This is a genomic window from Enterobacter cloacae complex sp. S3 (genome assembly GCF_014930495.1).
Lineage (GTDB): Bacteria > Pseudomonadota > Gammaproteobacteria > Enterobacterales > Enterobacteriaceae > Enterobacter > Enterobacter asburiae_B.
Map to the genome: position 1 here is coordinate 57,672 of NZ_JADBRD010000010.1, position 57,030 is coordinate 114,701.

Genomic DNA, 57,030 nt, shown 5'->3' on the forward strand with positions numbered 1-57,030 from the left:
GCCACATTCGGCCATCGTAAATCCGCCCGATAACCGGCGCGGGAAGGCCACGCCAGCGCGACGACAGGGCTTCAAGGTGGCTGCCGCGCCCGTCACGCGGGGTGAACGTGAGCGCTTCACTCGGCAGCCTGTCCACCGGCAGCGAACCGCTGCCAATCTGCGACTGGCAGGGTTCAATGCGAACGTCAAAATCGGGATAGTGCGGGGCAATGCGCGGCAGCAGTAATTCGGCCTGGGCGCGAATCGAAGCGGCATCGCGGGTTAACAGACGCAGCGTGGGGAGGCGGTCGGCCAGTTTCTCCGGATGGAGATAAAGCCGCAGCGTCGCCTCCAGCGCGGCAAGCGTCATTTTATCGGCTCGCAGGGCGCGCTTAAGCGGATGCTGCTGCAGCTTCGCAATCAGCTCGCGCTTGCCGACGATAATCCCGGCCTGCGGCCCGCCAAGCAGCTTGTCGCCGGAAAAGCTGACCAGGCTAACGCCTGCGGCAATCATCTCTTGCGGCATCGGCTCTCTCGGCAGCCCGTAAAGGCTCAGATCCACCAGCGAGCCGCTGCCGAGATCGGCAATCACCGGAATATTCAGTTCGCGGCCAATCGCCGCCAGCTCTGCCTCTTCAACCGTTTTGGTGAAGCCTTCAATATGGTAATTGCTGGTGTGGACCTTCATCAGCAGGGCGGTATTTTCATTCACCGCCGCGCGATAATCTTTCGCATGGGTACGGTTAGTAGTGCCCACTTCATGCAGCGTGCAGCCCGCCTGGCGCATCACGTCCGGAATACGAAACGCCCCGCCAATCTCCACCAGCTCGCCGCGGGAAACCACCACCTCTTTGCCGCTGGCAGTCGCCGCCAGCATCAGCAGCACCGCTGCGGCGTTGTTATTCACAATGCAGGCATCTTCCGCGCCGGTCAGCTGGCACAGCAGGTCCGCCAGCGCCCGGTCACGATGCCCGCGTCCGGCGCCGTCCAGATCGTACTCCAGCGTCACGGGCGCCCGCATGGCCTGTACAACCGCCGCAACCGCCTCTTCCGCCTGCTGCGCGCGGCCCAGGTTGGTATGGAGCACGGTACCGGTCAGGTTAATCACCGGGCGTAATGCGCTTTGCGCTTTCTCATCCAGCCGGTGCTCAACTTCCTGCTCCCACGCCGCGCACCAGTCGGGCAAGGCGTTTTCTGCCTGAATAGCGCATCGGGCTTCGTCCTGAAGCAGGCGTAACATCTCCACCGTCGCGGTATGGCCGAAGCGCTCAACGGCAGCATGAATGCGGGGCTCGCGAAGGAGACGGTCGGTAGCGGGGATCTGGCTGTACAGCGAATGATGAGTAGTCATGAAAGCGCCTGGCGAGTAAATATCTTCCCCCCTCCCGACGGGAGAGGGAGTTAACATGTGGAGGGATTGTACCGCCTCCGACGCCGAAGTGTTATAACCCGCGTCAAGCCTTTGGCGGTTCTGTCCGGGCAAAGCTCTCGCGGCTAAAAAGCGTGTCTGCCAGTTTCACCAGCAGCGGACGGTCGACGCACCAGCCAGGGGAAACCCGGCGGAAGTTGAGATAGCCGATGGCGCAGGCGATAGCGATAGTTGCCAGGTTCAGGCTGTCGGTTTGAATCTTTCCCTCCCGGATAAGCTGTTCGCACCTGTCCAGGCTGCGGCTGATTTTTTCCCGCTGGCGTAACAGTTCCGTTTCCGACTGCTGGGCGGCGGGCCTGGCCTGCTCACGCACGGAGGTTAACGCCGCATCCATAATGCCATCGGCCAGGGCTTCAATTTGCTTCACCGCCAGCGCCGCTTTTGGGTCAGCCGGCAGCATTGCCGGGGCAACGCCCAGCAGCTCGATATACTCCGCAATAATCGGGGAATCGAACCAGTATTCGCCCTCGTCCGTCACCAGCGCCGGGACTTTCCCCAGCGGGTTGTACTGCGCGACGCCGTTTTCAGCGTTGTAGGGCTGTTCATTGATGAATTCAAATTCAATCCCTTTCTCCAGCAGGAGAATCGAGATTTTTCGCACGAAGGGACTGGTGTAGCTACCGATGAGTTTCATTGCCTGATCCTTGATGCCGGAAAAAAGTCAGTATGGATCAAGCGATGAAAAAAGGGCAGGTACGCGTGTCGCATTCCTGCCCTGGAAGGATTAGTGATCGAGGTAGAGGTAGTGCATCCAGCTGGTCATACGCAGCAATACTTTACGCATCACCGAGACGTGGGCGAAATGGTCCGAGTAGACCGCCACCTGGGCATAGATACCGTCTGGCAGCGCATCGACTTCCGCATTCGGATCCAGCTCAATCGTACCCAACACGCCGTCCGTTCCCGGCACCACCGTCAGCGACTGCAGCGCGCCCTGCGCCTGATAGGAGCCTCCCGGCACCACCGGCAGAATACTGGTGAGTTTACCGGTAAACACCTGGCCCGGCAGCGCGTTAAACACCACTTCCGCTTCATCGCCCGGCTTCAGACGCAGCAGCGAGTTCTGACGGAACTGGGCCACGATCTGACGCTTCTGTTCAGGAATAAAGACCATCACCGGACGCAGCGGCAGCGCGGCGGCGTACGTCCCCGGACGGATCAGCACCTGGGTGATGTAGCCATCGCTTGGCGCACGGACCACGGTCTGATCCAGGTTGTATTTGGCTTCAGCAAGCTGCGCGCGTAAGGAGGCAATCTGCGACTGCTCGCCGTTCACCATGCTGTCCAGCTGGCTTTGAATCTGCGTCTGTTCGGCAACGGAGCCTTTCACCATCGCATCCTGTGCGAGATAATTTTGCCGCGCGTTGTCGATATCGCTTTCAGAAAACGGATTCACTTTTGCCTGGCTGCCTTTCAGGTAGCGCTGATAATCTTTAAACAGACGATCGCGTTCAGCCGACACGCGGGTGGTATTGGCGACCGCTTCCGAAAGCTGCGCTTTCAGATTGTCGATATTGTGCGTTGCGGTCACCAGGTCGGCCTGGAGTCTGTCGACGCGCGCCTGGTAGCGGCCCGGATCCAGTTTAAATAACACTTCGCCTTTTTTAATTAGCTGGTTATTTTTATCGGTCACTTCACTGACCACCCCGGTAACCTGCGGCGTAATTGGAATAGAAATAACCGCCTTTTGCGCCGTAAAGGTGTACGGATGGTTATAGTTCATTAACAGAATAAGCCCGGCAACAATAAACACCCCGCCTAATGTCGCGGTGGCAAGCGTCCACTGATTTACCGGAATACGGAATATTTTAAAAATCACCCAGGCAAATGCCACATAGGTCAAAATAATTAACAGATCCATGATTAGCGCTCCAGCGTGTTTTTATCAGCGGCGGGCTGTACCGCGGCCAGCTTTTGTTCTAATTCGGCCACGCGTTTGGCCAGCGCATCCATGCCCGGAACCTCATCAGGCTTGGTGATGTGGTTTTGCATCCCCCAGCCGCGATCTTCACGGTACAGCGTGGCCCATATCCACAGGAACGGCCAGATGGCATGGAGCGTAAACAGGCTAATCCAGCCTGCCGTGTGAATCGCATCGGCATGCGGATGGTTTCGCTTTTTGGCCATATTATAAGGAATGTCATGGATGGCGATGATTCCATAAAAAAGAACCAGAAATACAAAAATCAATACGCCCAGCGCAAAATAGTTGAGAAACATATTCTCCTCACTTAAACAACGTCAACTCATTTAATTAATAAAACAGTACGCAACCTAATTAATTTATTTTGAAATACAGAAGGTATACTGGTTATTTCAGAGCCGGGGAGTATCGTTTTTTATAATATCTCCATGCAAGTTTATAAGCGTGTCAAAATATATCCTGAATAATAATATACTTAACCTTACAATATGAGCGTAATCCACGTTTTAACTTTTCGCCATACCACACTTCAAAAGTGGTTTTTTAGCTTAACGTGTCGCGCTATGCCATCCTGACGCCGAATCGCTAAGCAGAGTTTGCCGCCGATCACAGCCGGAGAAATCTGCATAAAAATATTTTGTGAAATCAGTCACAATCCAGAAACAAACCCACAAAACCAAATCGTGACAACCATCACATAAAAGGGTGGTTTTTGCCGCATTTCTCGCCGTCGTATTTTTTTTGCCCACCTTTTTTGTGACTAAGATCACCTCATTGACATCCACACCCCCTACCTTTACGTGATATGCGTCACACAAATTTTCACTGTCTGGACAGTTGAACGATTCAGTGCCAGATTTCACAGCATCAGAACAGGGCCCGGCTACCTCTGCCGCCTCATTAACAATAAACCTCGGGCCGCAAGCCTAAGCGTAAACAGAAGAAGGGGTGTTTTATGTCATCCGATTTCAAGATCAAAGTTCAAAGCTTTGGTCGTTTCCTCAGCAACATGGTGATGCCAAATATCGGCGCGTTTATCGCGTGGGGTATCATCACTGCATTGTTCATTCCGACAGGGTGGTTGCCTAACGAAACGCTGGCGAAACTTGTTGGCCCAATGATTACCTATCTCCTGCCGCTGCTCATCGGTTTCACCGGTGGTCGTCTGGTGGGCGGTGACCGTGGTGGCGTAGTGGGTGCCATCACGACCATGGGTGTTATCGTCGGTGCGGATATGCCGATGTTCCTCGGTGCAATGATTGCCGGTCCTCTGGGCGGCTGGGCGATTAAGAAATTCGACGTCTGGGTTGATGGTAAGATCAAATCCGGCTTCGAAATGCTGGTGAACAACTTCTCTGCGGGCATCATCGGGATGATCCTCGCGATTCTGGCGTTCCTCGGCATTGGCCCTGCGGTTGAAGTGCTGTCCAAAATTCTGGCGGCAGGCGTTAACTTTATGGTGGCGCACGACATGCTGCCGCTGGCGTCTATCTTCGTTGAACCGGCGAAAATCCTGTTCCTGAACAACGCCATCAACCACGGTATCTTCTCGCCGCTGGGTATTCAGCAGTCTCACGATCTCGGCAAGTCTATCTTCTTCCTGATTGAAGCCAACCCGGGTCCGGGTATGGGCGTACTGCTGGCGTACATGTTCTTTGGTCGCGGCAGCGCTAAGCAGTCTGCTGGCGGTGCGGCAATCATTCACTTCCTGGGCGGTATCCACGAAATTTACTTCCCGTACGTGCTGATGAACCCACGCCTGATCCTGGCCGTTATCCTTGGCGGTATGACCGGCGTGTTCACCCTGAGCGTGCTGGGCGGCGGTCTGGTGTCTCCAGCTTCTCCGGGGTCTATCCTGGCGGTGCTGGCGATGACGCCAAAAGGAGCGTATTTCGCTAACATCGCGGCCATCTGTGCGGCCATGGCCGTCTCCTTCGTGGTCTCTTCTATCCTGCTGAAAACCAGCAAAGTGAAAGAAGACGACGATATTGAAGCGGCGACCCGTCGTATGCACGACATGAAAGCCGAATCCAAAGGCGCAACCCCGCTGGCGGCTGGCGATGTGTCTAACGACCTGAGCCACGTGCGTAAAATCATCGTTGCCTGTGATGCCGGTATGGGTTCCAGCGCAATGGGTGCAGGCGTGCTGCGTAAGAAAGTGCAGGATGCGGGTCTGACCAACATCTCCGTCACCAACAGCGCCATTAACAGCCTGCCGCCGGACGTTGACCTGGTCATCACGCACCGCGACCTGACCGAACGCGCCATGCGCCAGGTGCCGCAGGCACAGCACATCTCGCTGACCAACTTCCTCGACAGCGGCCTGTACACCAGCCTGACCGAACGTCTGGTTGCGGCGCAGCGTCACGAAGACAACGAAGTGAAAGTGCGCTCAAGCCTGCAGGACAGCTTTGACGAAAGCAACGCCCACCTGTTCAAACTGGGTGCGGAAAACATCTTCCTCGGTCGCACAGCGGCAACCAAAGAAGAAGCGATTCGCTTTGCCGGCGAGCAGCTGGTGAAAGGCGGCTACGTTCAGCCTGAATATGTCGACGCAATGCTGGAACGCGAAAAACTGACGCCAACCTACCTGGGCGAATCCATCGCGGTTCCGCACGGTACGGTTGAAGCGAAAGATCGCGTCCTGAAAACCGGCGTCGTATTCTGTCAGTATCCGCAGGGCGTGCGCTTCGGTGAAGAAGAAGACGACATCGCCCGTCTGGTGATTGGTATCGCCGCTCGCAACAACGAGCACATTCAGGTGATTACCAGCCTGACCAACGCGCTGGACGATGAGTCTGTCATTGCGCGTCTGGCCAGCACCACCAGCGTGGAAGAAGTCCTGGCACTTCTTAACAAATAAGTCCTCTTCCCTCTCCCCTCTGGGGAGAGGGCTAGGGTGAGGGGAAAAGTTCCTCACCCCAGCCCTCTCGGGTAAAAACATTGATGAAGGTTAACACTATGAAAGCATTACATTTTGGCGCAGGTAATATCGGTCGTGGTTTTATCGGTAAACTGCTGGCAGACGCGGGCATTACGCTGACATTCGCCGATGTGAATCAGGTGGTCCTGGATGCCCTGAATGCGCGTCATAGCTATCAGGTCCATGTAGTCGGTGAAAACGAGCAGGTTCAGACGGTGTCCGGCGTCAACGCGGTCAGCAGCATCGGGGAAGACGTTATCGACCTGATCGCCAGCGTCGATCTGGTCACCACGGCCGTGGGTCCGGTCGTCCTTGAGCGCATCGCCCCTGCGGTTGCGAAAGGCCTGGCAAAACGTAAAGCGCAGGGCATCGACACCCCGCTGAACATCATCGCCTGTGAAAACATGGTGCGCGGCACCACGCAGCTGAAAGGCCACGTGCTCAACGCTGTAGCAGATGAAGACAAAGCCTGGGTTGAAGCGCACGTCGGGTTTGTGGATTCCGCCGTGGATCGCATCGTTCCGCCGTCTGAATCCGCCACCAACGACCCGCTGGAAGTGACCGTGGAAACCTTCAGCGAGTGGATCGTTGATAAAACCCAGTTTAAAGGCGCCCTGCCGACCATTCCGGGAATGGAATTAACCGATAACCTGATGGCATTTGTCGAACGCAAACTCTTCACGCTGAACACCGGGCATGCTATAACCGCGTACCTCGGAAAATTGGCCGGTCATCAGACCATTCGTGATGCGATCCTCGATGAGAAGATCCGCGCGGTGGTAAAAGGGGCAATGGAAGAGAGCGGCGCGGTGCTGATCAAACGCTACGGTTTTGATGCTGATAAACACGCAGCATACATCCAGAAAATCCTCGGTCGCTTTGAAAATCCGTATCTGAAAGATGACGTTGAGCGCGTGGGCCGTCAGCCTCTGCGCAAACTGAGCGCGGGCGACCGTCTGATTAAGCCGCTGCTGGGCACGCTGGAATACGGCCTGCCGCACGCCAACCTAGTGAAAGGCATTGCCGCCGCGATGCACTACCGCAGCGAGCAGGACCCACAGGCGCAGGAACTGGCTCAGCTTATTGATGACAAAGGCGCGCAGGCTGCGCTGGCGCAGATTTCCGGTCTGGACGCCAACAGCGACGTGGTTGTGGAGGCGGTTAACGCATACAACGCAACCAAATGATGCACAGTGCGGCGCAGGTTAACCTGCGCCCAGATAATAGATTGTCAGATATGCAGGCAATAATGGAACAAACCCAGGCCTTTGAAAATCGTGTGCTTGAGCGTCTGAATGCTGGCAAAACCGTACGAAGCTTCCTGATCGCCGCCGTCGAACTGTTAACCGAGGCGGTGAATATCCTGGTGCTTCAGGTGTTTCGCAAAGACGACTACGCGGTAAAGTATGCTGTAGAACCGTTACTGGACGGAGACGGACCGCTGGGCGATTTATCCGTGCGTCTGAAGCTGATTTATGGTCTTGGCGTGCTCAACCGACAAGAGTATGAAGATGCGGAGCTGTTAATGGCGCTGCGCGAAGAACTCAATCATGACGGTAATGAGTACACCTTTACCGATGATGAGATCCTGGGGCCCTTCGGCGAGCTGCACTGCGTCAGCGCGCTCCCCCCTGCTCCCCATTTTGATAACAGCGACCCTGAGCTCTACGCGATGCAAAAGCTGCGTTATCAACAGGTTGTCCGTTCCACGATGGTTCTCTCCCTGACTGAGCTGATTTCCCGAATCAGCTTAAAAAAAGCGTTTCAGAAGTAAGCCCGCTCACATTGGTGTATCCTTCCCTGTAAATTCCCCGTTTTCAGAGTTATTTGTCATGAAAGAAGTCGAAAAGAACGAAATTAAACGCCTGAGCGACCGCCTGGATCTGATCCGCCACCAGATGGCTGGCCTGTCACTGGTCGATTCCGCCGAGAAGTACGCCGAGCTGGAAAAAGAAGCCGCCACGCTGGAAACAGAAATCGAGCGTCTGCGCGAAGTGAAAGGCCAGAAGCTGAGCAAAGAAGCGCAGAAGCTGATGAACATGCCGCACCGCCGCGCGATCACCAAAAAAGAACAGGCCGACATGGGCAAGCTGAAAAAAAGCGTCCGTGGTCTGGTGGTGGTACACCCGATGACCGAGCTTGGTCGCGAAATGGGCCTGAAAGAAATGACGGGCTTTTGTAAGACCGCGTTCTGATACTTCCCCCTCTTCCTGTGGGAGAGGGCCGGGGTGAGGGCATCAGGCCCCACCCCGCTTCAAATTGGCCCAACCAATCCCCCTTTTCTTTCTTCCCCGGTTCACAATTCCATTATTTCCGCTCACAAACTCATTGCCTGACCATAACATTTGGTTAACCATTCATTGTCATTAACCCTACAACACAACATTGGCAGGACCACTTTTACACAACCTGTGACGCAGAGTTGAGCGGAGACTCACCCGCAGCGCAGGCTGTCTGGTCCCCAGGAGACCTGCATGAGCCTCTGGCAACAAAACTACGACCCGGCCGGAAATATCTGGCTGTCGAGCCTGATCGCATCGCTTCCGATCCTGTTCTTCTTCTTTGCGCTGATTAAGCTCAAGCTGAAGGGCTACCTCGCCGCGACGTATACCGTTGCTATCGCCCTGATGGTGGCGCTGTTCTTCTATAAAATGCCGGTCGATCGCGCGCTGGCCTCCGTCGTCTATGGTTTCTTCTACGGCCTGTGGCCAATTGCGTGGATCATCATCGCGGCGGTGTTTGTCTATAAAATCTCGGTGAAAACCGGGCAGTTCGACATAATCCGCTCGTCGATTCTTTCCATCACGCCGGACCAGCGCCTGCAGATGCTGATTGTCGGCTTCTCCTTCGGGGCATTTCTTGAAGGCGCGGCAGGCTTTGGCGCACCGGTGGCGATCACCGCCGCGCTGCTGGTCGGGCTGGGCTTTAACCCGCTCTATGCCGCGGGCCTGTGCCTGATTGTGAACACCGCGCCGGTTGCGTTTGGCGCGATGGGTATTCCGATTCTGGTGGCCGGACAGGTCACCGGGCTGGACAGCTTCGAGATCGGCCAGATGGTCGGCCGCCAGCTGCCCTTCCTGACCATTATCGTCCTGTTCTGGATCATGGCGATTATGGACGGCTGGCGCGGCGTGAAGGAGACCTGGCCTGCGGTGATGGTGGCGGGCGGTTCGTTCGCTATCGCTCAATACCTCAGCTCGAACTTCCTCGGCCCGGAGCTGCCGGACATCATCTCTTCGCTGGTGTCGCTGGTCTGTCTGACGCTGTTCCTGAAGCGCTGGCAGCCGGTGCGTATTTTCCGCTTCGCCGACATGGGCGCCTCGCAGGTTGATCAAACCCTGGCCCGTACGGGCTATACGGCAGGACAGGTGATCCGCGCCTGGTCGCCGTTCCTGTTCCTGACCGCAACGGTCACCCTGTGGAGCATTCCGCCGTTTAAAGCCCTGTTCGCCCCGGGCGGCGCGCTGTACGACATGGTGATTAACATCTCCGTACCGTTCCTCGACAAGATGGTCGCCCGTATGCCGCCGGTGGTGCACGCCGCTACGCCGTATGCCGCGGTCTATAAATTCGACTGGTTCTCCGCCACCGGTACCGCCATCCTGTTTGCCGCTATTCTTTCCGTGGTGTGGCTGCGTATGAAGCCTGCGGCCGCGGTGCAGACCTTTGCCGCGACCGTTAAAGAGCTGATGCTGCCGATTTACTCCATCGGCATGGTGCTGGCGTTCGCGTTTATCTCGAACTACTCCGGCCTGTCATCGACGCTGGCGCTGGCGCTGGCCCATACCAGCCACGCTTTCACCTTCTTCTCGCCGTTCCTCGGCTGGCTGGGGGTGTTCCTGACCGGTTCCGATACCTCGTCTAACGCCCTGTTTGCCGCCCTGCAGGCAACGGCAGCCCAGCAGATTGGTGTGTCGGACGTCCTGCTAGTGGCCGCGAATACCACCGGCGGCGTGACCGGGAAAATGATCTCTCCACAATCCATCGCCATTGCCTGTGCGGCGGTGGGACTGGTCGGTAAAGAGTCGGATCTGTTCCGCTTTACCGTGAAACACAGCCTGATATTCACCTGCATGGTCGGGGTGATCACCACCCTGCAGGCCTATGTCTTAACCTGGATGATCCCATGATAGTGATACCCAGACGCCTGTCCGACGAGATTGCCTCTCGCGTGCGGGCGCTGATTGAAGAACAACAGCTTGAAGCGGGCATGAAGTTGCCCGCCGAACGCCAGCTCGCCGCCCAGCTTGGCGTGTCGCGCAATTCACTGCGCGAGGCGCTGGCGACGCTGGTCAGCGAAGGCGTGCTGGTGAGCCGTCGCGGCGGCGGCACCTTTGTGCGCTGGCAGCATGACGACTGGTCCGAGCAAAACATCGTGCAGCCCCTGAAGACGCTGATGGAGAACGACCCGGACTACAGCTTCGACATCCTTGAAGCGCGTCACGCCATCGAAACCAGTACCGCCTGGCACGCGGCCATGCGGGCAACCGACGCCGACAAAGAGAAACTCATCGCCTGCTTTGAGGCCACGCAAAGCAGCGACCCGGACATCGCCTCCCAGGCGGACGTCCGTTTTCACCTGGCGATTGCCGAGGCGTCGCACAACGTGGTGCTGCTTCAGACCATGCGCGGGTTCTTCGACCTGCTGCAATCCTCCGTGAAGCAGAGCCGCCAGCGCATGTATCTGGTTCCGCCGGTTTTTGCCCAGCTCACAGAACAGCACGAGGCGGTGCTCAACGCCATTCTGGCCGGTGATGCCGAGGCCGCACGCAAAGCGATGATGGCGCATCTCGGTTTCGTGCACACCACCATTAAACGATTCGATGAAGACCAGGCCCGACAGGCGCGTATTACCCGTCTGCCTGGCGACAGTGATATTTCCAGGGAGAACAAAGCATGATTATTTCAGCAGCCAGTGACTATCGCGCCGCGGCGCAGCGCATTTTGCCCCCGTTCCTGTTCCACTACATTGACGGCGGGGCGTATGCCGAATACACCCTGCGCCGCAACGTGGAAGATCTGTCGGAAGTGGCCCTGCGCCAGCGCGTGCTGAAGAATATGTCTGACCTGAGCCTTGAGACAAAGCTGTTCAACGAAACGCTCTCCATGCCCGTGGCGCTCGCGCCTGTAGGCTTATGCGGCATGTATGCCCGCCGCGGTGAAGTGCAAGCTGCCGCTGCGGCGGATGCCAAAGGCATTCCGTTTACGCTTTCCACCGTGTCCGTCTGCCCGATTGAAGAGGTAGCACCGACCATCAAGCGCCCAATGTGGTTCCAGCTGTACGTCCTGCGCGATCGCGGGTTTATGCGCAACGCGCTCGAGCGAGCCAAAGCGGCGGGCTGCTCCACGCTGGTCTTTACCGTCGATATGCCAACGCCCGGCGCGCGCTATCGTGATGCCCACTCCGGCATGAGCGGCCCGAATGCTGCGCTCCGTCGTTACTGGCAGGCCGTGACCCACCCACAGTGGGCGTGGGATGTCGGCCTGAACGGTCGGCCTCACGATCTCGGGAATATCTCGGCATACCTCGGTAAACCGACCGGGCTGGAAGATTACATCGGCTGGCTGGCGAACAACTTCGATCCGTCGATCTCGTGGAAAGACCTGGAGTGGATCCGCGAGTTCTGGGACGGCCCGATGGTCATCAAAGGGATCCTCGATCCGGAAGATGCCCGCGACGCGGTACGCTTTGGCGCAGACGGGATTGTGGTATCTAACCACGGCGGACGCCAGCTTGACGGTGTGCTCTCTTCCGCACGCGCCCTGCCGGCCATCGCCGATGCGGTGAAAGGCGATATTGCGATCCTGGCCGACAGCGGCATCCGCAACGGGCTGGACGTGGTGCGAATGATTGCGCTGGGCGCCGACAGCGTGCTGCTGGGGCGCGCGTATCTGTATGCGCTGGCGACGGCGGGCCAGGCAGGGGTGGCGAATCTGCTCAACCTGATCGAAAAAGAGATGAAGGTAGCGATGACGCTGACAGGTGCAAGAACGATTAGCGAAATCAGTAAGGATTCTCTGGTGCAGGAGTTAAGCAAATTACCGGCGGCGCTGGCTCCCCTGGCTCAGGGAAACGCGGCCTGACCTTCTCCGATTAATCCCCCTTTCTCACGCGCCCGATTTTCCCCTCGGGCGCTTTTTTACGCCAAAAATAACATCTAGATAACATATTGGATAAGAAAATTTGACATCCCCCTGCCGCCCGCAATTGTATAGACAAGCAAATACAAGAACACAAAAACAACATCAGATTGGAGTGGAGCGTATGGCGTATTCAGGTAAGGTGGATATTCAGCAGGTGATCGATGAGAGTCCCTTTTCAGGGTTTCACTGGCTGCTCATTGTGTTGGGCTTTCTGGTTCTGGCGATCGATGGTTTTGATACGGCAGCGATGGGTTACATCGCGCCTACGCTGTCGGCAGAATGGGGGATACACAAACAGGATCTGGGGCCGGTGCTGAGCGCGGCGCTGCTGGGGCTATCGCTGGGCGCGCTGATTGCCGGTCCGGTATCGGACCGGATGGGGCGCAAGCGCGTGCTGGTCTTTTCGTGCCTGTTCTTCGGCCTTGCGAGCCTGGGGACGGCCTGGGCGCAAAGTCTGAATACGCTCACGCTGTGGCGCTTTCTGACGGGCCTGGGCCTCGGTGCCGCAATGCCTAACGCCATCACGCTGATCTCGGAGTTTGCCCCCCAGCGCTGTCGCGCCATGGCGATTAATACCATGTACTGCGGCTTCCCTCTGGGTGCGGCGGGCGGCGGCGCGATCTCTTCCTGGCTTATCCCCCATCACGGCTGGCGAAGCGTGCTGCTGACCGGGGCGATTGCGCCGCTGATTTTAACGCTGCTGCTGGGGCTGTTTTTACCGGAGTCCGTGAAGTTTCTGGTGCAGCGCGGGAAAGACGTCATGCAGGTCCGCCGTATCGCCAGCCGGTTCGCCCGCAGCACGCTGGATGGCGTCACGGGCTTTTTCCTGGCGGAGGAGAAAGTCGCCTCTAAAAAAGGGAGCGTGTCGCAGCTGTTTTCTATGCCCTGGCTGCCCGGCACCCTGATGCTGTGGGTGACCTATTTTATGGGGCTGGTGATTTACTACGTCCTGCTTAGCTGGATGCCAACGCTGATGCAGGGGATGGGCTATGCTCTGGCGGAATCCGCCTGGCTCACCTCGCTGTTCACCTTCGGCGGCACCGCAGGCATTCTGCTCGCGGGCTGGATGATGGACCGCTGGGAAGCGCATAAAGTTGTCGCGTGTGGTTTCGTGCTGACAATGGGCCTAATTCTTTTACTGGGTATTGAGCATAACCATATCGCTCTGTTTGGTGGGCTGATTTTCCTGATGGGGATCGCGATGAACGGTGCGCAATCGGGCATGCAAACCCTGGCCGCCACCTTTTACCCTACCGAGTGCCGCGCGACGGGCATCGCCTGGATGCAGGGGATCGGCCGCTTTGGCGGCGTGGCGGGAACCATGACCAGCGCCCAGCTTCTCGCTATGCAGTGGCAGGCAGACAGTATTTTAATGATCCTCAGCGTGCCCGCTCTGGTGGCCGCTGCGGCAACCGTCTACAAAATGCTGTACAGCCGCTCGCAGGAACCCGGCGTCGCGTAGTTCCTCTCTTTTCTGCTATTCTGCCCCCGCAATTAAGGGGGCAGCATGCTTAACATCGTTTTATTCGAACCAGAAATTCCGCCAAATACCGGCAATATCATCCGCCTGTGTGCCAACACCGGTTTTCGTCTGCATATCATTGAGCCGATGGGCTTTACGTGGGACGACAAACGTCTGCGTCGCGCAGGGCTGGATTATCATGAATTTACCGCCGTCGTTCGCCATCACGATTACGCCGCGTTTCTGGAAGCCGAAAAGCCGCAGCGCATGTTCGCCCTGACCACCAAAGGTACGCCAGCGCATAGCGCCGTGAGCTATCAGGCAGGTGACTATCTGATGTTTGGCCCGGAAACCCGCGGCCTGCCGGCCACGATCCTGGATGCCCTGCCCGCCGAGCAGAAAATCCGTATTCCGATGATGCCGGACAGCCGCAGCATGAACCTGTCGAACGCGGTGTCGGTGGTGGTGTATGAAGCATGGCGCCAGCTGGGGTATCCGGGCGCCATTCTCAGAAGTTAAATGCCGTCACCATACTCGAACGTATGGTGAATGCCGTTGAAGTGCTGATCCATGTCCATGGAAGGCTTATCGCTGTCTGGTTTACCGACGATGCGCGCCGGTACGCCAGCGGCGGTGGTATGCGGCGGCACGGGCTGGAGCACCACGGAGCCTGCGCCGATCTTCGCGCCGCGCCCGACTTCGATATTGCCGAGGATTTTGGCACCCGCGCCAATCATCACCCCTTCACGAATTTTCGGATGGCGATCGCCGCTGGTTTTACCGGTACCGCCCAGGGTAACCGACTGCAGGATCGAGACGTCATCTTCAATGACCGCTGTTTCCCCGACGACAATCCCGGTGGCGTGGTCGAGCATGATCCCGCGGCCAATCTTTGCCGCCGGGTGAATATCGACCTGGAACGTCACGGAAACCTGGTTTTGCAGGAAGATCGCCAGCGCGCGACGGCCTTCATTCCACAGCCAGTGGCCGATGCGGTAAGCCTGCAGGGCGTGGAAGCCTTTCAGGTACAGCAGCGGCGTAGAATATTTATCGACCGCCGGGTCACGCGTGCGCACGGCCTGGATATCGCAGGCGGCAGAGGCGATCATTTCCGGGTCTGCGGCGTAAGCCTCTTCCACCACTTCACGAATGGCGATAGCAGGCATGATCGAGGAAGCCAGCTTGTTGGCGAGCATATAGCTCAGCGCGCTGCCGAGATTTTCGTGCTTGAGTAGCGTCGCGTGGTAGAAACTGGCCAGCATAGGCTCGCAGTCGGCCAGCGCCCGGGCTTCGGCTTTAATATTGTTCCAGACGATATCCAGTTCTTCACACGGCATTGCTTACTCCAGACGATAGTTAATGACCAGCCAGTTCTGCGCTGGCTGGGTCATTCAGGTGACAACGGTTCCGACTAGTTACTGCTGCGCTCGTCCTTGCGCGCACGACCTAATAAGGTCAATGCTGCCTCGCGCGCATTTTTTCCGCAATACAATACCTGATAAATTTCCTCGGTTATTGGCATTTCGACACCGAAACGGTGCGCCAACTCGCGGACTTCCCTGGTATTGCGGTAGCCTTCAACCACCTGACCAATCTTCTCCTGCGCGCCTTTAACATCGCTGCCCTGTCCGAGCATCATGCCAAAACGGCGGTTACGAGACTGGTTATCGGTACAGGTCAGCACCAGGTCGCCCAGGCCAGCCATCCCCATAAAGGTGGCCGGATCGGCACCCAGCGCTTCGCCCAGGCGGGACATTTCAGTCAGCCCTCGGGTGATCAGCGCCGTACGCGCATTGGCACCAAAACCAATGCCGTCTGACATTCCGGCACCAATCGCAATCACGTTCTTCACCGCACCGCCCAGCTGCACGCCGATAAAATCGGGGTTGCTGTAGACGCGGAAGCTCTTGCCGCAGTGCAGCAGCTGTTGAAGATCGTCGGAGAAGGCCTGATCGGTGGAGGCCAGCGAAATCGCCGTCGGCAGGCCAGCGGCCAGCTCTTTGGCAAAGGTCGGGCCGGAGATGACCGCCAGCGGGATCTCATCACCCAGCGCTTCGCGGGCAACGTCCTGCAGCAGGCGTCCGGTTTCGGCTTCCAGTCCTTTTGTCGCCCAGACAATGCGCGCATCCGGGCGCATCAGCGGCTTAATCTGACGGAGCACGTCGCCAAATACATGGCTCGGAACCACAATCAGAATGTTACGGCTGGCCGCCAGCGCGGTCGCAAGGTCGCTTTCAAGGTGCAGGGAGTCGGGGAACGGAACGTCCGGAAGAAACGCCACGTTACAACGGTCGCGTTGCAGCGTTGCGATATGTTTTGGATCGTGGCCCCAGAGAACCACTTCGTGACCATTTCTTGCCAGCGTGATGGCAAGAGCGGTGCCGTATGAGCCGGCACCGATCACAGTCATTGACGCATTAACAGTGCTCATCAGGCATCCTGATGTTGTTCAGCACCTTCGCCAGCTTGCTGCTGCAGATAGTTCATGAACAGCGCATCAAAGTTAACTGGCGCAAGGTTCAGTTGCGGGAATGTACCGCGAGAAACCAGGCTGGTGATGCATTCACGCGCATACGGGAACAGAATGTTCGGGCAGTACGCACCCAGGCAATGCGCCATCTGGTTGCCTTCGATACCGCCGATAGAGAAGATGCCGCCCTGCTGTACTTCACACAGGAATGCAGTTTCTTCACCCAGAGATGCGGTAACGGTCACACGCAGCACGACTTCATACACGTCATCTGCCAGTTGGGTAGATGCGGTATCCAGATCAAGTTTAACCTCTGGCTGCCAATCTTTCTGGAAAACATGTGGCGCATTTGGCGCTTCGAAAGAGACGTCCTTGGTGTAGATACGCTGGATCTGGAAAGTCATCTCGGTGTTGTTTTGTTCTGACATGGAAATACCCTTTTTAATTGTCCTAAAGTCTCTTAGCTCAGCAGCGGATCGAGTCCACCACGGGCATCGAGCGCATACAAGTCATCACAGCCGCCAATGTGCTGCGCATCAATAAAAATCTGCGGAACCGTCGTGCGACCACTACGTTTGATCATCTCTTCGCGTTTAATCGCGTCACCGTCGATCGGCAGTTCCTGGAACGTGACGCCTTTGCTGTTCAGCAGCGCTTTCGCACGATGACAGAACGGGCACGTCGCTTTGGTATAGATCTCAATATTGGCCATGACTGAACTCCTTATTTACCGCGTACCAAAGGAAGATTTTCCCCGCTCCAGCCGGAAATACCTTCTTTCAGCACCGTTACGTTTTCGAAGCCTGCTTTATGAAGCGCGCTGGCAGATTCCTGTGCCTGCATGCCGGTCGCATCGACAACGATAATCGGCTGGGCTTTGTGTTTCTCAAGCTCACCGACGTTGTTCGCTTTGATTTCAGCTGGCAGCAGGTTGATTGCGCCCGCAATGTGACCTTTACGGAAATCGTCACGCTGACGCAGATCGACCACGACGGCATCTTCTTTGTTGATCAGACGCGTCGCTTCACCACGGGTGATAACCTTAATTTTAGACGTCAGGCTCTTAAATGTGGTGAACAGCACAGCAGCCAGCAGGCCAATCCACGCGATGCTCAGAACCGGATGGCGGCTAACGAATTGCATAATTTCTTGCATGGAGGGTAACTACTCCCGACTAAGTGATAAAAAAAACCAGGACAGGAGTATACCTGTGCGTTCTGGCAAATACAGCCAGCGACCATAACCTAATCCATTTTCTGCGGCATGCCACCTAAAAAAATGCCTCAAAATGGTCTGGTGTACATCTTGCCCCTGCGCTTTCTTTGATCTTCTGCGGCTATTTGATCGATTCAGCTGTAGTAAAATTACGCAAATTTTGACTCTTGAGCATGAGGTTGTCGCAATGTCGGTTTCTAAAAAACCTATGGTACTGGTGATTCTGGATGGCTATGGCTACCGTGAAGATAGCCAGGATAACGCTATTTTCAACGCCAAAACTCCGGTCATGGATGCCCTGTGGGCGAAACGTCCGCATACGCTGATTGACGCGTCTGGCCTGGAAGTGGGTCTGCCGGACCGCCAGATGGGCAACTCCGAAGTCGGTCACGTAAACCTGGGCGCCGGACGTATTGTGTATCAGGATCTGACGCGTCTGGACGTTGAAATTAAAGAACGCACCTTCTTCTCCAACCCAACGCTGTCTGGCGCGGTCGATAAAGCCGTTGCCGCTGGCAAGGCCGTACACATCATGGGCCTGCTCTCTGCTGGCGGCGTTCACAGCCACGAAGATCACATCATGGCGATGGTTGAACTGGCCGCCGAGCGCGGTGCGGAAAAAATCTATCTGCACGCCTTCCTGGACGGTCGCGATACGCCACCACGTAGCGCAAAAGGCTCTCTGCAAGCCTTCGAAGAGAAATTCGCCGCGCTGGGCAAAGGCCGCGTAGCGTCCATCATTGGCCGTTACTACGCTATGGACCGCGACAACCGCTGGGATCGCGTTGAACAGGCCTATGACCTGATGACCCTGGCAAAAGGTGAATTCCAGTTCGCGACCGCCGTTGAGGCGCTGGAAGCGGCCTATGCACGTGATGAAAACGACGAATTCGTGAAAGCGTCCGTGATTCGTGCTGAAGGCCAGGCCGACGCCGCCATGGAAGATGGCGACGCGCTGATCTTCATGAACTTCCGCGCTGACCGCGCGCGTGAAATCACCCGTGCGTTCGTCAACAGCGACTTCGACGGTTTTGCCCGTAAGAAAGTGGTAAACCTCGATTTCATCCAGCTGACCGAATACGCGGCAGACATCAAAGCGCCTTGCGCGTATCCGCCAGCATCTCTGGCAAATACCTTTGGCGAGTGGATGGCTAAGAACGACAAAACGCAGCTGCGTATTTCCGAAACTGAAAAATACGCGCACGTGACCTTCTTCTTTAACGGCGGCGTTGAAGAGCCGTTCAAAGGCGAAGACCGCATTCTGATCAACTCTCCGAAAGTCGCTACCTACGATCTGCAGCCAGAAATGAGCTCTGCAGAATTGACTGAAAAACTGGTTGCGGCCATAAAGAGCGGTAAGTACGACACCATCATCTGTAACTACCCGAACGGCGACATGGTGGGTCATACCGGGGTGATGGAAGCGGCAGTGAAAGCGGTTGAAGCGCTGGACCACTGCGTTGAGCAGGTAGCGAAAGCGGTTGAAGCCGTTGGCGGCCAGCTGTTGATCACCGCTGACCACGGTAACGCTGAACAGATGCGCGACCCGGCGACCGGCCAGGCACACACGGCCCATACCAACCTGCCTGTTCCGCTGATTTATGTGGGTGATAAATCACTGAAAGCGGTGGAAGGCGGCAAGCTTTCTGACATCGCGCCAACCATGCTGTCGCTGATGGGTATGCCGATCCCTGAAGAGATGACTGGTAAGCCGCTGTTCATCGTGGAATAATCGCTCCCCATGAGGGGAAAGGCGATTTTTTCAATCACATGGGTCGTGAAGCCGCTTAGGTTATCAGTCAGACCTCTGTTTTACGCCAGCGCACTCAGCGCTGGCGTATTGCTGTGCGCCGCATCCGCCCACGCGGATGACCGCGACCAGCTGAAATCCATTCAGGCCGATATCGCCGCCAAAGAGCGTGCGGTACGCCAGCAGCAGCAGCAACGCTCCGCCCTGCTCGCCCAGCTCAAGCAGCAGGAAGAGGCGATCTCCGCCGCCACGCGTAAACTCCGTGAAACGCAAAACACCCTCGCCCAGTTGAATAAACAGATCGACGAGATGAACGCGTCGATTGCCAAACTCGAGCGCCAGCGTGACGCGCAGGAGCGTAATCTTGCCGCACAGCTTGATGCCGCATTCCGCCAGGGTGAACATACCGGACTCCAGCTGATCCTCAGCGGCGAAGAGAGCCAGCGCGGCCAGCGCCTGCAGGCCTACTTTGGCTATCTCAACCAGGCGCGTCAGGAGACGATCGCGCAGCTGAAGCAGACGCGCGAAGAGGTCTCCACGCAAAAAGCCGAGCTGGAAGAGAAGCAGAGCCAGCAGCAGACGCTGCTTTACGATCAGCAGGCCCAGCAGGCGAAGCTTGAGCAGGCGCGCAACGAGCGTAAGAAAACCCTTTCCGGCCTTGAATCCTCCATTCAGGAAGGTCAGAGCCAGCTGAGCGAAATGCGCGCCAACGAATCAAAACTGCGTAACAGCATCGCCCGTGCGGAAGCGGCGGCGAAAGCGCGCGCCGAAAAAGAGGCTCGCGAGGCGCAGGCCGTTCGCGATAAGCAGCAGGAAGCGTCCCGCAAAGGCACTACCTACAAACCAAGCGAGAGCGAACGTTCCCTGATGTCGCGTACCGGCGGTTTGGGCTCTCCTCGCGGTCAGGCTTTCTGGCCCGTTCGCGGTTCAATTCTGCATCGCTATGGCGAACAGCTGCAGGGTGAGCTACGTTGGAAAGGGATAGTTATCGGTGCGTCTGAAGGTAGCGAAGTAAAAGCCATTGCCGATGGCCGCGTGATTCTGGCCGACTGGCTGCAGGGTTACGGTCTGGTGGTGGTGGTCGAACACGGTAAAGGTGACATGAGCCTTTACGGCTACAACCAGAGCGCGCTGGTCAGCGTCGGCACGCAGGTGCGCGCAGGCCAACCCATCGCCCTTGTGGGCAGCAGTGGCGGTCAGGGCCGCCCGTCACTCTATTTCGAAATTCGTCGCCAGGGTCAGGCGGTCAATCCACAGCCGTGGTTGGGAAGATAAGTTTTGCTTCAATTTCGTCGAATGGTTTTCTCCGTCGTCAGCGTGCTGGCGCTGGCTGCACCAGTATACGCAGGTAAACTCGCTATCGTGATTGATGACTTCGGTTATCGTCCACACTATGAAAATCAGGTGCTGGCGATGCCGTCGGCCATCTCTGTCGCCGTCCTTCCAAATGCGCCCCACGCGCGTGAGATGGCGACCAAAGCCCATAACAGCGGTCATCAGGTGCTGATCCACCTGCCGATGGCCCCGCTCAGCAAGCAGCCGCTGGAAAAAGACACCCTGCGCCCGAACATGAGCAGCGAGGAGATCGAGCGCATCATCCGCGACGCCTACAACAAAGTGCCGTATGCCGTAGGGCTGAACAACCATATGGGCAGCGCGATGACATCAAGCCTGTACGGGATGCTCAAAGTGATGCAGGCGCTGGAGCGTTACAATCTCTACTTCCTCGACAGCATGACCATCGGCAACAGCCAGGCGATGCGTGCCGCTCAGGGAACGGGCGTAAAGGTGATTAAGCGCAAGGTGTTCCTGGATGATACCCAGAACGAAGCCGATATCCGCATGCAGTTTAATCGCGCGGTACAGCTGGCCCGCCGCAATGGCTCAGCCATCGCCATCGGTCACCCGCACCCGTCTACCGTTCGCGTCCTGCAGCAGATGCTGCCGACCTTGCCTGCCGATATCACGCTGGTGCGTCCGAGCGATCTGCTGAACGAGCCGCAGGTAGATACCTCTACACCAAATTCAGCGCAGCCCGTCCCTACAGCGCCGCGTAATCCGTTCCGCGGCGTGAAGCGCTGTGTACCGAAGCAACCGCTTGAACCGGTCTATGCAACCCGCTTCTTCTCCGTCATCGGAGACAGCATCAGTAACAGTACCCTGGTGAAATACGTCCAACAGCAGTGGCAGGGATGGGGTAAGAAAGCCTGACGCTTATTTCGCAATCTGAGAGTCCGTCTGCTCGTTAGCAACGGACTCTTTTTTTTCCTGATGCTGATACCAGGATTTGAAATACTTCAAAAAGCTATAGGCTGTGGCATACAGTCCCGTCACCACCCCCACTTTGCCCTTACGCCAGGCGCCGCTAAACAGATACCATTTGAAAAAGCCCCGATGGCGCTGATTACGCCGCGTCCAATTGAGGGCCGTATTTTTTGATGTTGAACCAGGCGGGTTGTATAACAATTTAATTTGTTAAAAAGCTCATGCAGCGTAGGAAACGTATCATGTTTTACATAGCCCGGAATACGTTCACAACGGAGAAAACCTTCGACCTGATCGTCTACCGGTCGGTTATTAAACCGGGACTGTTTACGATTAAAAAGACGCACAGGATAATCAGGGGATGAAACTGGATAAATCGTCCGGACTTCTTCACCCAGAACAAACCAGTGGCGACATATTCGCCATGCCATTCCGGGGTCTGGCTCATCGCCTGCTTTTAACGTTAAAATGGCATTAACCGTTTCCTGGTCAAGAATTTCGTCGCTGTCGATGCACAGGACCCAGTCATTGCTGGCTAAGGATATAGCATGGTTCATCTGCTCGCCATGCCAGCTAAATTTTTTATAGACAGGTAGCAGTCCAAAACTTTCACAAATATATCGTGTTTTGTCCGTACTGCCAGAATCGACCACGACAATTTCATCCGCTATTTTCAAAAGAGGCGGGATAACATCGTGCAATAATCTTTCAGAATTAAACGTTAATAAGCAGACCGTTATTTTAAACATTTTCCCACTCTCAATAGCAGCCTAAATTAATATTATTAATACTATATAAATGAGTAGAGACGATTAAAGTCCTGAATCACACTTTTCAAATAAGCACGCTTGAAATTTTGTCTAATTCTCAAGAGCAATAAAATAGAAAAATCTATTTTATTTCAACAGATTCTTTATAATGCAGTCAGATGAAGGGTAGCACACGGATTCAGACATGCCGCACAAAAGTAAAATTCTCCTCCTGGATACGGGTAAAGAATGGGGGGGAGGCACCAACAGTATGCTTGAGCTCCTGAAGCGAATCAATCGCGATAAATTCGATATTACCTGTTGTTTTTACAGTGATTATAGTCGTGCTGAAGGTGAGACGATTGGCCAGGTGCTCAACGGCATCGGCATCCCGCTCATCGTGATCCCTCAACGTCCGCAGCCGGTCTGGGCCAAATTGTTGAAGGAAGCGGGACGTAGCCTGCTGTTTTTCTCACGCAGCGCCCGCAAGGCATTGACGCGTCACGTGGATATCATGTGGCGCATCAGGCCTAACGTCAGCAAAATCGAGACCCTTTTCACGCAGGGCGGTTTCGATACGCTCTATATGAATAACCAGCCGGGCTCAAACGAGGAAGGCTATCTGGCGGCGGCGAACCTGCAGGCGCGGTTGATCCAGCACTGCCGCATTGAGCCCGTTTTGACCCCGCCGCTGGTAAAGCTGGTTAATGCCCATGCCACAAAAATCATCGCCGTCTCGCACGGCGTTGAACGCGTGTTGCTTGAGCATGGCGTCCGGCCCGAACTGTGTACGACGGTCAATAATGCCATCGACATCCACCAGCCTTTACCTGACCGACGCGCGATGCGCCAGTGCCTGAACATTGATGACGACACGTTTGTGTTCGGCAGTATCGGGTCGTTAATCCCTCGCAAAGCCAACCACCACACGCTGGAGGCGCTGGCACAATTCAGCCAGAAGCATCCCGAGGCGAAATGGAAAATGGTGCTGGTCGGCGAAGGTGCCGAACGCCGCGCTTTAGCGGAACAGGCCCGAATGCTGGGAATTGAAAACCACGTCATCTTCACCGGTTTTCAGAATACCCCATTTGATTACCTCGCTACGTTTGACGCCTTTATTCTGGCCTCAAAAAGCGAAGGGCTACCGCGCGTGGTGCTGGAAGCGATGCTTCTCAATATCCCCGTGATTGGCTCTCAGGTGACCGGCACGGCGGAACTGATTGACCATGATTCGACAGGGCTGCTCTTCCCCTGGAGCGATGTTTCACAGCTTGCACAGCATCTGGACAATATCTGGGCAGACGCGGATCTGCGGGCTCGACTGGCTGCGGCTGCATACCAGAACGTCTGTCATACCTATGCCATCGAAAACTATGTCAGCGGTGTCGAAGCCGTGCTTGGCGCGCACTAACCAAACGAGATAACTATGTTTAAATTTCTTAATGCTCGCTATCGTCATATCACCGGGCGACACAACATTCCTTACAGCTCTCTGCCCGTGACGGGCGCGCTTGCTGCGGTGGATTCTATTGTGATTCCGTGTACCGGCGCAGATTTCGTCGAAGAAGCATTACTCTCTGCCACCTTCGCGGAACGTTATGCCACCGGGGTAAGCGAAATCGTCATCGTCAGCGATCAGCCTGAATCCGCCTTTGGGGTACTGCCGCCTAAAACCCGCGTCGTGACGCTTAACCTTCCCGTACGTGAGGAAAGTTACCGCTATAAGCAGATCTACCTCAGCCGGCTGGTGAAGCTTAACGCCCCGCTGCAGGCTCGCGGTGAAGGGGTATTGATGATCGATTCCGATCTCAACTTGCTGAAAATGCCAGAGATCAACATGGCCGATATGCACATTTACTCCAGCTTCCGTCAGGGCAAAATGATTGCCAAGCTGGACGGTGCGCCAGTGGAGAAAGTGCCGGCGTATTACAAAGAGACGGTGCGCCCGTATCTGGTCGATCACGTTAACGGCGCGTTTCTTGCGGCAACCAAAAAAACCTGGCGCCGTATCTGCCCGCTGTGGCTGACGCTGTTCCAGGATACCTGGGAGCTGATGGATGATACGCAGCCGCCGACCGATCAGCTGCCGCTCGCCGCGCTGCTGGACATGCTGGATCTAAAAACGGTTAACCTGGGTGACTGGATGAACTGGCCGGTCTCGAAAAAAATTGGCGGTCAGGAAGCCGTTGTACCGAAAGAGGTGATTGGCGCGCACGGCGGTTTCCCTCTCTCCGAATGGCAGAAGTACCTTGAATCGCCGGATAACAAACTGCTGTTCAAAGGTCAGGACTACACCCGCAAGGTGCGCTACCTGACGGATGAAGAGAAAAAGAAGCAATAAAATAAGGGGCCTGAGGCCCCTTTTTGATTACTTATCCCAGCTCAGGATCACTTTTCCTGACTGGCCGGAACGCATCGCGTCGAAGCCCTGCTGGAACTCATCGATGGAGAAACGGTGAGTAATAATCGGGGACAGATCCAGACCGGACTGGATCAGCGCCGCCATCTTGTACCAGGTCTCGAACATCTCGCGGCCATAGATGCCCTTGATGAACAGTCCCTTGAAGATGACTTTGTTCCAGTCGATAGACATATCTGACGGCGGAATACCCAGCATCGCGATACGGCCACCGTGGTTCATGGTGTCGAGCATGGTGCGGAACGCCGGTGGCGCACCGGACATCTCCAGACCCACGTCAAAGCCTTCGGTCATGCCCAGCTCTTCCATCACGTCGGTCAGGCTCTCTTTCGAAACATCCACCGCGCGGGTGACGCCCATTTTGCGCGCCAGCGACAGACGGTATTCGTTCACGTCGGTGATCACAACGTTGCGCGCGCCCACGTGCTTCGCTACGGCTGCCGCCATAATGCCGATTGGGCCCGCACCGGAGACCAGCACGTCTTCACCGACCAGGTCGAAGGAGAGCGCCGTATGCACCGCGTTGCCGAACGGGTCGAAGATGGAGGCCAGGTCGTCAGAGATATTGTCCGGGATTTTGAACGCGTTAAACGCCGGGATCACCAGGTATTCCGCGAAGCAGCCCGGGCGGTTTACGCCCACGCCAATGGTATTACGGCACAGGTGCGTACGTCCGCCGCGGCAGTTACGGCAGTGGCCGCAGGTAATATGGCCTTCACCGGAGACGCGATCGCCAATTTGGAAGCCTTTCACTTCCTGGCCGATACCCACCACTTCACCGACATATTCGTGACCGACAACCATCGGTACCGGAATGGTTTTCTGCGACCACTGGTCCCAGTTGTAGATGTGAACGTCAGTACCGCAGATGGCGGTTTTACGAATTTTGATCAGCAGATCGTTATGACCGACTTCCGGCTCCGGCACGTCGGTCATCCAAATCCCTTCTTCCGCTTTCAGTTTGGATAACGCTTTCATCACACGTCCTCAGGCAATTACGCCCAGCTGTTTGCCGATGCGGGTAAAGGCTTCCACCGCACGTTCAATTTGTTCAGGCGTATGCGCCGCAGACATCTGGGTGCGGATACGCGCCTGACCTTTTGGCACCACCGGGAAGAAGAACCCGGTGACGTAAATCCCTTCTTTCTGCAGTTCGCGGGCAAATTGCTGCGCGACGACCGCATCGCCCAGCATCACCGGAATGATCGCGTGGTCAGCACCGGCCAGGGTAAACCCTGCGGCGCTCATTTTTTCACGGAACAGACGGGCGTTGGACCACAGGCGGTCGCGCAGCTCAGCGCCGGACTCCACCATCTCCAGCACCTTGATGGAGGCGGCAACAATGGCCGGCGCCAGGGAGTTGGAGAACAGGTACGGGCGAGAGCGCTGGCGCAGCCACTCGACCACCTCTTTACGCGCGGCGGTATAGCCGCCGGACGCGCCGCCGAGCGCTTTGCCCAGCGTACCGGTGATGATATCCACGCGGCCCATCACGTCACAGTATTCGTGGGAACCGCGGCCGTTTTCGCCGACAAAACCGACCGCGTGAGAGTCATCAACCATCACCAGCGCGTCGTATTTATCCGCCAGGTCGCACACGCCCTTCAGGTTGGCGATCACGCCGTCCATGGAGAACACGCCGTCGGTGGCGATCAGCACGTGGCGAGCCCCCGCTTCACGAGCCTCTTTCAGGCGCGCTTCCAGCTCGACCATGTCGTTGTTGGCGTAGCGGAAACGCTTCGCTTTGCACAGGCGTACGCCGTCAATGATGGAGGCGTGGTTCAGGGCGTCGGAGATAATCGCATCTTCTGCGCCAAGCAGGGTCTCAAACAGACCGCCGTTGGCGTCGAAGCAGGAGGAGTACAGAATCGCGTCTTCCATTCCGAGGAAGCTCGCCAGCTTTTGCTCAAGCTGCTTGTGGCTGTCCTGCGTACCGCAGATAAAGCGTACGGAGGCCATGCCGAAACCGTGGGTGTCCATGCCGTTTTTTGCAGCGGCAATCAGCTCAGGGTGATTCGCAAGACCTAAGTAGTTGTTCGCACAAAAGTTGATCACATGGCTGCCGTCGGCAACGGTGATGTCCGCCTGCTGGGCAGACGTGATAATACGCTCTTCCTTGAACAACCCTTCCGCACGTGCGGTGTCGAGGTCGCTGTTTAACTGTTTGTAAAAATCACCACGCATTGCAATTCTCCAGACTCGGCAAATTTCGGGACATATTACCCAAACCTATAGTTCATGACGAGATGACACGTCATCTCTTGTCGTTTTTGCAGCATAAATCACGCGTACCCCTGCGCTGTGAAGGTGAATGGCTGAAGGGCAGCCATACTAATGATATGATAGAGACATTAGCGTCCGGGATTGTCCCCGGGCTCCACACTTCAAAGGTTACAGTTATGATCATCGTTACCGGCGGCGCGGGCTTTATCGGCAGCAATATTGTTAAGGCTCTCAATGACAAAGGCATCACCGACATCCTGGTGGTTGACAACCTGAAAGACGGCACCAAGTTCGTCAACCTGGTGGATCTGAACATCGCTGACTACATGGATAAAGAAGACTTCCTTATCCAGATTATGGCAGGCGAAGAGTTCGGCGAGATCGAAGCCATCTTCCACGAAGGTGCGTGTTCTTCCACCACCGAGTGGGACGGCAAGTACATGATGGACAATAACTATCAGTACTCCAAAGAGATCCTGCACTACTGCCTGGAGCGTGAAATTCCGTTCCTGTATGCCTCCTCCGCGGCAACCTACGGCGGCCGCACCTCTGACTTTATCGAATCCCGCGAGTATGAACAGCCGCTGAACGTCTACGGTTACTCCAAATTCCTGTTCGACGAGTACGTGCGTCAGGTGCTGCCTGAAGCGAACTCGCAGATCGTCGGCTTCCGTTACTTCAACGTCTACGGACCGCGCGAAGGCCACAAAGGCAGCATGGCGAGCGTGGCGTTCCACCTGAACACCCAGCTGAATAACGGCGAAAGCCCGAAACTGTTCGAGGGCAGTGACGGCTTTAAGCGCGACTTCGTTTACGTAGGCGACGTAGCCGCAGTGAACCTGTGGTTCTGGGAAAACGGCGTATCCGGCATCTTCAACCTGGGTACAGGCCGCGCGGAGTCCTTCCAGGCGGTGGCTGACGCAACGCTGGCGTATCACAAAAAAGGCAGCATCGAGTACATTCCGTTCCCTGACAAGCTGAAAGGCCGTTATCAGGCGTTCACCCAGGCTGACCTGACCAACCTGCGCGCCGCAGGCTACGACAAGCCGTTCAAGACCGTTGCCGAAGGCGTAACGGAATATATGGCCTGGCTGAACCGCGACGCATAAGTATGAAGATTCTGGTGATCGGCCCGTCATGGGTGGGCGACATGATGATGTCGCAAAGTCTCTATCGCACGCTCAAGGCGCGTTATCCCCAGGCGATAATCGACGTGATGGCACCCGCGTGGTGCCGTCCGCTGTTGTCGCGTATGCCGGAAGTGAACGAGGCGATCCCGATGCCGCTTGGCCACGGGGCGCTGGAAATTGGCGAACGCCGCAAGCTCGGCCATAGCCTGCGCGATAAGCGCTACGATCGGGCGTATGTCCTGCCAAACTCCTTTAAATCCGCCCTTGTGCCTTTCTTTGCAGGTATCCCACATCGCACCGGCTGGCGCGGTGAAATGCGCTACGGCCTGCTGAACGATGCGCGGGTGCTGGATAAAGAGGCCTGGCCGCTGATGGTGGAGCGCTATGTGGCGCTGGCCTACGACAAAGGCGTGATGCGCAGTGCGAAAGATCTGCCGCAGCCGCTGCTGTGGCCACAGCTTCAGGTTAACGACGGTGAAAAATCCCAGACCTGCAGCGCGTTTGGCCTTTCGTCTGAACGCCCGATGATTGGCTTCTGCCCCGGCGCCGAGTTCGGCCCGGCAAAACGCTGGCCGCACTATCACTATGCGGAGCTGGCGAAACAGCTGATTGACGAAGGCTACCAGATTGTTCTGTTCGGTTCGGCAAAGGACCACGAGGCAGGCAACGAAATTCTCGCGACGCTCAGTAATGAACAGCAGGCCTGGTGCCGCAACCTGGCGGGAGAAACGCAGCTTGAACAGGCTGTTATTCTGATTGCCGCCTGTGAGGCCGTGGTCAGCAACGATTCGGGCCTGATGCACGTCGCCGCCGCGCTAAACCGCCCGCTGGTGGCGCTGTATGGCCCAAGTAGCCCGGACTTCACGCCCCCGCTTTCTCATAAAGCGCGCGTCATCCGCCTGATCACCGGCTATCACAAAGTACGCAAGGGCGATGCCGCAGAAGGCTACCATCAGAGCCTGATCGACATTACGCCAGAGCGCGTTCTCGAAGAGCTTAACGAACTGCTGTTGAGCGAAGAAGGATAACGAATGCGGGTACTGATCGTTAAAACTTCTTCGATGGGCGATGTTCTGCATACGCTCCCGTCACTGACGGACGCCATGCGGGCCATTCCCGACATTCGTTTTGACTGGGTGGTGGAAGAAGGCTTCGCGCAGATCCCCACCTGGCATGAAGCGGTTGACCGCGTGATCCCGGTGGCGATCCGCCGCTGGCGCAAAGCGTGGTTCTCCGCGCCGATTAAAGCCGAACGCAAAGCCTTCCGTGAGGCGGTGCGGGCACAGCATTACGACGCCATCATCGACGCCCAGGGGCTGGTGAAAAGCGCCGCGCTGGTGACGCGTCTGGCACACGGCGTAAAGCACGGCATGGACTGGCATACCGCCCGCGAACCGCTGGCGAGCCTGTTCTATAACCGTCGGCACCACATCGTAAAGCAACAGCATGCCGTAGAACGTACCCGCGAGCTGTTTGCAAAAAGTCTGGGCTATGCGAAACCGGAAACCCAGGGCGACTACGCCATTGCGCAGCACTTTTTGCGCAATACAGATCCCTGTGCGCAGCCTTATCTTGTCTTCCTGCATGCCACAACGCGCGACGATAAACACTGGCCGGAAACGCACTGGCGAAGCCTGATTGAACTAATGCAACCTACCGGCATCCATATTAAACTGCCCTGGGGCGCTGAACATGAGCGGCAGCGTGCAGAGCGTCTGGCAGCAGGTTTTTCACACGTCGAGGTATTGCCGAAACTCACGCTGGCGCAGGTTGCCGCGCAGCTGGCGGGAGCGAATGCTGTTGTTTCCGTTGATACAGGTTTAAGCCATTTAACCGCGGCGCTGGATCGTCCGAATATTACGATTTTTGGTCCGACCGATCCCGGATTGATCGGGGGTTACGGTAAAAACCAGCATCAGATGGTCAGCCCGACCCAGCAAACGAAGGATATCAGCGCAGATGCTATTTTTTCATTTTTACAGGGCAGCCGTTGGCTTTCCAACAGGGATATCTAACGCATGAGTTACGTATTTCTGCTGATTTTACTCTTTCCGGTGAAGCTTATCCGGAAGCTGTTCCGCAAAGAGACAGGTAAAAACCTGGTCATTCAGACAGCAAAAATCGGCGATTTTGTTAATGCAACGCCCCTTCTGGCATACCTGCAAAAAAGCGACGTGCTCATCAGTCGTAGCGTGGGTGCGCTGGCGAAGCATGATGAGACGATCGATGAGATTTTTTTTATCGAGCAGCATAAGCGTAACCTGTGGCGAAAGCTGGTCTTTGCCTGCCGGATCATGAACCGCTATGACAATGTCTATCTCCTGCAACCCAATAGCGTGAACCTCTTTTTCGCCTCCGTGTGTAACGCTAAAAACAAACAGTTTTTAAGCACTTACACGCGCAGATGGTATCACGGTATTTTCTATGCAACGGCAGACGGTACTGTTGAACACGGTAAGAAGACTCTTTCAGTCACGAACTATCTCAAACTGGCCGATCGCACCTTAACCTGGCAAGACTCGCCAAAGCACGCCACAAAGCCACTTTTCAAACCTGCGACCTATCCGGCAATCCTCGATAAACCCGGCGTGATCCGCATTGGCATCAGCGTAGCCGCGGGAAATAAAGCGAAAACCGTTCCGCCGGTCATCTGGAAGCAAATTTCCGATCGTCTCGCCGACCTGCCCTGCGAATTTTATGTGTTTGGCGCCCCGAATGAACAATCGTGGATGGACGACATCACCCGCGCTTACGGTGAACTGCCCAACTTTATTAATCTGATTGGCAAAATCTCGCTTGAAGAGCTGCCGTGGGCCATTTCTAAAATGGATTGCTATATCGCGTCTGACTCGGGGAATGTCTACATTGCCGATGCAGTCGGCGTGCCGGTAATCTTACTGTTCGGGCCTTGTTGCCACTATGAACAGCGTCCGCTGGGCAACGTATTGCTGATTGGTAATGATGACAACATTTGCTCATATGTTTTTGAAACACGATATTACTTCTCACAGAGCCGGGAAGAACTCTTCGCTGTAACAGACGAAGCGCTACGTGAACTCAAACACTTCATTTGCGAGTTACCCACAATTAATACAGACGCATACTCCTTTGATGCTCAGGGAAACTAATTATTATGGCTTTTCTAAGCATCATTATTGCCGCGCATAACGCCAAAGATACGCTTCACACCACGCTAGAAAGCCTGCAAAACGCGATTGAGGGTGCGTGGGATGATGTAGAGATCATTATCTTTAACGACAGTTCAAACGACTCAACGCAGGATATTATTGAAGCGTGGCTGCCAATGCTTCCGAATGCGCAATCCCGATACGTCGAGTACCGTAACGTAGGCCATGTTCGAAACAGTGCCCTCTCGCTGGCCACAGGTGAATACATTACCATGCTGGATAGCGATGACCGGATGAAACCGGGCAGCATCAGGGACGCGGTGGCGTTTCTCAAATCAGAGCGCCCTGATATGCTCCTGACGCGCCTGCTGGAAATTCGCGACACCAAAAAAATGACAGCCGACTGGCAGGGGTTCTCTCCTGTTGCTTTGTCACAACATGAGGCAATAAAGCGGTTCCTGCAGCACAAAGATTTTCAGGCACATCTCATCGGGCAATTCATTCATCGGGAATTGTATGTGAATAACCCGATTCCTTCGATGGTCTGCTATGAAGATTTTGCCGTGTTTCCCGGCATGCTGATGCAATCGAGTAAAATAGTCTATCAGCGTCAGGGACATTATTATTACATCAAACGTAACGACAGTTTGTCGAGCCGTCTCGACGCCAGTAAAATCGCTACGCTGGTTGATTGCACATTACAAATGGAAGAAACATTCCCTCGTTCTTTTAAGCATCTTGTTAATTGTCACTGGTTTGATATCTACAGAAACCACCGGCAGCATCTGACTGACCTGCAACTCAAACTGGTTAAACAGCGGGTCAATGCACTTTATTCTCTCTCTTTCTTCTTTACCAGAGATGTACGTTTCAGCTACAAAAAAAGGGTCATTGAGGCATTATGGAAAAAGTAAAACTGCGGCTTTATCAGCTGACGCTGATTTTGAGCCTTATTTCGCTTGCGCTGGCGCTGCTGAGTTCAGGTAAGCAGCGAGAGTTTTTCTATATTGCGATTTATGCCAGCATTATCGGCTTAGCGTGCGAATATAAAAAAATCACAATGCGTCCTTTTTCTATCGCATTGCCGATTTTATTGATTGGCCTGCTTAATCTTGGCTGGTATCTGGTGTATGAATATCATAGCGAAGGTCTGAACGTTTATAGCGATTATCTCGGTGCAAGTAAAAAATTAATTCTGGCAAGTATTCTCATTTTTTACCTTGACCGGTTTAAGTCTTATATTGATAGAGCATCCTTCCAGAAATATTTTTTATACGCCTCTGGTGCAGGGTTTATACTCGCCACTGGCTATGGCTTATGGCAGGCTTCACAGGGTATGGGGCGTATCGAGATGGCCATAAACCGTGCGACCGTGTCGGCCTATGTTTATTCTGTATTGTCACTGGCGTTTGTATACAGCCTTTATCTACAGAAAAATATCAAACTGTATGTAGCCGCAGGACTCATCATCTTAATATCTTATTTCGTCATTCTTCTAACGGGCACCCGTGCCGCAATGGGGTTATATCTACTCCTGGCGATTGTACTCACGCTTTATCACTTCAGAAGAATACACCTTAAATCTACGCTGATTTTCTTATGTATTGTGGCGGGTATTGTTATCGTTAGCTACAAACCATTAATCCTACCCAAGCTACAACAAACACAAGCTGAAGTTGAAAGTTATCAAAAAGGTAATGATGCAACCTCGCTCGGCGCACGTTTTTCTATGTGGAGTGTTGGCATTCAAAACGGGCTGGCCCATCCTTTAGGGCAGTCAGTTGAAGACCGCGAAATATGGACACAGCAATATGTGAAAAATGGGCACCCACACCTCGCGGCTGCACTCGAGTTTATCAGGGTGCATCTGCACAATGAGTTTATTGAGAAATATTCTCTGCAGGGGATCCCAGGGCTGGCGATATTAGTGTTTTTCTATATATCGATGATCGTTTACGCCCTTAAAAACAGAAATGGCCTGCTGCTGACGACCATGCTTCTTTTATTACTCTATGGCCTGACTGACGTCATACTGTTGAGTTCTGAGGCTTTAATCTTCTTTGTCACCGTGTTTGCGCTGAGTACCCCTTTTTCGCAAACCAGGCAACGCTAATGATAATGCCCGCCTGGCGGGCATTATTTTTTCTTGTATTGATAAAACTCCGCCAGCGTCATCCCTACCGTCTTATCGGATAACCAGCTAAAAAGCGTTTCTAAATCCTGATACAACCCTTCAATCGCCGCCTCATCTTTAAACGTTGGGCTTCCGCCAGGCATAAATTCCGACGAATGAAGCATAAACTCCACGTACTCACTTCCCTGCGACAGGCATTGCTGTGCGACCTGAATCATTTGCGCCGCATTCCCACCGGACGGTCTTAGCCAGTTCACAGAGGGAGAGCGGTATTTACCGCGAAGCCTGTCGTAACCCTGTTTGATCGTGTTCAACCACGCCGGGTGTTTATACTGAATGCTCATCGGCACTTCGAGTAATGGGCTATGGCCTGCCCGGGAAATATTGTCTAAATCCATGAAATAGGCGTGGTCGGGGAAATGCTGATAATCCGTTCCGCCATTACCCTGTGGGGCGCCTTTCGCATTGCGCCAGTTCACGCGTGGCGTCACGGAGCAATCCACCTGGTAGCCCAGTTCAACGAGCAATTTTGCGTAGCGACTGTCAAATGCCCAACGTCCGGCACGGTGGCTTAACATTTTGGTCTGGAAGGTCTCTTCCAGCAGGCGTGTCATGAACAGCACTTTTTCGCGCATCACCTCATCCGAAAATTCAACCAGATAAGGCTGCCATCGCCAGTCATCGCCCGTGAGATCGTGCTCCGGCGGGCTATTCCATGCGTGAAGGTGCATTCCCACCTCCCCCTGACCGCGGGCGATTGCGTCCCTGGCGAATTCGATGAAAACGGGTTCGATCGCCATCTCGTAATTGGTCAGCCACACGGGCTTAAAGCCGAAACGCTCACAAAGCGCCTGGAAACGCGCCAGATAACGCGCATTTTCCGTTTTAATGACGCGGTGATTTTGCCAGAGATTATCGCCCTCAGTATCAATTGTGATGATAAACGCTGGTTTGTTCATAATGAGTCCGCAAGACAGGAAAGTTAGCGCTATGTTACGCACTCTCCAAAGCATGAGTAAACCCTTCCAGGGAAATTACTGAGATTATGGAGAAAGAGTGCAAGTCGCTATCAGGTCTATTAGAATTGCCATCAGTACAACGCCGATAAGATGATGATGAATAACTTACCTGACACACCTGATTTGCGCATTTTACTTATCAAACTCCGCCATCATGGCGACATGTTGCTGACCACTCCCGTCATTGATTCGCTACGTCAAAAATGGCCGCAGGCGCAGATTGATGTCCTGCTGTATGAAGAAACGCGCGATATGCTCGCCGCGCATCCGGCGATCGGTACAATTTATGGAATCGATCGTAAATGGAAACAGCTTGGCACGCTCAAGCATCTTCAAAAAGAGTGGCAGTTGCTGCGTGCGTTAAGAAATCAGCATTATCATCTGGTGATTAACTTGGCCGATCAATGGCGTAGCGCGATCGTCACCCGTTTCACCGGTGCACCCGTTCGCCTCGGATTCGCGTTTAACAAACGCAACAGTGCATTCTGGCGTTTTTGTCACACCGATCTGGTCTCTGTCGACGGCCACAAATCCCTGCATACGGTCGAACAGAATCTTTCCATTCTGGCGCCATTACCGGTCGCGCCGCAGCCTGCCGTCACCATGGCTTACACCGCAGAAGACTGGCATCATGCCCGCCAAAAGCTGACGCAGACGGCCGTGGGCGACAGCTATATCGTGATCCAGCCGACGTCCCGCTGGTTCTTTAAATGCTGGAGCGAAGACAAAATGGCGCAAACCATTACTGCACTGCAGCAGGATGGTCATACGGTTGTGCTCACCGCGGGGCCGGATAAAAAAGAGCTGGCGATGATCGATCGCATTCTCGCCGCCTCGCCGAAGACGGGAGTCGTCTCGCTGGCGGGCCAGCTAACGTTGCGCCAGCTGGCCTCACTCATCGATCATGCGCGTCTTTTTATCGGCGTTGACTCCGTTCCAATGCATATGGCCGCCGCGCTGCAAACACCCTGCGTGGCGCTGTTTGGTCCTTCTAAACTCACGTTTTGGTCTCCATGGCAAGTCAACGGTGAAGTCATCTGGGCCGGCGATTACGGCCCTTTACCCGATCCGGATGCCATTGATACCAAAACGAAAGAACGCTATCTCGACGCCATTCCCGTTGATGCTGTCGTCTCCGCCGCAAGGAGATATCTGTCATGAAACACCATCGTCTGGCCATTGTTCGACAAAAGTATCGCCCTGATGGCGGAGCGGAACGCTTCGTTTCGCGCGCTCTCACCGCGCTGAGCAATCAGAACCTTGAGCTCAACGTCATCACGCGTGAGTGGCAGGGAGAGAAGCAAGACGACTGGCATATCCATATTTGCAACCCTCAAAAATGGGGCCGCATCAGTCGAGAGCGCGGATTTGCACAGGCCGCGCGCGCGCTGTGGCAGCAACAGCAGTTTGATATTGTTCAAAGCCATGAGCGCATCCCGGGTTGTGATATCTATCGCGCGGGTGATGGGGTGCATCGTCGCTGGCTGCTTCAGCGCGCGCGCATTTTACCTGCCTGGCGTGCGCAAATGCTGATGTATGACCGCTATCACCGCTACGTGATGCGTGCGGAACGGGAAATGTATCAGGCGCCTGAGTTGAAAGCCGTAATCTGTAATGCGGAGATGATCAAACGCGAAATCGTTGAAGACTTTGATATTGACGCAAATAAAATTCATGTGATTTATAATTCTATTGATTCCAGCCGCTTCGTTCCGGCCCAGGAGGCACAGCGTGCGATGCTGCGCCAGCAATTTGGTTTGCCAGCCGATGCCGTTGTGTTCTGTTTTGTTGGCTCAGGGTTTGAACGAAAAGGATTAGCCAGCGCCATACGCGCTATCGCTGGAACATCAGCCTGGCTGATTGTGGTTGGGCAAGATAAAGCAGAGCGTCGTTATCGCGACCTCGCCCGTTCGTTAGGCTGCGAGGGGCAAATCCGTTTCCTGGGGGTGCAAAAAGAAACTCTGCCTTTTTATCAGCTATCCGATGGTTTACTGTTGCCAACGCTGTATGATCCCTTTCCTAACGTCATTCTTGAAGCGATGGCCTGCGGCTTGCCCGTCATTACTTCAGAGAGTTGCGGTGGTGCAGAGTTTATTCAACAAGGCCAGAACGGATTTTATTGTGACGCACTTGATATCAGTACATTGAAGGAAGCGGTAGCCGCCATTCCTTCACTGGAAAAAAATAACAATATGGGACGAGCGGCACGTGAACGTGTAAAAGACGCCACTCCCGAAAAACTATCAAGTCAGCTTATTACGCTTTATCAAAAATTACTGGATTAAAAATGCGCATCCTAATGATTATTGATGGTTTACCCGGTGGAGGAGCTGAAAAAACGGTTCTTACACTCTCCCGTGGATTAATAGAAATGGGACATCAGGTCTCTCTATTCTCTCTGCGGAAAGTGTGCGACTACGCCATCCCGGAAGGCATCGATTATCGGGTTGTTCAGGACACATGTAAAAAACCGTGGCGAAAGCTGACGGAAATCCCACGCCGCGCCCAACTGCTGGATCAGGCGATTGAGCGAGCTGAGCGCAGCGGCAAATTTGATGTGGTGTTCTCTCACCTGCACAAAACCGACCGCATTGTGTCGCACTGCCGCGCGCTGGAACGTGATAAAGTCTGGTTCTGCGTGCACGGCATGTTCTCGTTTTCCTATCTTCGCCATCGCAGCGGACTTTCGCGCTGGTTTAAACATCTTAAAATCCGTCATACCTACGAAAACCGCAACGTTGTCGCCGTCTCAGGCGCCGTGTTGACAGATCTTTCCGAAACGCTGGCGCTCAATCTTCGACGCAAAGCGGTTATCCATAATCCTTTCGATATTCCTGAAATTCAGCGTCTGGCGGATGCGCCCTTCGAGATGCAGGGAAAGGATTACATTATTCATGTTGGCCGCTTCCATGAGCACAAACGCCACGACCGACTCTTACGTGCGTTCGCCCTGAGTAAAATTGACACCACGCTGGTCATGATGGGTAATGGATCTGACGTTCAAATTCAAAAACTCAAGCAGCTTGCTGCCGAGCTGGGTATTGAAAACAAAACGGTTTTCCGCCCGTTCGAGTCCAATCCCTATCCCTGGATTAAAGGGGCACGCCTTTTAGTGTTAAGTTCTGACTGCGAAGGTTTTGGTAATGTGCTGGTCGAAGCCATTATCTGCCAGACGCCACCGGTCAGTACAAATTGCCCCGGAGGCCCTGCCGAAATCCTCACCGGCGCTTTAGCGCGCGGGCTGGCAGAGTTAAATGACGAGTCACTGGCAAAAACGCTGGCGGATATTTATACCGCCCCGCCGGTCGTTGGCGATACAACCATCGCGTCGTTCGGTATCAATGCCATTTGCCAGCAATATGTTGCTCTGGTCGACAATCAAAAATAATCAGGTTTCTTATGCAAAATTCAGCCCCATTGTTAAGCGTGGTGGTTGCCGTTTATAACGGTGAAGCTTTCCTGGATCAGTTCTTTACCTGCCTTGTCAATCAACGCATCGACAGCATGGAAGTCATCATTGTCAATGACGGCTCTACTGACCGCTCGATGGAGATCGTCGAAAACTGGCGAGAAAAACTGCCGCAGCTGCAGGTCATAGAACAGCAAAACCAGGGCGTATCCATCGCGCGTAACACCGGTCTGGCCGTTGCGACGGGTCAATATCTCTCTTTCCCGGATATTGATGATGTCTTTAAACCCGGCATGTACCAGCGCCTGCTGGATATGGCCGTCACGCAGGATCTGGATGTCGCCACCTGTAACGGGAACTACGTCTGGGAGAATAACAAGAAACCCTCGCGCCCGATCTTCCCTGAAGACAAACTGGCTTCGACTGGGGTCATGGCTGGCCCTGCGTGGTTAAAAATGGCGCTGGACTCTCGTAAATTCCTTCACGTCACCTGGCTGAACATCTATCGCCACGACTTTATCCGTAAACACAATTTCCATTTCGAACCCGGCCTGCGCCATCAGGATATTCCGTGGACCACCGAAGTGCTGCTCGCGGCAGAGCGGGTTCAGTACACCAGTGAACGTTATTACGACTACTACATTCACTCTGCATCGGTGTCCCATATGCCGGACAATGACGACACGCTGATTCGTTCCGCGCGTCACTACATGAAAATCCTGCAGATGCTCGATGCCATCAATCAGCGCTACCCGGATAAAGTTAAAGGGATCCCTGCATGCCACTGGCAAATTGCCAAAGAGGGGCTGGGCATTATTCACACCTTCGACAACATGAAGGATGAGAAGAAGAAATCAATGATTATTAAAGAGTTCTTCGAAACAGGCATCTGGAAACTCATCTGGAAAAGTGCAAAAAGTCCGCGTCTGCGCTGGCGGCTGGGTCGACGTTATTTCCGTTTGAAACGGTATCTGGCATAAGAGATAGCTTTACCTGGCCTAAATGCTTAGAATTTGCCCGCCGAAACTAAAAAAACGGATAATCGCTTGGAATTGTTGTATACCGCTCTGCTCTACATCATTCAGCCACTGGTGTGGCTGAGACTGTTGCTTCGTAGCCGGAAAGCGCCTGCGTATCGTAAACGCTGGGCTGAACGCTATGGCTTCTGCCGCAATAAAGTCGTACCGGACGGTATTTTGCTGCATTCCGTTTCTGTCGGTGAAACGCTGGCGGCGATCCCGCTGGTTCGCGCCCTGCGTCACCGCTACCCTTCGCTGCCAATCACCGTCACGACGATGACGCCAACCGGCTCGGAGCGCGCGTTATCCGCTTTCGGTAAAGACGTGCAGCACGTCTATCTGCCTTACGATCTGCCCTGCGCCATGAATCGTTTCCTGAATACCGTTCGCCCGAAGCTGGTGATCGTGATGGAAACCGAACTGTGGCCGAATATGATTTCCGCCCTGCATGCCCGTAAAATCCCGCTGGTCATTGCCAACGCCCGCCTTTCAGAGCGCTCGGCGAAAGGTTACGGCAAGCTGGGTAAGTTTATGCGCCGCCTGCTGAGCAAAATTACGCTGATTGCCGCGCAGAACGAAGAGGATGCGGCACGCTTTATCGCGCTGGGCCTGAAACGCAACCAGCTTGCGGTAACGGGCAGCCTGAAATTTGATATTTCCGTTACCCCTGAACTCGCCGCCCGTGCGATCACGCTGCGTCGCCAGTGGGCCCCGCGTCGTCAGGTCTGGATTGCCACCAGTACTCATGATGGCGAAGAAGAGATCATTCTGCAGGCTCACCGCAAGCTGCTGGAAAAATTCCCTGATTTACTGCTGATCCTCGTGCCGCGACATCCGGAGCGTTTTAAAGATGCCCGTGAAATGGTGCAGAAAGGCGGCTTCAGCTTCACGCTGCGCAGCAGCGGTGAAATCCCTTCCGGCAGCACCCAGGTGGTGATTGGCGATACGATGGGCGAGCTGATGCTGCTGTACGGAATCGCTGACCTCGCGTTTGTCGGTGGCAGCCTGGTCGAGCGCGGCGGTCATAACCCGCTGGAGCCGGCAGCCCACGCCATTCCGGTGCTGATGGGGCCGCACACGTTTAACTTCAAAGATATCTGCGCGAAACTACAGCAGGCCGATGGTTTAATTACCGTGACCGATGCGGATTCGGTGGTTAAAGAGGTATCGACCCTTCTGACTGACGAAGATTATCGCCTGTGGTACGGGCGCCATGCCGTCGAAGTGCTGCACCAGAACCAGGGCGCACTGACCCGACTGCTGCAGCTTCTGCAACCTTATCTGCCCCAGCGGAGCCACTGATGTCAACGCGCCTGTCGGTCGTCATGATCGCCAAAAACGCCGCCGACCTGCTTCCGGATTGCCTGGCGTCGGTTGCCTGGGCTGACGAGATAGTCATTCTTGACTCCGGAAGTACGGACAACACGGTGGGCGTTGCCCGGGCAGCGGGCGCAAAAGTCTTTGTCGACGCTGACTGGCAGGGCTATGGCATCCAGCGCCAGCGCGCGCAGGGCTATGCCACAGGTGATTATGTCCTGATGCTCGACACCGACGAACGCATCACGCCTGAGCTTCAGCAGGCCATTCAGGCGGTGATTTCCTCGCCCCAGCCTGGCGCCGTATACAGCATTGCCCGCCGCAACTACTTCCTTGGCCGTTTTATGCGCCACAGCGGCTGGTATCCTGACCGCGTGATGCGCCTCTACGAGCGCGAGCGGTATCAATACAACGACAATCTGGTGCATGAATCCCTGAGCTGCGATAGCGCCCAGGTCATTCCCCTGACGGGCGATTTGCTGCACCTGACCTGCCGTGATTTCGCGAGCTTCCAGCGTAAACAGCTCAACTATGCCACCGCATGGGCTCAGGAGCGTCACCAGCGCGGCAAGAAGGCCTCGCTGACGGGTATCTTCACCCACACGCTGGGCGCGTTCCTGAAAACGCTGCTGCTGCGTGGTGGCGTCCTGGACGGCAAGCAGGGCTGGTTACTCGCGGTTGTGAATGCCCAGTATACTTTCAACAAATACACCGAGCTGTGGGCGCTCTGCCGCGGCTACTCAGAGAAAACGTGAGCCATGAGCACAAAAGCGATTTATCCGGGTACCTTCGATCCGATCACCAACGGTCATCTTGATATCATCACCCGTGCGGCGTGCATGTTCGACAAGGTGATCCTGGCCATTGCCGCCAGCCCCAGCAAAAAGCCAATGTTTGATCTCAACGAGCGCGTACAGCTCGCCACCGATGCCATTTCGCATCTGCCGAATGTTGAGGTGGTCGGGTTTAGCGACCTGATGGCAAACTTCGCCCGCGCTCAGCAGGCCAATATTCTGATCCGTGGTTTACGCGCGGTGGCAGACTTCGAGTATGAGATGCAGCTGGCGCACATGAACCGCCACCTGATGCCGGAGCTGGAGAGCGTGTTCCTGATGCCCTCCAAAGAGTGGTCGTTTATCTCTTCCACACTGGTAAAAGAGGTGGCGCGTCATCACGGCGATGTCACCCATTTCCTGCCGACTAACGTCCACCAGGCATTGATGGAAAAGCTAAAGTAGCCTTATTTCTGGCACTGACGGCAGTAGAACGTGGCGCGCTGGGCGTGCTTCGTGGCAATCACTGGCGTGCCGCAGACTCTGCACGGTTCGCCTTTACGGCCATACACCTGCAGCTCCTGGGCAAAATAGCCCGGCTTGCCGTCACTTTGCAGGAAGTCCTTCAACGTTGTCCCGCCCTGCTCAATCGAGCGAAGTAATACGGCTTTAATCACCCGGACCAGCAGCTCGCACTCCTGCGCCGACAGCGAAGAGGCCAGCCGATCGGGATGGATCCCCGCCGCAAACAGCGATTCGCTGGCGTAGATATTCCCCACGCCGACCACCAGCTTGTTATCCATCAGCCAGGGCTTAATCGGGCTTTTCTTCTTCGCACACTTCGCCTTGAGGTATTCTGCGTTAAACGCGTCTGAGAGCGGCTCCGGGCCCAGATGCGCCAGCACGTTATGCCCTTCCAGCTCCTTCGTCCACAGCCACGCGCCAAAGCGCCGTGGGTCGGTGTAACGGAGCACTTTGCCGTTGCTCATCACCAGATCGACGTGGTCGTGCTTTTCCGCAGGCAGTTCTTCGGTAAGAATGCGCAGGCTCCCGGACATCCCCAGGTGGATAATAATCCAGCCGTCGGGCAGTTCCAGCAGCAGGTATTTCGCGCGACGCTGTACGCTAAGGACGGGTTTATCGCTCAGGGCATGGATCTCATCGGACACCGGCCAGCGCAGACGTCCATTGCGGACCACCGCGTGAAGAATCGTCGCGCCGACCAGATGGGGCTCAATGCCGCGACGGCTGGTTTCTACCTCAGGTAATTCAGGCATGGTTCCTCCGTTGAGATGCAGAATGCAAAAAACCCCGCAGTTGCGGGGTTTTTCGATACAAGGAGACTAAAATTATTTGATTTTAGCTTCTTTGTACAGTACGTGCTGGCGTACAACTGGATCGAATTTTTTCAGTTCCAGTTTTTCCGGCTTAGTACGTTTGTTCTTCGTGGTGGTGTAGAAGTGACCTGTACCAGCAGAAGAAACCAGCTTGATTTTCTCGCGAATACCTTTAGCCATGATTTATTTCCTCTTTAAGTACTTAGTACTTTTCGCCACGGGCACGCAGTTCGGACAGAACTGTATCGATGCCTTTCTTATCGATTACACGCATACCTTTAGCAGATACGCGCAGGGTGACAAAACGCTTCTCGCTCTCAACCCAGAAACGGTGAGAGTGCAGGTTCGGCAGGAAACGGCGTTTAGTCGCGTTCAGTGCGTGGGAACGGTTGTTACCGGTCACCGGACGCTTGCCAGTAACTTGGCAGACTCGGGACATGTCTATTCTCCAAAAATCAAATTAGCTCGAGCTTCGTATGGGGTATCGGCGCCTCGTCAGGCTTTACAGCCCGGTCATCGCATAGTTCTAAGTGAACTCTCGATTGCCAGGCCCAAATGCCAAACCCGAGATTCTCAAAGGTGGCGTAGTATACGCTGACTCGGCGGTGTGCTCAAGTCCCGAACAGACAAAGATCCCGATGGATCGCGAGAAATAGCCTAAATCCAGCCATGTTCTGCGAAAGAAATGTACTCACCGCGGCCAATTATTAGATGGTCCAGCACACGAATGTCCATGAATTGACAGCATTTGATAATGCGTTCGGTGATTTCTTTGTCCGCTCTGCTCGGTTCTGCACAGCCAGAGGGGTGATTATGCGCGAGGATCACGCCCGCTGCATTCACTTTTATCGCTTCCCGCACAATTTCACGCGGATGCACCTCAACGTGACTCAATGTGCCCGCAAAGAGACAGCTATGTTTCAGCACCCGATTTCTGTTATCGACAAAGATCACCATAAAGATCTCGCGTTCGATATCGGTTAACTGGCTTTGCAGGAATTCGCGCGTCATCGCGGGCGTCAGGATCGGATCTTCCTTCTCCATGCGGACATTGTAAAAACGGCGGGCAAGTTCAGCAATGCCCCTCAGCTGGGCATATTTCGCCACGCCAATTCCCTCAACGTGCTTAAACTGCGCCAGATCGGCGGTCAATAAACCGTACAGCGAACCGAAATGTGCTATCAGCTCTTTTGCCAGCGTAAATACCGTTTTTCCGGGCGTTCCGGTACGTAAAAAGAGCGCCAGCAGTTCATCGTCTTTTAACAGGGTGACGCCATAGCGCAGCAGTTTTTCGCGCGGCAGCAGCTCCTCATCCTCTTCTTCCATGCTCTTTCTCCCCTTTTTAACCTCATGCTGCCACAGGCCAATCCGTCGCTCGACAGCCACATTGCGTTCTTGCGTAGCGCCTCGCAAAGTGGACGAAGGACAAAATCACCCCGCTTTGGGGATTGTGATAAAATGCCCGCTCTCTGGTGAAACCCAACAGGAAAGAATCATGATGAGCGTGGCCGGTAAAAAAATCGTTCTTGGCGTGAGCGGCGGCATTGCTGCTTATAAAGCGCCGGAGCTGGTGCGTCGTCTGCGCGAGCGCGGAGCTGACGTGCGGGTCGCGATAACCGAAGGCGGTAAAGCCTTTATCACTCCCCTGAGCCTGCAGGCCGTTTCAGGATACCCGGTATCTGACAGCCTGCTCGATCCGGCCGCCGAAGCCGCGATGGGCCATATTGAGCTGGGAAAATGGGCAGACCTGGTTATCCTCGCTCCCGCCACGGCTGATTTAATCGCTCGGGTGGCAGCCGGTATGGCAAACGACCTGGTCTCCACCATTTGTCTGGCCACCCCTGCGCCTGTTGCCGTCGTTCCTGCCATGAACCAGCAGATGTACCGTAACGCGGCCACCCAGCACAATCTGGAGACGCTGGCCTCACGCGGCCTGCTTATCTGGGGTCCGGACAGCGGCAGCCAGGCCTGCGGCGACGTTGGCCCGGGCCGCATGCTTGACCCGCTGACGATTGTTGATATGGCCGCAGCCCATTTTTCGCCTGTCAACGATCTGCAACATCTCAACATCATGATTACCGCGGGCCCCACGCGCGAGCCGCTGGATCCGGTGCGCTACATCACCAACCACAGCTCCGGCAAAATGGGCTTTGCGATTGCCGCCGCCGCCGCAAGGCGTGGCGCGAACGTCACGCTGGTGAGCGGCCCGGTATCGCTGCCTACCCCTGCGTTTGTGAAGCGAATTGACGTCACCACCGCGCTGGAGATGGAAGCCGCCGTGCAGGCACATGCGCAAAGCCAGCAGATTTTTATCGGCTGTGCGGCCGTCGCAGACTATCGTGCCGAGACTATCGCCGAGGCTAAAATTAAAAAGCAAGGCGATGAATTAACACTAAAAATGGTGAAAAACCCGGACATTGTCGCCGGTGTCGCCGCACTAAAAAGCCATCGTCCATACGTTGTTGGGTTTGCCGCAGAAACGAATAATGTGGAAGAATATGCCCGGCAAAAACGTACCCGCAAAAACCTCGATTTGATTTGCGCGAACGACGTATCGCTGGCCACACAAGGATTTAACAGCGACAGCAACGCACTGCACCTTTTCTGGCAGGATGGAGATAAAGTCTTACCGCTTGAGCGCAAGGAACTCCTGGGCCAACAATTACTCGACGAGATCGTTACCCGTTATGATGAAAAAAATCGACGTTAAGATTCTGGACCCGCGTGTTGGCGAGCAATTCCCGCTGCCAACCTATGCCACCTCCGGCTCTGCCGGTCTTGACCTGCGCGCCTGTCTCGATGACGCCGTAGAACTGGCTCCGGGTGCCACTACCCTGGTTCCAACTGGCCTGGCGATTCACATTGCTGACCCGTCTCTGGCAGCAGTGATCCTGCCGCGTTCTGGTCTGGGCCATAAGCACGGCGTTGTGCTGGGTAACCTGGTCGGCCTGATCGACTCCGACTACCAGGGTCAGCTGATGGTCTCCGTCTGGAACCGCGGTCAGGACAGCTTCACCATTGAACCTGGCGAACGTATCGCCCAGATGGTCTTTGTACCGGTGGTACAGGCAGAATTTAACCTGGTGGCAGACTTTGACGCCACCGACCGTGGCGAAGGCGGCTTCGGCCATTCCGGGCGCAAATAACGGCCCGAAAGACACGTATCTCACAGCGTCATAATGCAATAACAAACCGCAAACGCCCGTTTGCGGTCGCTGTGTGGATGCCAGCCTGGCAAGTGCTTATTTTCAGGGGTATTTTGTAACATGGCAGAAAAACAAACCGCGAAAAGGAATCGTCGCGAAGAAATACTTCAATCTCTGGCTCTGATGCTTGAATCCAGCGATGGCAGTCAACGCATCACCACCGCTAAACTGGCCGCCTCTGTAGGCGTGTCTGAGGCGGCGCTGTACCGTCATTTCCCGAGCAAGACCCGGATGTTTGACAGCCTGATCGAGTTTATTGAAGACAGCCTGATCACGCGCATCAACCTGATTCTGAAAGACGAAAAAGACACGACCGCGCGTCTGCGTCTGATTGTGCTGTTAATCCTGGGCTTCGGTGAACGCAATCCGGGCTTAACCCGTATCCTCACCGGCCACGCGCTGATGTTTGAACAGGACAGACTGCAGGGCCGCATAAACCAGCTTTTCGAGCGTATTGAAGCGCAGCTGCGCCAGGTACTGCGCGAAAAGAAAATGCGTGAAGGCGAAGGTTATACCATCGATGAGACGCTGCTGGCGAGTCAGATCCTGGCGTTTTGTGAAGGGATGCTCTCCCGCTTTGTGCGCAGCGAGTTCAAATACCGTCCAACGGACGATTTTGACGCCCGCTGGCCGTTAGTGGCTGCTCAGTTGCAGTAATCCGTAAGCCCGGTAAGCGTAGCGCCACCGGGCAATTTAATTACACCCCGAACTCTTCCCGGTACGCACGTACCGCCGCCAGATGGTCCGCCATCTCAGGCTTCTCTTCCAGATACGCAATCAGGTCTTTCAGGGTAATAATCGACGTCACTTTGCAGCTGTAATCGCGTTCGACTTCCTGAATAGCGGAAATTTCACCGCGACCACGCTCCTGACGATCCAGAGAAATCAGCACGCCAGCAAGCGTCGCACCGTTGGCCTGAATAATCTCCATCGATTCACGGATCGCCGTACCCGCGGTAATCACGTCATCGACCAGCATGACGCGACCCTGCAGCGCGCTGCCGACCAGATTCCCGCCTTCGCCATGGGTTTTAGCTTCTTTGCGGTTAAAGCAGTACGGCACGTCGCGGTCATGGTGTTCCGCCAGCGCCACCGCGGTGGTGGTCGCAATCGGAATACCTTTATAGGCCGGGCCAAACAGCAGATCAAAATCAATCCCGGAATCCACCAGCGCTTCAGCATAGAAACGGCCTAACAGTGCCAGATCGCGCCCGGTATTAAACAGCCCGGCGTTGAAGAAATAGGGACTCTTACGCCCGGATTTCAGCGTAAATTCGCCAAACTTAAGTACCTGCTTGTTAAGCGCAAACTCAATAAACTGGCGCTGATACGATTTCATGGATTCGCTCCTTTGGTTTTTCTGTCTTACAGGCAAAAAAAAGGCGACTCATTGGTCGCCTTTAAAATCAATTTTCTAACGCCGCTTTCTGCGTCGTTACAATGGATTCGATTCCCCCTCGGGCCAACGCCAGCAGGGAGAGAAGCTCTTCGTGGGTGAACGGCTCGCCTTCCGCCGTGCCCTGCACCTCAATGATGCGACCATCTTCGGTCATCACCACGTTCATGTCGGTTTCGGCTGCGGAATCTTCAACGTATTCCAGATCGCAAAGCGCTTCGCCGTTAACGATACCGACAGAAACCGCCGCAACCATGCCTTTCATTGGGTTGGTTTTCAGCTTACCGGCCGCAACCAGCTTGTTCAGGGCATCGGCCAGCGCTACGCAGGCACCGGTAATGGACGCGGTACGCGTGCCACCGTCAGCCTGAATCACGTCGCAGTCCAGCGTGATGGTGAATTCGCCGAGGATTTTCAGGTCAACGGCGGCGCGCAGCGCACGCGCGATCAGACGCTGAATCTCCATGGTACGACCGCCCTGCTTACCCTTTGCCGCTTCACGGGCATTACGGGTATGGGTCGCACGCGGCAGCATGCCGTATTCTGCGGTGATCCAACCCTGGCCCTGACCTTTCAGGAAGCGCGGAACGCCTTCTTCGATGGAGGCGGTGCACAGCACTTTAGTGTCACCAAACTCAACCAGCACGGAGCCTTCAGCGTGTTTTGTATAGTTACGGGTCAGGGTGACGGGACGCACCTGGTTGGCGCTACGACCTGATGGACGCATGATGGATTCTCCGGCTTGAAACGAATGTGGCTGCGCATTATACGGATAAAGGACGCTTATTCCTATCCTGAGAAGCCCCCGAAAGCTATAATCCCCCCATCTCTCCTTTAAAAACGGGAATGTCTATGATCCGCAGTATGACCGCCTACGCCCGGCGTGAAATCAAGGGTAGCTGGGGTAGCGCCACATGGGAAATGCGCTCGGTAAACCAGCGTTACCTGGAAACGTATTTCCGTATGCCGGAGCAGTTCCGCAGCCTTGAGCCTGTCGTACGTGAACGTATCCGTACGCGTCTGACGCGCGGAAAAGTTGAATGTAACCTGCGCTTTGAGCCTGATGCGAGCGCACAGGGCGAGCTCATCCTCAACGAAAAACTGGCAAAACAGCTCGTGAATGCGGCGAACTGGGTCAAAATGCAGAGCGATGAAGGCGAAATCAACCCGGTTGATATTCTGCGCTGGCCTGGCGTCATGGCCGCCGGTGAGCAGGATCTGGACGCCATTGCCGCTGAAATCCTGGCAGCTCTCGACGGCACGCTGGACGACTTTATCGTTGCCCGCGAAACCGAAGGCCAGGCGCTGAAAGCGATGATTGAGCAGCGTCTTGAAGGCGTGAGCACCGAAGTTGCCAAAGTCCGCACCCATATGCCAGAAGTGCTGCAATGGCAGCGCGAGCGCCTTGTCGCCAAACTGGAAGAAGCGGAAGTTCAGCTGGAAAACACCCGCCTGGAACAAGAGCTGGTGCTGATGGCGCAGCGTATCGATGTCGCTGAAGAGCTGGACCGTCTGGAAGCGCACGTTAAAGAAACCTACAACATTCTGAAGAAAAAAGAAGCTGTGGGCCGCCGTCTGGACTTTATGATGCAGGAGTTCAACCGCGAGTCGAACACCCTGGCGTCTAAGTCGATCAATGCAGAAGTGACGAATTCAGCGATTGAGCTGAAAGTGCTGATTGAACAGATGCGCGAGCAGATCCAGAACATCGAGTAATGCTTTTCGGGTGGTGTCGACAGCACCACCCATTACTATTTCTAATCCATCTTAACGCCAATTTTGTCGCTTTACCGCCTTTCATCAAGCTTTCTCTATAGAACTTGATAAAAATTTATAGGGCAAACTGGCTCGCCTTAGAAAATCTCAATCGTGATCTTGCGCACAAATCGCTAACCTCCCCCGCGTTCACACCGGAGGGTATATGCTGCTTCACATCCTTTATCTCATTGGCATCACCGCAGAAGCCATGACCGGCGCGCTTGCCGCCGGACGTCGTCGTATGGATACCTTCGGCGTGATCATTATTGCTACGGCGACCGCGCTGGGCGGCGGTTCCGTGCGCGATATTCTGCTTGGCCATTACCCGCTCGGCTGGGTTAAACACCCTGAGTATGTGATTATTGTTGCGACGGCCGCCGTGTTAACCACCATCGTGGCGCCCGTTATGCCCCATCTTCGCCGCCTGTTCCTGGTGCTTGATGCGCTGGGGCTGATCGTCTTTTCGATAATCGGTGCGCAAATCGCGCTCGATATGGGGGAAGGACCGGTTATCGCCACCATTGCTGCCGTGGTCACGGGCGTATTCGGCGGTGTGCTGCGCGATATGTTCTGCAAACGCATCCCCCTGGTCTTTCAAAAAGAGCTGTATGCCGGCATCTCCTTTGCGGCAGCGGTGCTCTATATCGCCCTGCAGCATTACGTTTCAAACCATGATGTGGTGGTCATCTCAACGCTGCTGTTTGGCTTTACGGCCCGCATGCTGGCGCTGCGTCTGAAGCTCGGGCTGCCCGTTTTTCATTACAAACACAGCGCCCACTAGCTTCAGAACCCGTTGATGTGCTGTTCAGCGAGCCATTTCGCCAGCACATCAATCTGAGGCGCGTGAATCCAGTTAACGATTTGTCGCGCTTTCTCCTCTCCCGTTCCCGGCAGGGTCTGCCAGTCCTTAGCGTTGCGCCCGCTCATCTTTTGCCACGATATGTCTCCCATCGCCTTCAGCGAAGCCTGGGTCAATGGCACACCCATTGCCATGAGCCAGCGGATAAACGGCTTCTCGCGCACCAGATTAAATCGGTGCCAGAGCGCCAGCCCGCGTGCTGAGGAAAACCCCGGTGTAGCCTGCAGCTGCGCCTGCGTTAATAACAGCCATGAAAAGAGATGTTCAAAATGATGCGCCTGCCAGATGGCCCGCCATGATGACTCGCCTACTCCTTCAATATCAAGTACCTGCTTTGAACTGAGCCAGGTTAGCCGGGCAAAGAACTGCTCCATACACTCCGGCGAAGCATAGAAACAGCTAAGAGCATGATAGCGTGAGGCCGGAGGCTCTGGTTTATGTCTGTCCGTTCCGCGCCAGAGCACCTTATCAAACCGGGGGATACCCTGCCCGGCCAGGCTAATCTGTATCTGATCCCCCGGAGCAATATCCAGATTCTGCCAGCGCCCAACCGAGCCCAGACTCACCCGCTGCACCTGTTTATCATCCAGTTGCACGGGTTCCAGCGCTGCTACAACGGAAATTTTGCCCGTGCGCCCCACGGAAAAATGAATATCACTCACCTCAGCGACCTGGGCTGCGGGAGGATATTTCCACGCGACAACCCAGTGGCCTTCTCCCGGTAACCACTCTTCGCCCGCAGGTTCATCCTCCGAACGCACCACAATGCCATCCGTGGCAAAAGGTAATGCGGTCACGTGCCAGGCCGCGCGCTGCTTCTCGACGGCATCGACAGAATCGGCGGGTAGCGTGTACCGTGCCGACAACGGAAAACCGGCCTGAGACAGTTCAGCTAAAGATGTCCGCATATCTTTCGGTCCGTCCGGCCAGGCCCAGATGAATACGCCGATCTTGCTCAATAGCGCGTTATCCTTTTGCCGCATCATCGCCCCCGCCACCTTGGCGCGAGCGTTCATTCCGCCCAACTGGCTCTGAATGTGGTTGTCGCGTAACCAGTAAAGCTCGCCCTGCAAGACGCTATTCGCCAGCGCGCCGGTGATATTTTGCGGAACCGACGGGATTAAACGTACCTTCCCGGTCCAGTCTTCCCCTTTGAGGCCATCACCACGACTGATAGCCTGGGTTAACTTTCCGTTGCGATAGACCAGCGTTACCGCCACACCGTCAATTTTGGGCTGCAGCCACAGATGCTGTCGGACACGCATCCACTGTCTCAACTCCTCTTTGCTGGCCACTTTATGTACGCCCGTATGGGCAACAGGATGTTTTACGCTTCCCGCCAGCGCAGGGAGTTTCTCCTCTGAAGGCTCACTGCCAAAACAGCGCTGCCACTGCGTTAACCGCCCGTGAAGCTGGTCGTAAACCTCGTCGTTGATCTCGCTCACGCCCTGCTTCCAGTAGGCCTCATCCCAGCGTTTGATTTGGGCGCTTAACGACGCCATCTCTTTTTCTGCTTTTGCCTGCGACCACACCGGACACACCGCCACGCCATAGCCACACCACAACAGCATTAACCCGCTTATCCATCGCCACATCGCTACCCCTCCTATGCATTGCCGGAGGTATACCCGGATACCTGAAACAACGCTAACGGCAACGTTTCACAATGCGAGACGCTATCCGGTGTTTCTTTTGGTTGCTGAAAACCACAGATAAAACCTGAAAACGGCACGCAAAATTCAATAATCCAGGGGAAAAAGTGTGACAAAGGCTACGTCACACGGCGGTGACGTGTATAATAAGCCCGTATGTAGGACTTCTTCGTTAACACATACAAAAGACTCTCATGGCTCAAGGCACGCTTTATATTGTTTCTGCCCCTAGTGGCGCGGGTAAATCCAGCCTTATTCAGGCACTGTTAAAAACCCAACCGTTGTACGACACTCAGGTTTCTGTTTCTCACACCACGCGAGCGCCGCGTCCGGGTGAAGTGCACGGTGAACACTATTTCTTTGTGGATCACGACGAATTCAGAGCGATGATCGGCAGAGACGCGTTTCTTGAACACGCTGAAGTATTCGGTAATTACTACGGTACCTCGCGTGAAACCATTGAGCAGGTTCTGGCCACAGGCGTAAATGTGTTCCTGGATATCGACTGGCAGGGCGCACAGCAAATTCGCAAGAAAATGCCTGACTCGCGCAGTATCTTTATTTTACCGCCATCGAAAGATGAGCTGGATCGCCGCCTGCGTGGCCGCGGTCAGGACAGCGAAGAAGTCATCGCAAAGCGTATGGAACAGGCTGTTGCAGAAATGAGCCATTACGCGGAATATGATTACCTTATTGTGAATGATGATTTTGATGCCGCATTGAGCGATCTCAAAACCATTCTTCGTGCAGAACGTCTGCGTATGAGCCGCCAGAAGCAGCGACATGACGCATTAATCACCAAACTGTTGGCAGACTGAACCCACTTTCAGTATCATGCCCAGTCATTTCTTCACCTGTGGAGCATTTTAAGTATGGCACGCGTAACTGTTCAGGACGCTGTAGAGAAAATTGGTAACCGTTTTGACCTGGTGCTGGTCGCCGCGCGTCGCGCTCGTCAGATGCAGGTAGGCGGTAAAGATCCGCTGGTACCGGAAGAAAACGATAAAACCACCGTTATTGCACTTCGCGAAATCGAAGAAGGTCTGATCAACAACCAGATCCTCGACGTGCGTGAGCGCCAGGAGCAGCAAGAGCAGGAAGCCGCAGAACTGCAGGCCGTAACCGCTATTGCTGAAGGTCGTCGTTAATTAAACCTGCGGGTCGCCCTTGTATCTGTTTGAAAGCCTGAATCAACTGATTCAAACCTACCTGCCTGAAGACCAGATTAAGCGTCTTCAGCAGGCGTATCTCGTTGCACGTGACGCTCACGAGGGCCAGACACGTTCAAGCGGTGAACCCTATATCACGCACCCGGTAGCGGTGGCCTGTATTCTGGCCGAGATGAAACTCGACTACGAAACGCTGATGGCCGCTCTGCTGCATGACGTGATCGAAGATACCCCTGCCACTTATCAGGACATGGAACAGCTGTTTGGCAAAAGCGTTGCCGAACTGGTGGAAGGGGTCTCTAAGCTTGATAAGCTGAATTTCCGCGACAAGAAAGAGGCGCAAGCCGAAAACTTCCGCAAGATGATTATGGCGATGGTGCAGGATATCCGCGTTATTCTCATCAAACTCGCTGACCGTACCCACAACATGCGCACGCTGGGCTCACTTCGCCCGGATAAACGTCGCCGCATTGCCCGTGAAACCCTCGAAATCTACAGTCCGCTGGCGCACCGTTTAGGTATTCACCACATTAAAACCGAGCTGGAAGAGTTGGGTTTTGAAGCGTTGTACCCGAACCGCTATCGCGTGATTAAGGAGGTGGTGAAAGCCGCACGCGGTAACCGTAAAGAGATGATTCAAAAAATCCTCTCGGAAATTGAAGGGCGCTTACAGGAAGCGGGAATTCCGTGCCGCGTCAGCGGTCGCGAAAAACATTTGTACTCCATCTACTGCAAAATGGTGCTCAAAGAGCAGCGTTTTCACTCGATCATGGATATCTACGCCTTCCGCGTAATTGTCCACGACTCGGACACCTGCTATCGCGTGCTGGGGCAGATGCACAGCCTCTACAAACCGCGTCCGGGCCGCATGAAAGATTACATCGCCATTCCAAAAGCGAACGGCTATCAATCTTTGCACACCTCGATGATCGGGCCACATGGCGTACCTGTTGAGGTGCAAATTCGCACCGAAGACATGGACCAGATGGCAGAGATGGGTGTTGCCGCACACTGGGCGTATAAAGAGCACGGTGGCGAAAGCAGCACGACCGCACAAATCCGCGCCCAGCGCTGGATGCAAAGCCTGCTGGAGCTTCAGCAGAGTGCGGGTAGCTCGTTTGAATTTATCGAGAGCGTTAAATCCGATCTCTTCCCGGATGAGATTTACGTTTTCACCCCAGAAGGGCGCATTGTCGAACTGCCTGCGGGCGCAACGCCGGTCGACTTCGCTTACGCCGTGCATACCGATATCGGGCATGCCTGCGTCGGCGCGCGTGTCGACAGACAGCCTTATCCGCTGTCTCAACCGCTCTCCAGCGGCCAGACGGTAGAAATTATTACCGCACCGGGCGCACGTCCGAACGCGGCCTGGCTGAACTTTGTCGTGAGCTCCAAAGCACGCGCCAAAATTCGCCAGCTGCTGAAAAATCTCAAGCGCGATGATTCCGTCAGCCTGGGGCGTCGTCTGCTCAACCACGCGTTGGGCGGTAGCCGTAAGCTGGCTGAAATTCCGCAGGAGAACGTCCAGCGTGAGCTGGAGCGCATGAAGCTTGCGTCGCTTGACGACCTGCTGGCAGAGATTGGCCTCGGCAACGCCATGAGCGTGGTGGTGGCGAAGAATCTGCAGCAAGGCGACACGACAGCGGTGCCTGCAACCACGCAAAGCCACGGACACCTGCCGATTAAAGGCGCAGACGGGGTGCTGATCACCTTCGCAAAATGCTGTCGTCCAATTCCTGGCGACCCGATTATTGCGCATGTCAGCCCGGGTAAAGGGCTGGTTATCCACCACGAGTCCTGTCGTAACATTCGCGGCTACCAGAAAGAAGCCGAGAAGTTTATGGCGGTCGAGTGGGATAAAGAGACCGCGCAGGAATTTATCACCGAAATTAAGGTGGATATGTTCAACCATCAGGGTGCCCTGGCGAACCTGACGGCAGCGATCAACACGGCTTCATCCAACATTCAGAGCCTGAATACGGAAGAAAAAGATGGCCGCGTGTACAGCGCCTTTATTCGTCTGACCGCCCGCGACCGCGTGCATCTGGCGAATATTATGCGCAAAATCCGCGTCATGCCGGACGTGATTAAAGTCACCCGAAACCGAAACTAGGTTTATGAATTCACAACGTTATGCACGTATCTGCGAAATGCTCGCCAGGCGTCAGCCTGACCTGACGGTCTGCATGGAGCAGGTGCATAAACCTCATAACGTCTCTGCTATCGTCCGTACCGCAGATGCCGTCGGTGTGCATGAAGTGCACGCCGTCTGGCCGGACGGCCGTATGCGCAATACGGTCTCGGCGGCGGCAGGCAGCAACAGCTGGGTGTCTGTCAAAAATCATCACACCATTGGCGAAGCCGTATCGCACCTGAAAGGGCGCGGGATGCAGATCCTCGCCACTAACCTGTCCGCTAAAGCCGTAGATTTCCGCGAGATCGACTACACCCGCCCGACCTGCATTTTGATGGGTCAGGAGAAAACCGGGATCTCCCGGGAAGCGCTGGATCTGGCGGATCGTGACATCATCATTCCGATGATCGGCATGGTGCAGTCTTTGAACGTCTCCGTGGCGTCCGCGCTCATTCTGTATGAAGCGCAGCGCCAGCGTCAGAACGCCGGGATGTACGAGCGCAGCAACAGCATGCTGCCGGAAGAGGAACAGCAGCGCCTGCTGTTTGAAGGTGGTTATCCGGTGCTAGCTCGCGTTGCGAAGCAGAAAAAATTGCCTTACCCCCACGTCAACGCGCAGGGCGAAATTGAAGCCGATGCCGAGTGGTGGGCCACCATGCAGTACGCCGGGTAAGCGATGAAAGGCCGCCTGCTGGATGCCATCCCGCTTAACAGCCTGACGGGCGTGGGCGCGGCGCAAAGCAATAAGCTGGCAAAAATTGGCCTGCACACCGTGCAGGATCTCCTGCTTCACCTCCCCCTGCGTTACGAAGACCGCACCCAGCTCTACAAGATTGGCGATCTTCTTCCCGCCATTTACGCCACCGTTGAAGGCGAAGTCCTGAACTGCAACATCGCCTTCGGCGGACGCCGGATGATGACCTGCCAGATCAGCGACGGTACCGGCATTCTCACCATGCGTTTTTTCAACTTCAGCGCGGCGATGAAAAACAGCCTGGCGACGGGCCGCAGGGTGCTGGCTTATGGCGAAGCCAAACGCGGGAAATACGGCGCAGAGATGATCCACCCGGAGTACCGCGTGCAGGGCGATCTCAGCACGCCGGAAATGCAGGAGACGCTCACCCCGGTTTACCCGACAACCGAAGGCATCAAGCAGGCGACGCTGCGCAAGCTCACCGATCAGGCGCTGGAGCTGCTGGATACCTGCGCCATTACCGAGCTGCTGCCGCCCGAGCTGGCGCAGGGCATGATGAGCCTGCCCGAGGCGCTGCGCACCCTGCACCGCCCGCCGCCAACGCTGCAGCTCAGCGATTTAGAAAGCGGCAAACATCCCGCACAACAGCGTCTTATCCTTGAGGAATTACTGGCACATAACCTGAGCATGCTGGCGCTTCGCGCGGGCGCGCAGCGTTTCCACGCTCAGCCGTTAAGCCAGAACGATGCGCTCAAAGATAAGCTGCTGGCCTCGCTGCCGTTTAAACCCACCGGCGCGCAGGCGCGCGTCACCGCCGAGATTGAACGCGATATGGCGCTCGACGTGCCGATGATGCGTCTGGTGCAGGGCGACGTGGGCTCCGGTAAAACGCTGGTTGCCGCCCTGGCGGCCCTGCGCGCGATTGCTAATGGTAAACAGGTGGCGCTAATGGCGCCGACCGAGCTGCTGGCTGAACAGCACGCCAACAATTTCCGCGCCTGGTTTGCGCCACTCGGAATTGAAGTGGGCTGGCTTGCCGGGAAGCAAAAAGGCAAAGCGCGCCTTGCGCAACAGGAGGCTATTGCCAGCGGGCAGGTGCAGATGATTGTCGGCACGCACGCCATCTTCCAGGAGCAGGTGCAGTTTAACGGTCTTGCGCTGGTGATTATCGACGAGCAGCACCGCTTCGGCGTGCATCAGCGTCTGGCGCTCTGGGAGAAAGGGCTGCAGCAGGGCTTCCACCCGCATCAGCTGATCATGACCGCCACGCCGATCCCGCGCACCCTGGCGATGACCGCGTACGCCGATCTGGATACCTCCACCATCGACGAACTGCCGCCGGGCCGTACGCCGGTCACCACGGTCGCCATTCCCGACACGCGCCGCAGCGATATCATTGACCGCGTGCGCAACGCCTGCACCCAGGAAGGGCGTCAGGCCTACTGGGTCTGTACGCTGATTGAAGAGTCTGAACTGCTGGAAGCACAGGCTGCCGAAGCAACGTGGGAAGAGCTTAAGCTGGCGCTGCCCGAGCTGAACGTGGGTCTGGTTCACGGACGCATGAAGCCCACCGAAAAACAGGCGGTGATGCAGTCGTTCAAACAGGGTGATTTGCATCTGCTGATTGCCACCACGGTGATCGAAGTCGGCGTGGACGTCCCCAATTCCAGCCTGATGATCATCGAAAACCCGGAGCGTCTCGGCCTTGCCCAGCTCCACCAGCTGCGCGGGCGCGTCGGCCGCGGCGCGGTTGCGTCCCACTGCGTACTGCTCTACAAAGCCCCGCTTTCCAAAACCGCCCAGATGCGGTTGCAGGTGCTGCGCGACAGCAACGACGGTTTTGTGATTGCGCAAAAAGACCTGGAGATCCGCGGCCCGGGCGAACTGCTGGGCACGCGTCAGACGGGTAACGCGGAGTTCAAAGTAGCGGACTTGCTGCGCGAT

General features: G+C 55.3%; 56 protein-coding genes and 1 pseudogene (2 of these 57 running past the window's edge). 37 read left to right on the forward strand and 20 right to left on the reverse strand.

What is annotated here, in order from left to right:
* The 4 genes from selA to IM317_RS05515 all read right to left on the reverse strand — a co-directional run.
* Positions 1-1,330, reverse strand: the 5' portion of a protein-coding gene (gene selA, locus IM317_RS05500; RefSeq protein WP_033147021.1) for an L-seryl-tRNA(Sec) selenium transferase. 56 nt of this gene lie to the left of the window's left edge; only the first 1,330 of its 1,386 coding nucleotides appear in the window; its start codon is at positions 1,328-1,330; its stop codon lies off the left edge, out of view.
* A gap of 103 nt (positions 1,331-1,433) precedes the next feature.
* Positions 1,434-2,042 (reverse strand): glutathione S-transferase, encoded by a 609-nt coding sequence (locus IM317_RS05505; protein ID WP_033147022.1) that lies wholly within the window; start codon positions 2,040-2,042, stop codon positions 1,434-1,436.
* Between the two features lie 90 nt (positions 2,043-2,132).
* On the reverse strand, positions 2,133-3,269 hold the full coding sequence (locus IM317_RS05510; RefSeq protein WP_033147023.1) for an HlyD family secretion protein: 1,137 nt from the start codon (positions 3,267-3,269) through the stop codon (positions 2,133-2,135).
* A gap of 2 nt (positions 3,270-3,271) precedes the next feature.
* Complete coding sequence (locus tag IM317_RS05515) at positions 3,272-3,628, reverse strand: DUF3302 domain-containing protein (RefSeq protein ID WP_023334046.1); 357 nt, start codon at positions 3,626-3,628, stop codon at positions 3,272-3,274.
* 659 nt (positions 3,629-4,287) lie between these two features.
* Between IM317_RS05515 and IM317_RS05520 the strand changes: the two genes are divergently transcribed.
* The 9 genes from IM317_RS05520 to trmL all read left to right on the forward strand — a co-directional run bounded on the left by IM317_RS05520 (position 4,288) and on the right by trmL (position 14,380).
* Positions 4,288-6,195 (forward strand): PTS mannitol transporter subunit IICBA, encoded by a 1,908-nt coding sequence (locus tag IM317_RS05520; protein ID WP_023309922.1) that lies wholly within the window; start codon positions 4,288-4,290, stop codon positions 6,193-6,195.
* Between the two features lie 98 nt (positions 6,196-6,293).
* Positions 6,294-7,442 (forward strand): mannitol-1-phosphate 5-dehydrogenase, encoded by a 1,149-nt coding sequence (gene mtlD / locus IM317_RS05525; RefSeq protein WP_033147024.1) that lies wholly within the window; start codon positions 6,294-6,296, stop codon positions 7,440-7,442.
* A complete protein-coding gene (mtlR, locus tag IM317_RS05530) occupies positions 7,439-8,029 on the forward strand; it encodes a mannitol operon repressor MtlR (protein ID WP_033147025.1) in 591 nt (196 codons plus the stop codon). Before mtlD ends, mtlR begins: the two co-directional genes overlap by 4 nt.
* Positions 8,030-8,087: 58 nt before the next feature.
* On the forward strand, positions 8,088-8,450 hold the full coding sequence (locus IM317_RS05535; RefSeq protein ID WP_010436679.1) for a YibL family ribosome-associated protein: 363 nt from the start codon (positions 8,088-8,090) through the stop codon (positions 8,448-8,450).
* Positions 8,451-8,729: 279 nt separating this feature from the next.
* Positions 8,730-10,385 carry an L-lactate permease gene (gene lldP / locus IM317_RS05540; RefSeq protein WP_023309919.1) on the forward strand — a complete coding sequence of 552 codons (1,656 nt, stop codon included), beginning with the start codon at positions 8,730-8,732 and terminating at the stop codon, positions 10,383-10,385.
* Positions 10,382-11,155, forward strand: a complete 774-nt coding sequence (gene lldR / locus IM317_RS05545; RefSeq protein ID WP_033147026.1) for a transcriptional regulator LldR — start codon at positions 10,382-10,384, stop codon at positions 11,153-11,155. Before lldP ends, lldR begins: the two co-directional genes overlap by 4 nt.
* Entirely contained in the window at positions 11,152-12,339 is a 1,188-nt protein-coding gene (gene lldD / locus IM317_RS05550; protein WP_029740822.1) for a quinone-dependent L-lactate dehydrogenase, read from the forward strand. Before lldR ends, lldD begins: the two co-directional genes overlap by 4 nt.
* A 181-nt stretch (positions 12,340-12,520) precedes the next feature.
* The gene (locus tag IM317_RS05555; protein WP_033147027.1) at positions 12,521-13,861 is read left to right on the forward strand and encodes an aromatic acid/H+ symport family MFS transporter; all 1,341 of its coding nucleotides are present in this window, start codon (positions 12,521-12,523) and stop codon (positions 13,859-13,861) included.
* A 45-nt stretch (positions 13,862-13,906) separates the two neighbouring features.
* On the forward strand, positions 13,907-14,380 hold the full coding sequence (gene trmL, locus IM317_RS05560) for a tRNA (uridine(34)/cytosine(34)/5-carboxymethylaminomethyluridine(34)-2'-O)-methyltransferase TrmL (RefSeq protein WP_033147028.1): 474 nt from the start codon (positions 13,907-13,909) through the stop codon (positions 14,378-14,380).
* Here trmL and cysE read toward each other — a convergent pair.
* The 5 genes from cysE to IM317_RS05585 all read right to left on the reverse strand — a co-directional run bounded on the left by cysE (position 14,377) and on the right by IM317_RS05585 (position 17,486).
* Positions 14,377-15,198 carry a serine O-acetyltransferase gene (gene cysE / locus IM317_RS05565; RefSeq protein WP_008502718.1) on the reverse strand — a complete coding sequence of 274 codons (822 nt, stop codon included), beginning with the start codon at positions 15,196-15,198 and terminating at the stop codon, positions 14,377-14,379. The two genes, trmL and cysE, sit on opposite strands and share 4 nt — an antisense overlap.
* A gap of 74 nt (positions 15,199-15,272) precedes the next feature.
* A complete protein-coding gene (gene gpsA, locus IM317_RS05570; protein ID WP_033147029.1) occupies positions 15,273-16,292 on the reverse strand; it encodes an NAD(P)H-dependent glycerol-3-phosphate dehydrogenase in 1,020 nt (339 codons plus the stop codon).
* Entirely contained in the window at positions 16,292-16,759 is a 468-nt protein-coding gene (secB, locus tag IM317_RS05575; protein WP_003860835.1) for a protein-export chaperone SecB, read from the reverse strand. The genes gpsA and secB overlap by 1 nt, the downstream gene beginning before the upstream one ends.
* A gap of 32 nt (positions 16,760-16,791) precedes the next feature.
* Entirely contained in the window at positions 16,792-17,043 is a 252-nt protein-coding gene (grxC, locus tag IM317_RS05580) for a glutaredoxin 3 (RefSeq protein ID WP_023309914.1), read from the reverse strand.
* An 11-nt stretch (positions 17,044-17,054) separates the two neighbouring features.
* Positions 17,055-17,486 (reverse strand): rhodanese-like domain-containing protein, encoded by a 432-nt coding sequence (locus IM317_RS05585; protein WP_023309913.1) that lies wholly within the window; start codon positions 17,484-17,486, stop codon positions 17,055-17,057.
* Positions 17,487-17,733: 247 nt separating this feature from the next.
* On the opposite strand from IM317_RS05585, the gene gpmM reads away from it, so the two are divergent.
* Genes gpmM through IM317_RS05600 form a run of 3 tightly spaced genes read left to right on the forward strand, consistent with a single transcriptional unit; the run spans position 17,734 to position 21,507 of the window.
* Positions 17,734-19,278 carry a 2,3-bisphosphoglycerate-independent phosphoglycerate mutase gene (gpmM, locus tag IM317_RS05590; RefSeq protein WP_033147030.1) on the forward strand — a complete coding sequence of 515 codons (1,545 nt, stop codon included), beginning with the start codon at positions 17,734-17,736 and terminating at the stop codon, positions 19,276-19,278.
* A 33-nt stretch (positions 19,279-19,311) separates the two neighbouring features.
* On the forward strand, positions 19,312-20,571 hold the full coding sequence (envC, locus tag IM317_RS05595) for a murein hydrolase activator EnvC (RefSeq protein WP_229231479.1): 1,260 nt from the start codon (positions 19,312-19,314) through the stop codon (positions 20,569-20,571).
* A 3-nt stretch (positions 20,572-20,574) separates the two neighbouring features.
* Positions 20,575-21,507, forward strand: coding sequence for a divergent polysaccharide deacetylase family protein (locus IM317_RS05600; RefSeq protein WP_033147031.1), 933 nt, complete (start codon positions 20,575-20,577; stop codon positions 21,505-21,507).
* 3 nt (positions 21,508-21,510) lie between these two features.
* Here IM317_RS05600 and IM317_RS05605 read toward each other — a convergent pair.
* Positions 21,511-22,310, reverse strand: a pseudogene (locus IM317_RS05605) (glycosyltransferase family 2 protein).
* A gap of 205 nt (positions 22,311-22,515) precedes the next feature.
* Here IM317_RS05605 and IM317_RS05610 point away from each other — a divergent pair.
* Positions 22,516-23,721, forward strand: a complete 1,206-nt coding sequence (locus IM317_RS05610) for a glycosyltransferase (RefSeq protein WP_033147032.1) — start codon at positions 22,516-22,518, stop codon at positions 23,719-23,721.
* A gap of 15 nt (positions 23,722-23,736) precedes the next feature.
* Complete coding sequence (locus IM317_RS05615) at positions 23,737-24,651, forward strand: hypothetical protein (RefSeq protein ID WP_033147033.1); 915 nt, start codon at positions 23,737-23,739, stop codon at positions 24,649-24,651.
* 27 nt (positions 24,652-24,678) lie between these two features.
* Here the strand turns inward: IM317_RS05615 and tdh are convergent, their stop codons facing one another.
* The gene (gene tdh, locus IM317_RS05620; protein WP_023309906.1) at positions 24,679-25,707 is read right to left on the reverse strand and encodes an L-threonine 3-dehydrogenase; all 1,029 of its coding nucleotides are present in this window, start codon (positions 25,705-25,707) and stop codon (positions 24,679-24,681) included.
* Positions 25,708-25,716: 9 nt separating this feature from the next.
* The gene (kbl, locus tag IM317_RS05625; protein ID WP_024906617.1) at positions 25,717-26,913 is read right to left on the reverse strand and encodes a glycine C-acetyltransferase; all 1,197 of its coding nucleotides are present in this window, start codon (positions 26,911-26,913) and stop codon (positions 25,717-25,719) included.
* Positions 26,914-27,128: 215 nt separating this feature from the next.
* Between kbl and rfaD the strand changes: the two genes are divergently transcribed.
* From rfaD to IM317_RS05655, 6 genes are read left to right on the forward strand one after another with little or no spacing between them, the layout of a single operon-like run.
* A complete protein-coding gene (gene rfaD / locus IM317_RS05630) occupies positions 27,129-28,061 on the forward strand; it encodes an ADP-glyceromanno-heptose 6-epimerase (RefSeq protein ID WP_008502707.1) in 933 nt (310 codons plus the stop codon).
* Positions 28,062-28,063: 2 nt separating this feature from the next.
* Entirely contained in the window at positions 28,064-29,110 is a 1,047-nt protein-coding gene (gene rfaF, locus IM317_RS05635) for an ADP-heptose--LPS heptosyltransferase RfaF (RefSeq protein ID WP_033147034.1), read from the forward strand.
* Positions 29,111-29,113: 3 nt separating this feature from the next.
* Positions 29,114-30,097, forward strand: a complete 984-nt coding sequence (gene rfaC / locus IM317_RS05640; protein WP_033147035.1) for a lipopolysaccharide heptosyltransferase RfaC — start codon at positions 29,114-29,116, stop codon at positions 30,095-30,097.
* 3 nt (positions 30,098-30,100) lie between these two features.
* On the forward strand, positions 30,101-31,210 hold the full coding sequence (locus tag IM317_RS05645; RefSeq protein WP_033147036.1) for a glycosyltransferase family 9 protein: 1,110 nt from the start codon (positions 30,101-30,103) through the stop codon (positions 31,208-31,210).
* 5 nt (positions 31,211-31,215) lie between these two features.
* Positions 31,216-32,124, forward strand: a complete 909-nt coding sequence (locus IM317_RS05650; protein ID WP_033147037.1) for a glycosyltransferase family 2 protein — start codon at positions 31,216-31,218, stop codon at positions 32,122-32,124.
* Entirely contained in the window at positions 32,112-33,323 is a 1,212-nt protein-coding gene (locus IM317_RS05655; protein WP_033147038.1) for an O-antigen ligase, read from the forward strand. Before IM317_RS05650 ends, IM317_RS05655 begins: the two co-directional genes overlap by 13 nt.
* A 23-nt stretch (positions 33,324-33,346) precedes the next feature.
* Here the strand turns inward: IM317_RS05655 and IM317_RS05660 are convergent, their stop codons facing one another.
* Complete coding sequence (locus IM317_RS05660) at positions 33,347-34,303, reverse strand: polysaccharide deacetylase family protein (RefSeq protein WP_033147039.1); 957 nt, start codon at positions 34,301-34,303, stop codon at positions 33,347-33,349.
* Positions 34,304-34,453: 150 nt separating this feature from the next.
* Here IM317_RS05660 and rfaQ point away from each other — a divergent pair, with 150 nt between their 5' ends.
* From rfaQ to coaD, 7 genes are all read left to right on the forward strand, one after another.
* Positions 34,454-35,524 (forward strand): putative lipopolysaccharide heptosyltransferase III, encoded by a 1,071-nt coding sequence (rfaQ, locus tag IM317_RS05665; protein WP_072196584.1) that lies wholly within the window; start codon positions 34,454-34,456, stop codon positions 35,522-35,524.
* Positions 35,521-36,648, forward strand: coding sequence for a glycosyltransferase family 4 protein (locus tag IM317_RS05670; protein ID WP_033147040.1), 1,128 nt, complete (start codon positions 35,521-35,523; stop codon positions 36,646-36,648). Before rfaQ ends, IM317_RS05670 begins: the two co-directional genes overlap by 4 nt.
* 2 nt (positions 36,649-36,650) lie before the next feature.
* Complete coding sequence (locus IM317_RS05675; protein WP_033147041.1) at positions 36,651-37,751, forward strand: glycosyltransferase; 1,101 nt, start codon at positions 36,651-36,653, stop codon at positions 37,749-37,751.
* 11 nt (positions 37,752-37,762) lie between these two features.
* On the forward strand, positions 37,763-38,752 hold the full coding sequence (locus tag IM317_RS05680; protein ID WP_033147042.1) for a glycosyltransferase: 990 nt from the start codon (positions 37,763-37,765) through the stop codon (positions 38,750-38,752).
* A 66-nt stretch (positions 38,753-38,818) separates the two neighbouring features.
* Entirely contained in the window at positions 38,819-40,093 is a 1,275-nt protein-coding gene (waaA, locus tag IM317_RS05685; protein ID WP_032661923.1) for a lipid IV(A) 3-deoxy-D-manno-octulosonic acid transferase, read from the forward strand.
* The gene (locus IM317_RS05690) at positions 40,093-40,863 is read left to right on the forward strand and encodes a glycosyltransferase family 2 protein (protein WP_033147043.1); all 771 of its coding nucleotides are present in this window, start codon (positions 40,093-40,095) and stop codon (positions 40,861-40,863) included. The genes waaA and IM317_RS05690 overlap by 1 nt, the downstream gene beginning before the upstream one ends.
* A gap of 3 nt (positions 40,864-40,866) precedes the next feature.
* A complete protein-coding gene (gene coaD / locus IM317_RS05695) occupies positions 40,867-41,346 on the forward strand; it encodes a pantetheine-phosphate adenylyltransferase (RefSeq protein WP_023334018.1) in 480 nt (159 codons plus the stop codon).
* Positions 41,347-41,348: 2 nt separating this feature from the next.
* On the opposite strand, the gene mutM is transcribed toward coaD, so the two are convergent.
* The 4 genes from mutM to radC all read right to left on the reverse strand — a co-directional run bounded on the left by mutM (position 41,349) and on the right by radC (position 43,544).
* Entirely contained in the window at positions 41,349-42,158 is an 810-nt protein-coding gene (gene mutM / locus IM317_RS05700) for a bifunctional DNA-formamidopyrimidine glycosylase/DNA-(apurinic or apyrimidinic site) lyase (RefSeq protein WP_023309890.1), read from the reverse strand.
* Between the two features lie 72 nt (positions 42,159-42,230).
* Entirely contained in the window at positions 42,231-42,398 is a 168-nt protein-coding gene (gene rpmG, locus IM317_RS05705; RefSeq protein ID WP_003024094.1) for a 50S ribosomal protein L33, read from the reverse strand.
* A 22-nt stretch (positions 42,399-42,420) separates the two neighbouring features.
* Positions 42,421-42,657: a 50S ribosomal protein L28 gene (gene rpmB / locus IM317_RS05710; protein ID WP_002436699.1), complete on the reverse strand. Its 237-nt coding sequence runs from the start codon at positions 42,655-42,657 to the stop codon at positions 42,421-42,423.
* 218 nt (positions 42,658-42,875) lie between these two features.
* A complete protein-coding gene (radC, locus tag IM317_RS05715; RefSeq protein ID WP_033147044.1) occupies positions 42,876-43,544 on the reverse strand; it encodes a DNA repair protein RadC in 669 nt (222 codons plus the stop codon).
* Positions 43,545-43,716: 172 nt separating this feature from the next.
* On the opposite strand from radC, the gene coaBC reads away from it, so the two are divergent.
* The 3 genes from coaBC (at position 43,717) to slmA (ending at position 46,081) form a co-directional block, all read left to right on the forward strand.
* A complete protein-coding gene (gene coaBC, locus IM317_RS05720) occupies positions 43,717-44,928 on the forward strand; it encodes a bifunctional phosphopantothenoylcysteine decarboxylase/phosphopantothenate--cysteine ligase CoaBC (protein WP_120785288.1) in 1,212 nt (403 codons plus the stop codon).
* Positions 44,906-45,364: a dUTP diphosphatase gene (gene dut, locus IM317_RS05725; protein WP_008502691.1), complete on the forward strand. Its 459-nt coding sequence runs from the start codon at positions 44,906-44,908 to the stop codon at positions 45,362-45,364. The genes coaBC and dut overlap by 23 nt, the downstream gene beginning before the upstream one ends.
* Before the next feature lie 120 nt (positions 45,365-45,484).
* Positions 45,485-46,081 carry a nucleoid occlusion factor SlmA gene (slmA, locus tag IM317_RS05730; RefSeq protein WP_010426428.1) on the forward strand — a complete coding sequence of 199 codons (597 nt, stop codon included), beginning with the start codon at positions 45,485-45,487 and terminating at the stop codon, positions 46,079-46,081.
* A gap of 40 nt (positions 46,082-46,121) precedes the next feature.
* Here the strand turns inward: slmA and pyrE are convergent, their stop codons facing one another.
* Both pyrE and rph read right to left on the reverse strand, forming a co-directional pair.
* The gene (pyrE, locus tag IM317_RS05735) at positions 46,122-46,763 is read right to left on the reverse strand and encodes an orotate phosphoribosyltransferase (protein ID WP_010426430.1); all 642 of its coding nucleotides are present in this window, start codon (positions 46,761-46,763) and stop codon (positions 46,122-46,124) included.
* Positions 46,764-46,830: 67 nt separating this feature from the next.
* Complete coding sequence (gene rph / locus IM317_RS05740) at positions 46,831-47,547, reverse strand: ribonuclease PH (protein WP_010426431.1); 717 nt, start codon at positions 47,545-47,547, stop codon at positions 46,831-46,833.
* 125 nt (positions 47,548-47,672) lie between these two features.
* On the opposite strand from rph, the gene IM317_RS05745 reads away from it, so the two are divergent.
* Together IM317_RS05745 and IM317_RS05750 are read left to right on the forward strand one after the other, a co-directional pair.
* Positions 47,673-48,536, forward strand: coding sequence for a YicC/YloC family endoribonuclease (locus tag IM317_RS05745; RefSeq protein ID WP_023309886.1), 864 nt, complete (start codon positions 47,673-47,675; stop codon positions 48,534-48,536).
* Between the two features lie 205 nt (positions 48,537-48,741).
* Positions 48,742-49,359 (forward strand): trimeric intracellular cation channel family protein, encoded by a 618-nt coding sequence (locus IM317_RS05750; protein ID WP_023334014.1) that lies wholly within the window; start codon positions 48,742-48,744, stop codon positions 49,357-49,359.
* A 2-nt stretch (positions 49,360-49,361) separates the two neighbouring features.
* Here IM317_RS05750 and ligB read toward each other — a convergent pair whose 3' ends face one another.
* Positions 49,362-51,032, reverse strand: a complete 1,671-nt coding sequence (gene ligB / locus IM317_RS05755) for an NAD-dependent DNA ligase LigB (RefSeq protein WP_033147051.1) — start codon at positions 51,030-51,032, stop codon at positions 49,362-49,364.
* A 251-nt stretch (positions 51,033-51,283) separates the two neighbouring features.
* Here ligB and gmk point away from each other — a divergent pair, with 251 nt between their 5' ends.
* The 5 genes in view from gmk to recG are tightly spaced (at most 54 nt apart) and all read left to right on the forward strand, a layout consistent with a single transcriptional unit that may run on beyond the window.
* Positions 51,284-51,907: a guanylate kinase gene (gmk, locus tag IM317_RS05760; protein WP_010426438.1), complete on the forward strand. Its 624-nt coding sequence runs from the start codon at positions 51,284-51,286 to the stop codon at positions 51,905-51,907.
* A 54-nt stretch (positions 51,908-51,961) separates the two neighbouring features.
* Positions 51,962-52,237: a DNA-directed RNA polymerase subunit omega gene (rpoZ, locus tag IM317_RS05765; RefSeq protein WP_000135058.1), complete on the forward strand. Its 276-nt coding sequence runs from the start codon at positions 51,962-51,964 to the stop codon at positions 52,235-52,237.
* Positions 52,238-52,256: 19 nt separating this feature from the next.
* On the forward strand, positions 52,257-54,371 hold the full coding sequence (gene spoT, locus IM317_RS05770) for a bifunctional GTP diphosphokinase/guanosine-3',5'-bis pyrophosphate 3'-pyrophosphohydrolase (protein ID WP_023309883.1): 2,115 nt from the start codon (positions 52,257-52,259) through the stop codon (positions 54,369-54,371).
* A 4-nt stretch (positions 54,372-54,375) separates the two neighbouring features.
* The gene (trmH, locus tag IM317_RS05775; RefSeq protein ID WP_033147052.1) at positions 54,376-55,065 is read left to right on the forward strand and encodes a tRNA (guanosine(18)-2'-O)-methyltransferase TrmH; all 690 of its coding nucleotides are present in this window, start codon (positions 54,376-54,378) and stop codon (positions 55,063-55,065) included.
* Positions 55,066-55,068: 3 nt separating this feature from the next.
* Positions 55,069-57,030, forward strand: the 5' portion of a protein-coding gene (gene recG / locus IM317_RS05780) for an ATP-dependent DNA helicase RecG (RefSeq protein WP_033147053.1). Its footprint extends 120 nt past the window's final position; 1,962 of the gene's 2,082 nt are visible here — the first part of the coding sequence; its start codon is at positions 55,069-55,071; its stop codon lies off the right edge, out of view.

Bases quoted from the DNA above. Each gene is read 5' to 3' on its own strand.
- coaBC (WP_120785288.1), top strand. From the start codon at position 43,717: ATGAGCGTGGCCGGTAAAAAAATCGTTCTTGGCGTGAGCGGCGGCATT.
- gpmM (WP_033147030.1), top strand. From the start codon at position 17,734: ATGTCGGTTTCTAAAAAACCTATGGTACTGGTGATTCTGGATGGCTAT.
- IM317_RS05680 (WP_033147042.1), top strand. From the start codon at position 37,763: ATGCAAAATTCAGCCCCATTGTTAAGCGTGGTGGTTGCCGTTTATAAC.
- IM317_RS05585 (WP_023309913.1), bottom strand. From the start codon at position 17,486: ATGCAAGAAATTATGCAATTCGTTAGCCGCCATCCGGTTCTGAGCATC.
- lldP (WP_023309919.1), top strand. From the start codon at position 8,730: ATGAGCCTCTGGCAACAAAACTACGACCCGGCCGGAAATATCTGGCTG.
- IM317_RS05615 (WP_033147033.1), top strand. From the start codon at position 23,737: ATGTTTAAATTTCTTAATGCTCGCTATCGTCATATCACCGGGCGACAC.
- ligB (WP_033147051.1), bottom strand. From the start codon at position 51,032: ATGTGGCGATGGATAAGCGGGTTAATGCTGTTGTGGTGTGGCTATGGC.
- lldD (WP_029740822.1), top strand. From the start codon at position 11,152: ATGATTATTTCAGCAGCCAGTGACTATCGCGCCGCGGCGCAGCGCATT.
- mtlR (WP_033147025.1), top strand. From the start codon at position 7,439: ATGATGCACAGTGCGGCGCAGGTTAACCTGCGCCCAGATAATAGATTG.
- grxC (WP_023309914.1), bottom strand. From the start codon at position 17,043: ATGGCCAATATTGAGATCTATACCAAAGCGACGTGCCCGTTCTGTCAT.
- coaD (WP_023334018.1), top strand. From the start codon at position 40,867: ATGAGCACAAAAGCGATTTATCCGGGTACCTTCGATCCGATCACCAAC.
- rpmB (WP_002436699.1), bottom strand. From the start codon at position 42,657: ATGTCCCGAGTCTGCCAAGTTACTGGCAAGCGTCCGGTGACCGGTAAC.
- pyrE (WP_010426430.1), bottom strand. From the start codon at position 46,763: ATGAAATCGTATCAGCGCCAGTTTATTGAGTTTGCGCTTAACAAGCAG.
- IM317_RS05645 (WP_033147036.1), top strand. From the start codon at position 30,101: ATGAGTTACGTATTTCTGCTGATTTTACTCTTTCCGGTGAAGCTTATC.
- IM317_RS05535 (WP_010436679.1), top strand. From the start codon at position 8,088: ATGAAAGAAGTCGAAAAGAACGAAATTAAACGCCTGAGCGACCGCCTG.
- IM317_RS05555 (WP_033147027.1), top strand. From the start codon at position 12,521: ATGGCGTATTCAGGTAAGGTGGATATTCAGCAGGTGATCGATGAGAGT.
- rfaC (WP_033147035.1), top strand. From the start codon at position 29,114: ATGCGGGTACTGATCGTTAAAACTTCTTCGATGGGCGATGTTCTGCAT.
- IM317_RS05510 (WP_033147023.1), bottom strand. From the start codon at position 3,269: ATGGATCTGTTAATTATTTTGACCTATGTGGCATTTGCCTGGGTGATT.
- rfaF (WP_033147034.1), top strand. From the start codon at position 28,064: ATGAAGATTCTGGTGATCGGCCCGTCATGGGTGGGCGACATGATGATG.
- rfaD (WP_008502707.1), top strand. From the start codon at position 27,129: ATGATCATCGTTACCGGCGGCGCGGGCTTTATCGGCAGCAATATTGTT.
- IM317_RS05750 (WP_023334014.1), top strand. From the start codon at position 48,742: ATGCTGCTTCACATCCTTTATCTCATTGGCATCACCGCAGAAGCCATG.
- dut (WP_008502691.1), top strand. From the start codon at position 44,906: ATGATGAAAAAAATCGACGTTAAGATTCTGGACCCGCGTGTTGGCGAG.
- radC (WP_033147044.1), bottom strand. From the start codon at position 43,544: ATGGAAGAAGAGGATGAGGAGCTGCTGCCGCGCGAAAAACTGCTGCGC.
- trmL (WP_033147028.1), top strand. From the start codon at position 13,907: ATGCTTAACATCGTTTTATTCGAACCAGAAATTCCGCCAAATACCGGC.
- IM317_RS05515 (WP_023334046.1), bottom strand. From the start codon at position 3,628: ATGTTTCTCAACTATTTTGCGCTGGGCGTATTGATTTTTGTATTTCTG.
- cysE (WP_008502718.1), bottom strand. From the start codon at position 15,198: ATGCCGTGTGAAGAACTGGATATCGTCTGGAACAATATTAAAGCCGAA.
- rpmG (WP_003024094.1), bottom strand. From the start codon at position 42,398: ATGGCTAAAGGTATTCGCGAGAAAATCAAGCTGGTTTCTTCTGCTGGT.
- IM317_RS05520 (WP_023309922.1), top strand. From the start codon at position 4,288: ATGTCATCCGATTTCAAGATCAAAGTTCAAAGCTTTGGTCGTTTCCTC.
- IM317_RS05660 (WP_033147039.1), bottom strand. From the start codon at position 34,303: ATGAACAAACCAGCGTTTATCATCACAATTGATACTGAGGGCGATAAT.
- slmA (WP_010426428.1), top strand. From the start codon at position 45,485: ATGGCAGAAAAACAAACCGCGAAAAGGAATCGTCGCGAAGAAATACTT.
- tdh (WP_023309906.1), bottom strand. From the start codon at position 25,707: ATGAAAGCGTTATCCAAACTGAAAGCGGAAGAAGGGATTTGGATGACC.
- IM317_RS05650 (WP_033147037.1), top strand. From the start codon at position 31,216: ATGGCTTTTCTAAGCATCATTATTGCCGCGCATAACGCCAAAGATACG.
- IM317_RS05505 (WP_033147022.1), bottom strand. From the start codon at position 2,042: ATGAAACTCATCGGTAGCTACACCAGTCCCTTCGTGCGAAAAATCTCG.
- rpoZ (WP_000135058.1), top strand. From the start codon at position 51,962: ATGGCACGCGTAACTGTTCAGGACGCTGTAGAGAAAATTGGTAACCGT.
- rph (WP_010426431.1), bottom strand. From the start codon at position 47,547: ATGCGTCCATCAGGTCGTAGCGCCAACCAGGTGCGTCCCGTCACCCTG.
- gpsA (WP_033147029.1), bottom strand. From the start codon at position 16,292: ATGAGCACTGTTAATGCGTCAATGACTGTGATCGGTGCCGGCTCATAC.
- mutM (WP_023309890.1), bottom strand. From the start codon at position 42,158: ATGCCTGAATTACCTGAGGTAGAAACCAGCCGTCGCGGCATTGAGCCC.
- IM317_RS05655 (WP_033147038.1), top strand. From the start codon at position 32,112: ATGGAAAAAGTAAAACTGCGGCTTTATCAGCTGACGCTGATTTTGAGC.
- IM317_RS05745 (WP_023309886.1), top strand. From the start codon at position 47,673: ATGATCCGCAGTATGACCGCCTACGCCCGGCGTGAAATCAAGGGTAGC.
- IM317_RS05675 (WP_033147041.1), top strand. From the start codon at position 36,651: ATGCGCATCCTAATGATTATTGATGGTTTACCCGGTGGAGGAGCTGAA.
- IM317_RS05690 (WP_033147043.1), top strand. From the start codon at position 40,093: ATGTCAACGCGCCTGTCGGTCGTCATGATCGCCAAAAACGCCGCCGAC.
- mtlD (WP_033147024.1), top strand. From the start codon at position 6,294: ATGAAAGCATTACATTTTGGCGCAGGTAATATCGGTCGTGGTTTTATC.
- kbl (WP_024906617.1), bottom strand. From the start codon at position 26,913: ATGCGTGGTGATTTTTACAAACAGTTAAACAGCGACCTCGACACCGCA.
- secB (WP_003860835.1), bottom strand. From the start codon at position 16,759: ATGTCAGAACAAAACAACACCGAGATGACTTTCCAGATCCAGCGTATC.
- trmH (WP_033147052.1), top strand. From the start codon at position 54,376: ATGAATTCACAACGTTATGCACGTATCTGCGAAATGCTCGCCAGGCGT.
- lldR (WP_033147026.1), top strand. From the start codon at position 10,382: ATGATAGTGATACCCAGACGCCTGTCCGACGAGATTGCCTCTCGCGTG.
- gmk (WP_010426438.1), top strand. From the start codon at position 51,284: ATGGCTCAAGGCACGCTTTATATTGTTTCTGCCCCTAGTGGCGCGGGT.
- IM317_RS05670 (WP_033147040.1), top strand. From the start codon at position 35,521: ATGAAACACCATCGTCTGGCCATTGTTCGACAAAAGTATCGCCCTGAT.
- rfaQ (WP_072196584.1), top strand. From the start codon at position 34,454: ATGATGATGAATAACTTACCTGACACACCTGATTTGCGCATTTTACTT.
- IM317_RS05610 (WP_033147032.1), top strand. From the start codon at position 22,516: ATGCCGCACAAAAGTAAAATTCTCCTCCTGGATACGGGTAAAGAATGG.